This window comes from Erythrobacter sp. SD-21 (assembly GCF_000181515.1).
In the GTDB taxonomy this organism is placed as follows: domain Bacteria; phylum Pseudomonadota; class Alphaproteobacteria; order Sphingomonadales; family Sphingomonadaceae; genus Qipengyuania.
Genome location: NZ_ABCG01000001.1, coordinates 225402 through 282643 on the forward strand (window position 1 = coordinate 225402; position 57242 = coordinate 282643).

Here is a 57242-nt window from a genome sequence, read left to right on the forward strand (position 1 = left end):
GCGAACGCCACGGCGGCGAAAGCTGGCTGCCCGACCGCAAGAGCGATGCCTGGATCGACTATCTCGAATGGATGCAGTTCGGCGAAAGCTCTTTCTTCGTGCCTGTCATGCTCAAGATCTACGCCGGTCGCCTCGGCGATGCCGCTGCCCCGCTCATGCCGCGCGTCGACGAACAGCTCTCGGCGCACATCGCCTTTGCCGAAGAGAACATTTCGGACGACCTCCACTTCGTCGGCTCCGACTGGAGCGCGGCAGATGTCATGATGAGCTTCCCCGCCGAGATCGCCGTGATGCAGGGCTATGGCGAAAAGGCGCCCAAGCTCGCCCGCTTCGTCGAGGCCATCCACGCCCGCCCCGCTTGGCAACGTGCCCGCGAAAAAGGCGGCGCCTACTTCGTCTGGTGAGACCGCGCTGGATGAAGTGTAGCGCCATCGAAATTCAAGGCTGATTGGATGATAGATCCCCTTGTGCAAGATTTGCGGAGTACATTGGTGGTCGTTCTCGGTCATGAGAACGATCGGGATGGCAACCTTTCTGACGATGCTCTGAGCCGGATTTCTGCCGCTCTCGAGTATGTTTCGGACGAGCCCTCCGATTCAATCGACCTCCTGGCTACCGGGGGATACGGGGACTATTTCAATCTTTCGGATCGGGCGCATGGCGCGCTGATGCTGGAGGAAATTGCGAAATCCGCACCTGTAGATCTGCGAAGGCTCGGTTGGACGGCCTCGTGTGGGACCGACGAAGACATTCTCGCCGTTCGCCGCCTTCTTGTTGATGCAGGAAGAAAGCCCAACTGCATCAGAATTTTTACAAGCGCCTACCACGCGCCTCGCGCAATTGGCGCGTGAGCTGCCGACCTTTTCCAACTGGAACACGTGCGATCCCAGCCTTCTCGAGGGGTTGTTGTCTGAGCTTCGGCATTACGACAACATATCCTACCTCCCGCTGGTCGCTTCCTTTGCCATTCCCTTCTTCGCCGCCACCAATGCCATTTCGGTAGAAGGCATTGCCCTCAATGTGGGCGTGTCCATTCTTGGGCTGATTTTATCTTTGGCGTGCTCTCAATGTACTGGCGTCTTGCCGGCACCGCCGCTTCTGCTCGTCGTACTGCGCGATACTACGCGCTGTTTTGCGGCTACCCGAATTTGTCGTCGGCTCAAAACCTCATGACAAAGCGCACAATTGGCATCGGAAAATCGGTCGGCTTGGCATGGTTGCTTGGCTGGGGCATCGCGATGATGGCGAAATTCGCGGGGATATGACGGATTAACGTGGCTTGTCGGACGCAGCGCGATTGCCTAACTGCGCCCGCATGACGTCGACCAATGAAATCCGCCGCTCGTTCCTCGATTTTTTCGCCTCGAAGGACCACGCAGAAGTGCCGAGCGCGCCGCTCGTGCCCTTCAGCGATCCCACGCTCATGTTCGTCAACGCGGGCATGGTGCCGTTCAAGAACGCCTTCACCGGGCTCGAAACGCCGCCCGCGCCGCGTGCCACCAGCGCACAGAAATGCGTGCGCGCCGGGGGGAAGCACAACGATCTCGACAATGTTGGCTACACCGCGCGGCATCACACCTTCTTCGAGATGCTCGGCAATTTCAGCTTTGGCGACTATTTCAAGGAACAGGCGATCGACCACGCCTGGACCCTGCTGACCAAGGATTGGGGACTCGACAAGGACCGGCTGCTGGTCACCGTCTACCACACTGACGACGAAGCGTTCGATTTGTGGAAGAAGCGCACCGGTTTCGCCGACGAGCGCATCATCCGCATTCCAACCAAGGACAACTTTTGGGCCATGGGTTCGGACGGACCTTGCGGCCCCTGCTCCGAAATCTTCTACGATCATGGCGATCACATCTGGGGCGGCCCTCCGGGTAGCCCGGAAGAGGACGGTGATCGCTTCGTCGAGATCTGGAACCTCGTCTTCATGCAGTTCACGCAGGAAGCGGACGAGATCGTCGGCGACCTGCCCAAGCCCAGCATCGACACGGGTATGGGTATCGAACGCGTTGCCGCAGTGATGCAGGGCGTGCATGACAACTACGACACCGACACCTTCAAGGCCCTGATCGGTGCAAGCGAAGCGCTGACCGGCGTAAAGGCGGAAGGCGACCGGCAGGCCAGCCACCGCGTGATTGCCGACCATTTGCGCTCGACCAGCTTCTTGCTCGCCGACGGCGTCTTGCCGAGCAACGAAGGCCGCGGCTATGTCCTCCGGCGCATCATGCGCCGCGCCATGCGCCACGCGCACTTGCTGGGTGCCAGCCAGCCGCTCATGCATCGCCTCGTCCCTGAACTCGTCAGCGAAATGGGCGCGGCTTATCCTGAACTCGTGCGCGGCCAGGCGCTGATCCAGGAGGTGCTCGAACGCGAGGAAACGCAGTTCCGCCGCACACTCGACAAGGGCCTCAAGCTGCTCGACGAAGCCACCGGTGACATGGGCGAGGGCGGCACGCTCGACGGCGGGACCGCATTCAAGCTCTACGATACCTACGGCTTCCCCTATGATCTCACCGAGGACGCGCTGCGCAACCGCGGGATCGGCGTCGACAAGGACGGCTTCGACGCGGCCATGGCGCAGCAGAAGGCCGCCGCGCGCGCCGCGTGGAAAGGGTCGGGCGAAGCGGCCAGCGAGGAAGTCTGGTTCGACATCGCCGAGCGCGAAGGCTCGACCGAATTCACCGGCTACAGTTCCGACACGGGCGAGGCCGAAGTGGTCGCGCTGGTGAAGGACGGCAAGGAAGTCGATAGCGCGGGCGAGGGCGAGGATGTCATCATCCTCACCAACCAGACGCCGTTCTATGGCGAGAGCGGCGGCCAGACCGGCGATGCTGGCCGCATCTGGACGCCCGAAGGCCTCGAGGCGAAGGTCTCGACCACCAACAAGCCGCTCGGCCGCCTGCACACGCATGTCGCGACGATCGCCAAGGGGAACGTCAAGGTCGGCGATGCCGTGCATTTCGAGATCGACGCCGAGCGGCGCGACCGCATTCGTGCGAACCACTCGGCCACGCACTTGGTCCACGCCGCATTGCGTAACCGCCTCGGTGGCCATGTGACACAGAAGGGTTCGCTGGTTTCGGATGACCGTTTCCGCTTCGACTTTTCGCATCCCAAGCCGCTCAGCGACGAGGACATCGCCGCGATCGAGGCCGAGGTGAACGAGGAAATACGCGCCAACGAGACCGTCGGCACCCGCCTCATGACTCCCGACGATGCGGTGGCCGCCGGTGCGCTCGCGCTGTTCGGCGAGAAATACGGCGACGAGGTTCGCGTCCTCTCGATGGGCCGCAAGGGCGGCGAGGGGAAGAACTACTCGGTCGAACTATGCGGCGGCACCCATGTCGAAGCGACCGGCGATATCGGCCTGTTCAAGATCGTCAGCGAAAGCGCGGTCAGTTCGGGCGTTCGCCGGATCGAGGCACTCACCGGCGAAGCGGCGCGCCAGTGGCTGCTCGCACGCGACGAGACGGTGCGCGCCATTGCCGCTGCGCTCAAGACTTCCCCCGACGAAGCCGCGACGCGCGTTTCGGCGCTGGTCGACGAGCGCAAGCGGCTCGAAAAGGAACTCGCCGAAGCCAAGCGCGCGCTTGCTTTGGGTGGCGGCGGCGCCGGTGATGCTGCGGCGGCCGACGAGGAGATCGGCGGCGTCAAGTTCTCCGGCCAGGTAATCGAAGGCCTCAGCCCCAAGGATTTGCGCCCGCTGCTCGACGAAGCGAAGACCCGCATGGGTTCGGGCGTGGCGGCGATTTGCGCGGTGAACGAAGGCAAGGGCGCCTTTGCCGTGGCCGTGACCGATGATCTCACCGAGCGCTTCAGCGCCGTCGACTTCGTGCGCGCCGGGGTCGAGGCGTTGGGCGGTAGAGGCGGCGGTGGACGGCCGGACATGGCGCAGGGCGGCGGTCCGGACGGGTCGAAAGCCGAGGACGCCATTGCCGCCGTGCGTGACGCGCTCGCAAAAGAAAACGCCTGACCGGCACGAGGCTGGTCAGGCACTGTTTCTCCTCTCCGGAAATAGTCAGGCGCTGGGCGTGCTCTTGGTCACGCCGCTCGAACCCTGTTCGATGTCGTAGCCTTCAGTGTCACCGGGCGCGCCGCGCTTTTCGGTCGGGGCGTGCGACTTCAGCGGGTCTTGCACATTCTGCGGCTTGAACTTCTCGTCGTTCGGGGTCGGCTTGGTGGGGTCGGGGTTGCTCATATTTGCTCTCCTTTTGCCCAATCAACGGCTAGGGAGCGCAATCGTTCAACCGTTCGCCGTGCTTGAGCGTAGCTTGGGCTTGTAGCCAAGCGCGCCTTCTTCCTCGATCTGTTCGCGGAACTCGTCGCGCTTCTCGTGGATGGAGGCGATGACCGGTCCCATCGCAACGCCGATGTCGACGAGCACCGCTTCCGACAGCTGCAATGTAGCCTCGAGCGCTTCCGGCACGGCGTGGCTGGCACCGGCGCGGTAGAGTTCGGCCGCATGCGCTATGTCACGGGCGCGGGCGACAATGAGGAGGTCTGGGTATTCGCTACGCAGCTTGCGGACGAGACGTTCGGCAAGGACGGGTTCGTCCATGGTCAGGACTACGGCCAGCGCGTCTTCGATGCCGAGGTGATGCAGCGCATCGCCTCTTGCGGCATTGCCGAAGGTTGCGCGGTAGCCCTCGCGTTTGGCGTATTCGATCAGGTCCGCATCGGAATCGATCGCAACATAGGCTTTCTCATGCGCCTTGAGCATCTGTGCAACGAGACGTCCGACGCGGCCAATGCCGACGATGATGACTTTACGCTCGCCCTCGTCCTCTGGCGGGAGTTCGGGCGCTGGTTCGACCCGGCGGGCCACCACCCGGCCCAAACGGGCCAGCAGTGGAGTGATAGTAAGTCCGATAGCGGTCACGATCTGCCAGAATTGCGCCGTACCGGGCTGGATCAGCAGCGCCGAGCTGGCCGCGGTGAGAACGATGAGCGTGGTCTCTGATGGGCTGGCCATCAAAATGCCGGTTTCGGCCGCCGTGCTGCGGCGCGCGCCCATCAGGCGCAGGAGCACGCCGGTCAGCAGTGCCTTGAACACCAGAACGCCGACCACGGCGGTCGCAATCATACCGAAATGCTCTGCGATTGTCGCAAGGTCGATGCTCATGCCGACGGTAATGAGGAAGATACCCAGCGCGAGGCCCTTGAAGGGCTCCATGATGCTTTCGACTTCGGTGTGGTATTCGGTTTCGGCAATCAGCAGACCTGCAATCAGCGCGCCGACGATGGGCGAAAGGCCCACGGCTGCCGTTGCGAGGCTCGACCCGATGACCACAAGCATCGCGGCGGCGAGGAACAACTCGGGACTCTTGGTGCGTGCGGCCTGCGCAAAGAGGCGGGGAAGGGCATAGCGCCCGGCAATCATCATTACGGCAATGACGGCTGCGCCCTGCCACATGGTCGTCAGCAGGCCTTCCCAGCCTTCGGAAGCGGCATTGGGTGCCATGGCGCCGAGGATGAAGACGATGGGCACGATCATGATGTCTTCGAACAGCAGCATCGACAGCGCTGCCCGACCGACAGGACTGGTGCTGCCCGAAATTGGCAGCACGATAGCGGTCGAGGAGAAGGCAAGCGCAAAGCCCAGCGCCAGCGCGCCAATCCAGTATTGCCCCATCATCGACAACACGATGGCGAGACAGATACCGCCTATCAGCAGTTCGGCCGCGCCAAGTCCGAAGACCAGCCTGCGCAACTGCCACAGACGCTTGAATGAGAGTTCGAGCCCGATGGCGAACAGCAGGAGAATAATTCCGAATTCAGCGAATAGATCCAGCGCCTCCGGGTCCGATATGGTTATGTGTTCCAACCACGGTCTTTCGAAGACGAGTTGGCCGAGGCCATACGGTCCGACGAGGATACCGATGAGGATGAACCCGATGACCGGCGTGATGCGGAAGCGGGTGAAAACCGGGATGACGAGGCCCGCCGCGCCCAGGATGACGAGCGCGTCGGAAAGTGCAGGTGATGCCAATTCGCCCGATGCCATGGGTAAGCTCTAGCCAGCAGGTTTTACGAAGTCACGACGAATGGATGGATTTAACCACCGCCGGGATGCGCCGGACCCAGCGGCTCGCGTCGCGGGCGAGGCTTGCCGGGGTGCTTGCCGTCCTCGTCCCACTCTATGCGGTAGAGATCGAAACGGCGGTCGGCGAGGTTGCGAACGGTACCTTCGGCGCGGGCCCATTGGAGGTCGGCGAGGTTGATGTCGCTGATCGTGAGCGTCTCGACATTCTCGGTCGCTTCGGCGGCAATGCCGTCGCGTGCGAAGGGGAAGTCGCAAGGCGTCAGGATGCAGCTCTGGGCATACTGGATATCCATATTGCCGACATTGGGCAGGTTGCCGACATTGCCCGAGAGGACGACGAAACACTGGTTCTCGATCGCGCGCGCCTGTCCGCAATAGCGGACGCGCAGATATCCCTGGCGGCTGTCGGTGCAGAAGGGCACGAAAATGATCCGCGCGCCTTCGTCGGCGAGGCGGCGGGAGAGTTCGGGGAACTCGCTGTCGTAGCAGATCTGCACACCGATCGGGCCGCAGTCGGTCTGGATCACCTCGACCTTGTCGCCGCCCTTGATGTTCCACCAGTAACGCTCGTTGGGAGTGGGGTGAATCTTCTCCTGTGCGTGGACCGATCCATCGCGCAGGCAGACATAGGCGACGTTGTGGATGTCGCCATCCTCCATCCGCGTGGGGTGGCTGCCGGCGATGATGTTGATGTTGTAGCGCATCGCCATTTCCGAAATGTCGTCACGCAAACGCGGGGTGTATTCCGACAACCGTTCGATCGCTTCGACGGGCGAGAGTTCCTTCTCCTCGAAACTCAGCAGCATGAGCGTGAAGAGCTCGGGAAAAACAATGAAGTCTGCCTCGTAATCACTTGCAACATCGACGAAATAGGTGACATGACGCATGAATTCGTCATAGTCGGCGACCTGCCGTGCCTGCAGCTGGCAGGTGGCCACGCGTACCGCTTCGACCCCGCGCGGTAGGCGCTTTTTCACGGGCTGGTCACGCTCCACATAGGGATTGCGCCAGACCATCATGATCGCGTTGGCCATGCTGGCCTTGTCTTCGGGCAGGTAGCCTTCCATCACCCGCTCAGGTTCGAAACCGTTGGCGAGTTGGAAACGCAGCACGGGGTCGTGCAGCTTCCCGGCGACCACCTGATCGAGATAATCCTGCGGTCCTTCCACCTTTCGGCGGTTGCGGCGATAGTTCGGCATGCGCCCGGCAAAGACGATGCCGGTCAGGTCACGCTCTTCGGCCAGCGCACGACGTTCTTCATACAGGCGCCGCCCGATGCGCACCCCGCGCACCTTGGGATCGACGCACATCTCGTAGCCATAGAGCCAGTCACCGGTCGGATCGTGGCGGCTGCCATAGCCATTGGCGGTGATCTCGTCCCAGTCGTGGTCCTGGAAGGCGAGGGCTTCGGCGACCTGCATCGTCGCGCAATAGCCCACTACCTCGTCATCGAGCAGCGCGACGAAGCACCCTTCGCGGAAATTGTTGATCTGGCCGCGGATTTCGCCGTGCGTATAGGCGGGCATATCCTCGTAGACGCGGCGCACGAGGTTCGCGATGCCCGGAATGTCCTTGATCTTGGCGTTGCGGATGTCGAGCCGCTTCTGCCCGAACTTTTCCGAACCCTTGCGGCGAGTGGTGCGCTTCTTCGCTGGCTGCTTGGCCATCAATACCCCGTCTTCAATTTATCGACCCCAAACGAAAACGGGGCCGGCTCACGCCGACCCCGATGATCTGGCTTATCCGGGTAACGACCCGGAGAGCATAGGGTTTCAGCCCCAATTCGCCATTTCGGCTTCGAGGCCTTCCACAATGGCTTCGAAGAACTGTTCGGTTGTCATCCAGCTCTGGTCCGGACCGATGAGCAGCGCGAGGTCCTTCGTCATCTTGCCGCTTTCGACGGTCTTGATGCAGACCTGCTCGAGTGTCTCGGCGAACTTGACCACTTCGGGCGTGTTGTCGAACTTGCCGCGATACATGAGGCCGCGCGTCCATGCGAAAATGCTGGCGATCGGGTTGGTGGAGGTCGCCTTGCCCTGCTGGTGCTGGCGATAGTGACGGGTGACAGTGCCGTGCGCCGCTTCCGCTTCGACGGTTTTGCCGTCGGGCGTCATCAGGACCGAGGTCATCAGGCCGAGCGAGCCAAAGCCCTGTGCGACGATGTCCGACTGCACGTCACCGTCGTAGTTCTTGCAGGCCCAGACAAACTTGCCGTTCCACTTGAGGGCGGCTGCGACCATGTCGTCGATCAGGCGGTGTTCGTAAGTGATCCCGTGCTTTTCGAACTGGTCCTTGTACTCGGCGTCGAAGATTTCCTGGAACAGGTCCTTGAAGCGTCCATCGTACTTCTTGAGGATGGTGTTCTTGGTCGACAGGTACACCGGCCACTTGCGGTCGAGGCCGTACTGGAAGCTTGCGCGCGCGAAATCGCGGATGCTGTCGTCGAGGTTGTACATCGCCATGGCAACGCCGGGGCTCTGGAATTCGAACACGTCGAGATCGATATTCTCGCCGTTCTCGCCTTCGAAGACGAGGCGCAGCTTGCCCGCACCCGGGATGAGGGTGTCGGTGGCGCGGTACTGGTCACCGAAGGCGTGACGGCCGACCACGATGGGATCGGTCCAGCCGGGGACGAGACGCGGCACGTTGTCGATGACGATTGGTTCGCGGAAGACCACGCCGCCGAGAATGTTGCGGATGGTGCCGTTGGGCGAGCGCCACATCTTCTTGAGGTCGAATTCCTCGACGCGCGCTTCGTCGGGCGTAATGGTGGCGCACTTCACGCCGACGCCGTGTTCCTTGATCGCGTTGGCTGCGTCGACCGTGATCTGGTCGTCGGTCTCGTCGCGCTTCTCGATCGAGAGGTCGTAATATTTGAGGTCGACGTCGAGGTAAGGAAGGATCAGCCGTTCGCGGATCCACTTCCAGATGATCTTCGTCATTTCGTCGCCGTCGAGTTCGACGACCGGGTTGGCTACCTTGATCTTGGCCATGGTTTTCCTGTTGGTTCGAATGAAGTTGCGCGCGCTCTAGCAGAGTGGCGCAAGAGGGCAAGGTTGAGGCCTGAGCTCAATGGCTGCCGTAGTGTTAACTCAATGTGCTTCTGCCAAAATATATTGCGTCGACCCTACAGTCTAAGTAAGGCTTCGCATGAACAAGACGCAGAATCTCGCCAGCGATTTCATAAATCGAGTTACCCCTAATCAGGCCAGTGCGAGCCGGGACGAAGCATGCCGCTGAAGGACTTTATCGAGCAAAACCGGCGTCCGGCGATGGAGCATCGTCGGATACAACTCTACGCCGCGCTTTTTCTGATCGATATCGGGACACTTTTCGCCAGCTTCTGGCTGTCCGGCGCGATCTACGTCGGACGGATGCCATCCCTTCGTGCAATTCAGGTGATGCAGTTCACGATTCCGATCTTCGTGATCATAGCAATCTACAACCGCCTCTATTCGATCCAGACGCTTGAGAGCTTTAGGCATGCGCTTTGGCGCCTGTCGCTGACCCTCGGTCTATCGGCGATGCTGTTTCTCGTCATGACATTTTATGTCGGCTCCTCGACGGACTTCGCCCGCCTGACCTTTTCCACCGCTGTTATCATGGCATTTCTCGCCATGATCGTGGTGCGCGCGTTCTTCTATTGGTACGTCAAGCGCAATTTCCGGGGGCGTATATCGAATGTCTTGATCATCGAAGATGGCGGGCCCTTCATTGATCTGCCCGGTGTCGATCGGGTCGAGGCCGACGGCGAGATGGTCGAGCAAGCCCACTCCGACCCGGAAGCACTCGACCTTCTCGGGCGGACAATGCGCGGCATGGACCGGGTGATAGTGAGCTGCCCTGTAGACCGTCGGAAATTCTGGACCCGTATCATGCGGGCCTCCGGAGTTCATGGGGAGGTCGTCTCGGAGGCGCTGCAGGAACTCGGCGCTCTCGCTCTGGAGCGCGAACACGGCTGGTCCTTCCTTGTCGTTTCGGCAGGACCGCTGGGCCTCAGGGCAAGGCTGACCAAGCGGGTAATCGATCTGGCGTTCACCGTTCCGGCCTTGATCCTCCTGGGCCCGCTGATGCTTGTGGTGGCGTTGCTGATCAAGCTCGAGGACGGTGGGCCGGTTTTCTTCGTGCAACCCCGAATGGGGCAAGGAAACTGTATGTTCGACATGCTGAAGTTCCGCTCGATGAAAGTCGGCAAGCTCGACGCCGAAGGCGCGCGTTCGACCTCGCGGGAAGATGACCGGGTAACGCGAATCGGGAAGTTCATTCGCCGCACCAGCATCGACGAATTGCCGCAACTGCTGAATGTCTTGCGATCCGAAATGAGCTTGGTGGGACCGCGTCCGCACGCCTTGGGATCGCTCGCGAACGAGAAGCTGTTCTGGGAGATCGACAGCAATTACTGGCAGCGTCATTCGCTCAAGCCCGGGCTTACTGGTCTGGCGCAGGTCCGTGGTTTCCGTGGCGCCACCGAAACGGAGATGCATCTGACTGACCGGTTGGGGGCTGACCTGGAATATATTCGCCACTGGTCGCCACTCGGGGACCTCAAGATCATATTCGCAACTGCTAAGGTGCTGGTGCATCCAAACGCCTACTGAGCCGAAGTGATGCATATATGTCAATTTTCCAAACAAATATCGTTTTTCAGGAACGTTCCGCTCTTGGCAAACTTGGTGTCCTGTGCGAGCCGAAGATCTCGTCGTAACTGCAATTTAACCGGTTGCACTTAGGGCGAAACATTGCTAGCGAGGAAAATGAATTCTCGTAAGAAGAAAAACTAGGAGATTACCTATGAAGACCAGCCGCCTTCTTTCGGGCCTCGGTGCAGTTGCCATGGCGGTCGTTCCCGTCGCTGCACAGGCCGGAACCCGCGCTGCTGACACCGGTGCTATTGCCGTGCAGCCCGTCAAGATGTCGGGTGTAGAGCGTGGCACGGAAAGTGTTACGACCAAAAGCGAACTCGGCGGCTCGGCCGTGATTATCGCTGCCCTCGCGGCAATTGCCGTGATTGTCGGCATTATCATTGCTGTCGACGATGATGACACCACCGATTAATTGAATCGGTACAAAATTTGAACCCCGTCGGTTTTGGTGCCGGCGGGGTTTTTTATGTCTGTCTACAAGCGGAAGGCCGCTGAGGTCTTGGGATGGCACCACTGCGCAATCTATCCTTTTCCGAGAGGGTGTTCGCACCAATCAGGGAATTGGGCTGGCCTTTCGTCGCCTTCCTATTCCTGGCCCTCGTCCTAGGCGGGGGCGGAATTCGTCACGGGCTGACCAACCTCGTCGTGCAGGCAGGTGCTCTGGCGATCCTCCTACTCTGGCCGGGCAAAATCCGCGCCTTTCTTACCCATGGGCCGAAAGGCTTGATTGTTCTCGTAGCAGCCTCTGTGCTGTTGCCCCTCTTGCAATTGGTTCCGCTCCCCCCCGGTCTGTGGCAGGGTCTTCCGGGTCGCGAAATGGCGACTGAGAGCAGGTTCTTGGTGGGCGCAGGTGGCGACTGGTTTCCGCTCACTCTCGACAGGGGCCGGACCATCGTTGCGGCGTTGGCGCTTTTCGGCCCTCTGGCCGTTATCGCCAGCTACGACTACCGGTCCGAGAAGGCGGCGAAAGCCGCGCTTGCGGTCCTCTTGGCAATGGCGTTCCTGCAGGTCTGTTTCGGAGTGGTCCAGCTTGCGGCAGGCGGGGACACTCTGACCTTTTATGAAACCAACCGCGAGGGCCGTTTCTACGGGTTCTTCATCGGCCACATCGCCAGCGGGCTGTTCATGGTCGTGGGGCTGTGCGCGTTGATCGGGCATTACGAAATGTCCCGCAAGACGTTGATCCGTACCCTGCTGTACCTCGGTTTCGGGCTCCTGCTGGTCGTGGGCGTGATCCTTACCAATTCGCGATCGGCGGTGGCGCTTCTGCTTCTTCCCGCTGCATGGGCTGGCTTCATCGCCCTCCGGCACAGCAAAACGCTCGCGCCCAAGTTGCGCGGGTTCGCCCTGGGCGGGGCGCTTGTCGCCTTGCTCGGAACCGTCGCGCTGTTCGCGACCAACGATCGGCTCGCCGGAACCTGGGACCGGTATCAGGACCTGGAGGATTCCCGTCCGGATATCTGGGAGGATACGCTCGTCGGGATCGAGCGCTACTGGCCGGTTGGAAGCGGGATGGGTACGTTCGACGAAGTTTTCCAGGTCGAGGAATCGCTCGAGGCACTAGTAGCAAAGAAGGCTGCGCGCGCGCACAACGAATATCTCGAGATCCTGCTGGAGGCCGGCATTTATGGCGCCGGTCTCGTACTCGCATGGTTTCTGTATCTAGCCTATGCAATTATCCGAGGGCTTCGTTCGGTTCAGGCTCCCGTCACTGTTGCCGCGGCATTGGCTGGACTTTGTTTTGCGCTTCAGGCTTTAATCTATTTTCCGCTGCGGAATATGGCTGAATTATGCGTTGCAGGACTCCTCGTGGCTCTGCTAACGGCGCCGCTGACGACTAAGAGGGATCGTAAAATTGGCTAGGTTTTTCGGTGGCATTCTGGCTGCCTCGACGCTGCTGCTCGCAGGCTGCTTCAGCCCATCCGGCAACTTGCCTCAGGGCGAGGCCGCCTATCGGATCATGCCGGCCGCAAGCGATACCCTCGGGGCGCAGGAATATCGTATCGGCGTGCTTGATACCCTTTCGATCCGTGTTTTCCAGGAAAGCGAACTCACTTTCGAAGAGATTTCGGTCAATTCGGCTGGTACAATCAACTTCCCTTTCATAGGAGAGATCACGGCGATCGGTAAGACTCCGATCGAATTGAGTCGCGAAATCGAAGCTGGCCTTGGTAGCCGCTATATTCGCAACCCTCAGGTCGTCGTCGGGGTGGTTAGTTCTGCGGCTCAGCGTGTCACTGTCGAAGGCGAAGTCGAACAACCGGGTGTCTACGAGATTGCCGGGACGTCATCGCTATTGGAATCCGTCGCGAGGGCACGTGGCCTGACAGCGACCGGTGTCGATGACGAGGTTATTATTTTCCGAATGGTCGACGGCGAACGCTATGGTGCAGTCTTCGATCTTAAGGCAATTCGCGAAGGCCGTGCCGACGACCCGGAGATACTCGGTGGAGACCGTATTGTTGTCGGCTATTCCGCAGTCCGCGGCGCTTGGGAAAGTTTCCTCAAGGCGGCCCCGCTGTTCAATGTGTTTACAAGGTTCTGACAATTGGCATCTGGATATCCGCTAGACGGTTCATACGAGAGCACCAATCCGAAGACGGGCGGCGTCCGCGAATATCCGGTTGGGACACCTGGCGGCGAGGACGTCTTTTTCGACATCGATCTTCGTAGCATCGGCGCTGCCGTCCGTCGCAATCTCCTTGGTGTAATCGCTATTCTGATAATCGCACTTGGCGCCGGTGTTCTTATTACCCTGCTGATGCGCCCGCAGTATGTGGCGACCTCACAGGTGCTAATCGAACAGAACGCCGACGCGATCATCGAAGGTGCTGAGACCCAGACCAACGTCCCCATGCAGGAGACCGAACGGTTCTTGCAGACCCAGGTCGACGTGATCGAAAGCCGGAGTCTCGCCGAACGGGTCGTGGAATCGGAGAACTTGTCCGACCGGGAAGATTTCTACGCCGCACAGGGTGAAGAAATGCCGCAGCTCGATGCCCTCGAAGGGACAGGCTACGGTGGGCCTGAAGGACTTGCGCGACTGCGGCGCGACACGGCGATAGACATGGTGCTCGACGGTTTGACCGTAACGCTCCCCATCGACAGCCGCCTCGTCTCGGTCCACTTCAAAAGCGGCGATGCGGTGATCGCGGCCGAACTGGCCAATTCGATTGCGCAGAATTTTATGGAGAGCAATCTCGCTCGGAAGTTCGACAGCAGCGCATATGCGCGTGAATTCCTTGCCCAGCAGCTTGAAGATGCCCGCAACAAGCTCGAGCAGAGCGAAAAAGATCTCAATGCCTTCTCGCGTGCCGCGGGCCTTATCCGTGTCAGTGGTCAGGGCCAGAACGCCGATCAAGAGACGACGCTTTCGGTCACTAATGAGACACTGCAACAACTCAATGCAGCGGCAGCCCAGGCGACGGCTGACCGAATTACAGCGGAGAACAGTTGGCAGTCAATTGCGGATCAGCCAATCAATTCGATCCCCCAGGTGCTCCAGAACCCCGCATATAGCCAACTTGTCCGCGAACGTGCCGTTGCGGAAGCGCGCCTTGCAGAGGAGCGGGCGCGCCATCTCGACGAGCACCCCAATGTGCAAGCCTTGCAGGCGCAGGTCGAGCAGATCGATAATCAACTCCAACAGGTCGGGAATTCAATCAAGGCCTCGGTCCAACTCGGCTATCGCGCTGTTCGCGAGCGTGAGAACGAAATTATCGCGCAGGTTGACGAGGTACGTAATTTTGCACTTGATGAGCAAGATCGCGGCGTGGAGTACAACGTGCTTAAGCGCGTTGCCGAGACCGATAGAGCGCTTTACAACACGCTCCTGACCCGTTTCAACGAGCTCAACGCAACGGCAGGCGCTACGTCGAACAATGTATCGCTGGTTGATGCCGCTCAAGCGCCGCGTGATCCTAGCTCCCCTAATCTTGGCATCAATATGCTGGTGGCATTGCTTGGCGGCCTGATTGTTGCCGGCGGTTTTGTCTTCCTGCGCGAGCAATTCGATGCGGTACTCCGCACCCCAGAGGATGTTGAGCGTAAGCTGGGCGTTCCGCTGCTTGGCCTCATTCCCATCATCCAAGGCTCCAATCCCGCAGAAGATCTTGAAGATCCCAAATCGCCGGTCAGTGAATCCTACCAGTCGCTTGTGACGAACCTGCGGTACAGCACCGGTGAGGGTATTCCACGAACGCTAATGGTCACTTCAGCACAAGCAGGCGAGGGCAAAACAACTTCCGCTGGCAAGTTGGCGCTGGAATTTGCGGAATTGGGGCGGAAGACACTCCTGATCGATGCCGATTTGAGACGCCCCACATTGCATCGCAAACTAGCAAATCGGGATCAGGAAGGGTTTACGACGGTCTTGGCTGGTGAGCGCGCGATTGATGAGGTCCTAGTGCCTTCAGGGCATCCGAACCTCACTTACCTAACCGCTCTGCCAATTCCCCCCGATCCGGCGGCGCTTCTCGGCAGTATGAACTTCGACGGCTTGATTGCCGATCTTCTCACGCGGTTCGATAGCGTTGTCTTCGATGCTCCGCCAATGCTCGGGCTGTCCGACGCTCCTACTATCGCGGCACATACGGACGCCGTATTGATCGTGATTGACGCTGAAAGTGGAAATCGCGGTGCAGTGAAAACGGCGCTGAGCCGATTGAATTTGGTTAAGGCCAACGTGATCGGCGCGGTTCTGACGAAGTTCAATCCGCGCAATGTTAGCGGAGAATATTCCTACTACGGGAATGACTACTACGCTTATGATTCATCGGGCGACGACAAGTGATTGTGCCTGGCCGGCAGTGGGTCGGCTGGGGGCTGCGCATAGTCCTGTTTTTGGGGATGCTCGTAGTAGCGACAGTCTTTCAGCTGGATCGCCATTCTAGTACGCGTATGACCCTGATGGCCTACGTGCCGCCTGGCCTCGGTGGGTTCGCCGATGCTAAGGCAGCCAGGGTACTGGCATTGCATGCACCCGAAATGGCGGTGGAGCGCGCGGAAGCGTCCCTTCGGCACCGCCCGATTGATGCAGGAACACTGGCTGCCTTCGCTATGGCTGCGGTTGAAGCCGATGATGTCAATCGCGCTGGCCAAGCGCTCAGCTTGGCTGCTCAACGGGGGTGGCGTGATACCTATACCCAAGTGATGGTGGTGGGTAGTGCGCTTACCGAAGAGAAATGGGTGGTCGCTGCCCAAAGGATTGACGCTCTTGCGCGTCTGCAGCGTGAAGAAGAAGCTATCTTTGGCTCACTCAGCTTGATGCTGCCGTCCAAAGGCGGGCGTGAAGCACTCGCGGCTCGATTGGGCGAAAGCAATCCACTTGTCTATGCGCTCGCCGATTTCATCGCCTCCTACCCCGATTTCGGCCCCGAAGTGGCGGAGACTTTCGTACTTGCACAAGCATCAGGGGACGAAATGCCGTGCTCGAGCTTCTCTCGCGTCACCCGCACTCTCCTTGCAAGGGATAAGGGAGAAGCCGCTTTGTCAGTCTGGCCGGAACGTTGCTTTGGTGAGTCCAATCGCACGGTGGCGTTCGCCTTCGACGGAAGCGAGGAGGATCCGTTCAGCTGGACCTATCCTTCCTCGGCCGGGCTGTCGGTCAGCAGGGGTGACGCGGAAGGGCAGCTAAAAGTTCGCCACCGCGACCGCCTGCGCCGCCTCTTCGCTTCGCGTTACTTGACACTGGCCCCCGGATCGCACCGCCTCACATTGCAGCGCGAAGACGACGGATCGTCCTCCCGCCGGATGTCGGCCGGTCCGGCGAAGATCCAGGTCGACCTGCGCTGCGACAGGAGCAGCACGAGCGCCTACGCGGCGCTGGTTTCCGCGCAATACGAAGATGCCATCGATTTTGTTGTGCCGGAAGACTGCCCCACGCAATATCTGGCCCTGTCGACATCCAACGGTACCGCCAGCAACCTGGTCATCTCGATCGACTGAGATGCGGATCTCGACGTCCCTTCCCCTGGCAGCGGCGATGGCGATCCCGCGTACCGCGTTCAGCTATGCCGCCTATGTCGGCGCGCCGCTGCTGCTGATCAACTGGCTGTCGTCGCGCACCTATGCCAAGGCGATTTTCCTGCTCGTGTTCCTGGCCGTTTCAGCCGTGGTCAACCGCGCGCTCGGGCTAAGTTTCTCGGTCACGGCCTGGGCGCTCGAACTGGCGCTGGTCCTGCCCTTCCTCGCCGCTGCGCTTGGCTTCATGCCGGCGAAATATGTCAACGGTCGGCGGCTGATCCGAATTCTCAATATCATCGTTCTGGTCACAAGCCTGATTAGCCTCGTGCAGCAGGGCTTTCCGCTCCGGCTGCCCTATATCCATTACTTGCCCGACTTTTGGAATGGCGGTTTCGGGAATGGCGGCGCGAAAATCGTCACGATCATCGGCTTTTTCGGGATTATCGAGGCGCTGACCCGCAAGCGAAAAATGTCCTTGCTGGACAACCGGGTCCTGATTGTCGCGACGCTCAATTTCGTTGTGCCGAACTTCATCCTCGGCATCCTTGCCGGGGTGGCCGCCTTGATCATCTTCCTCCGCAAGAACCGGCTCCTGCTGTTCTTCGGCGCGGCGCTGGCGATGGTTTTCGTGCCCTATCTCGAATACCGGTCCGAGCAGAAGAACAACGTCTTCACCGAAACCTACGGCGCCAACCCGAAGCTCTACGCGTTCGTGACCGTGGGCAACCTCTATCGCGAGCAGCCGCATACCGTGCTTGTGGGGACCGGTCTGGGTCAGTTCACCAGTCAGCCCGCGATCTGGTCCAGCCCGATCAACCGCTACATCAGTACGCACGACATGCCCTCATTGCCGGGCATGTTCTCCGCCGAAGTGCACAATCGCTACGTTGCGCCGGCCCTCTTGCGCTTCAAGACCCAGAAATGGGCTATCTACTCCAGCGCGAACAAACCCTACAGCGGGGTGACCCAATTGCTGGCCGAACTCGGTATCCCGCTGACGCTGCTGCTGGTATTTGCCGCCTACCGATTGTTCTGGCGCGGATCGCAGTCCGATTTCGGACGTGCGGCTTTCCTGTTTGCCGTGTTCGTAAACCTGCTCGACCCCCAGATCGATTCCCCGTGGTTTGGCGTTATGCTGATTGCCACCCTCGAGGCGATCCGCCGCGATGCAGCCATCAAGGCCAGCGAGAGAGCGCTTGGCGAAAACCGGGAGAGCGGGGTATTTACGGCACCTCTTGCCGACCGGGCCGATCTGGAACCCGGTCTGGCGCGGTAGTCCCGCTATCAGCTTCGATTCGATAATTCGCACCAGTCTCCGTAGATAAGTCCACTCGATGTCCCGCCAGAAAGACCGCCGCCAAGTTCTCAGGGCGACGCTTGCCGTCGCGGCCAGTCGTGCGCTCGGTTTTCCGCTTGCTCTGGCCGTGAGCATGTGGCTGACGCGGGTGCTTCCGCGTGAGGAATTCGCCTTCTTCGGCGTTCTCGCGACATTCTCCATCGTTTTTGCGATTTTCGCCCAAGCCGGCTTCCAGACGGGTGTGGTGCGGATGCTGGGAGAGGCCGAAGCCGGAGACGAGCGGCATCCGGCCCCCACAGTGGTCTATGCCGCGCTGCTGAGCACGGTCGTGGGCAGCCTTCTTCTGGGAGTGTTGTTCTATTTCGCGGGAAGGGAGGCGCTGCCCTCCATTCCGGGCGGATCGGACTGGCTGTTCGCGCTCGCCGCTCTCCTGCTGGTCGTGCGGTCGGTTAACACGGTCGCTGCCGAGGCTCTTCGCGGCATCGGACGGGTGGGTCTCTCGTCGAATTTCAGCGGACAGGGCAACCAGGGCGGGGTCGTGCGCTGCGTCCTGGTCCTTGCGGGGTTCGCGCTTGCATCCGTCTTCGGGGTACTGACGCTCGAAACGGCGATCTGGGCATCGATTTCCGCCTCGGTCATCTGCGCGATCTGGGCGCTGGCAATCGTCCTGCGCTATACCGGTGCGGGGGCGAGCGCGAAGGACGTTGTCGCGACGATCAAGGCGCGACGTCACGACAATTTCAACATGGTCATCAGCGAGGGACTGATCTTCTGGACGTCCGGATCGGCTGCGCTGGTGATCGGCGGGATGATCATCGATGCGGCCATGATGGCCGGGATGGTTGCCGCCTTCCAGCTTCGCAATATTCTCACCAGCCCGCTGACCGTCATCGCGGGGGCCGTGCCGAACATTCTCATCCGCCTGCACCGCGAAGGAGACAAGGAGGAACTGGAGCGTGTCATGCGTACGACCGGTTCTGCGGCATTCCTGCTGTGCTTGGGCGTCTGCGGCGGGTTGGCGCTGATCGGCCCGGGCGGCTTCCGCCTCCTGTTCGGTGCCGGATATGGCGATGCCTATTTTCACTTCCTCATCATGGCTGTCGGGATCACCTATTTCGTCTATTGCGGCCTGTCCGGGCAGGCGCTGCTGCTCATGGGGGACACCCGTGTCCATCGCCGGGTAATGATGCGCGTTCTGGCCGTGACCATGCCGGCCTATATCCTGCTCGCCTATTTTGCCGGGCCCTACGGTCTGTCCGCGGCACTGGCGGGCTCCATGATATTGCAGAAACACCTGCTGATCCGTGCAATCCGGCAGGATCTCGACCTCGACACGCGGGCCTATCTCGACCCGCGGGAATACAAAAAGGCTTTCGTCATGCTCAAACGTATCCTTGCCGAGAAAACCTGGGGGAAGGGCTGAGATGGCGGAGGCACGGACAAAGCCTGCGGCCACCGTTCTCGTCACCGGTGCCCCGCGCAGCGGAACGACGGCGGTTGGCGAATTGCTGAGCCGATCGCCCAGAGCGATAGAACTCTACGAGCCGATGAGCGATATCGTGGGCGACAGGGCGGTGGCCGACTGGTTTCCCATCCCCGGCCAGGAAGGCTTCGAACTTCCGGTGGCCGACGACCTCGTCGAGCGTATCCAGCGCCGCCGCCTGCGCTGCGGTTGGCGTCCGGAGGCGATCCAGGGGACCCAGGGCCGCAACCGCTTCCTCAACCGCACGCGGCGCACTGCATGGCTGGCCAGGCTGCAGCCGTGGAAATCTACGCAGGTCTGGAAGGACCCGATGGCGCTGATGCTGGCACCCCGCCTCGCGAGAACCACGGACGTTCCCGTCATCATCACCGTACGCGATCATCTTAGCCTGGCGTCGAGCTACAAGCGGATGGAATGGCGTCCGCCTGTCGAAGGGCTGGTGGACCGCATGCAGCGCGCCGGATTGCGATTCGATGCCCGTATTCCCGATCTTCTCGGGACCGGTCTCGATCCCATGCGGGCCGGCGCCATAGCCTGGAACGTTTTCTACGGCGTCGTGCTCGACGAGCTGCGAGCCGGCCTTCCTGCAACAGTGGTCCTCAATTCCGACCTGATGCTGCATCCCGAAGCGGTGCGGCAGCGGTTGATTGCAGTTACCGGCCTTTCGGTTCCCGCCCCGCGCGAGGCGGCGGAAGAGCAGTCCGGGGCGAGCGAAGACCTGCCCCAGAAGGCGCACATCGCGAATCGCTCGCTGGAGAGCATTACGGAATATTGGAAGAAGACCCTGTCGGAAGACGAGGTAGCTTTCGGACGCGATCTTAACGACGAATTGTGGGCCGAGCTGGAACCTGAAATCCGCCAGCATCGCGAAGGCTGGTGAAATAGGGTCAGACAACAAAAAACCCGCCGGTGACGGCGGGTTTTCGTTCGATGGTGGGCGTACCAAGGTTCGAACTTGGGACCCCTACGATGTCAACATAGTGCTCTACCACTGAGCTATACGCCCACGCTATCGAACATGCCGTTTTGTGCGGCAGGCGCGCCCTTTAGCGAGGCCTTGGAAACCGCGCAAGGGGGCAATCGCCACTATTTCGATTAAAGCTGCGCGCTGACCTTTTCTTCCAGCACGCGCTCCACTTCCATCACGAGATCGCGCAGGTGGAACGGCTTGGAAAGCACCTTGGCGTGCGGCTGCTCGCGGCTGGCCTTCAGCGTTACCGCAGCAAAGCCGGTAATGAACATCACCTTCGTCGTCGGGCTGATCTCATTGCAGCGCTGCGCAAGTTCGATGCCGTCCATCTCGGGCATGACGATATCCGACAGCAGGAGGTCGTAATGGTCGTTCTCGAGAAGGGGAATCGCCTCGGTCCCGCGATCGACCGCATCGACGCCATATCCGGCCTGTTCGAGCGCCCGCTCGAGATAGGTCCGCATGGCCTCGTCGTCTTCGGCAAGCAGGATTCGTTTGTGGTGCAGCTCACTCATGCGGTCCTCCATAGCCCAAACCGCTTAACAAATCTTCCGTTCCGTCGCAGAATGTCCCTAATCGAGACCTATGCATTTTGACTTGTCGCCTGCCGGAGGACAAGGTCCCTTCATGGGTGAAGGCAAGCCAAGCGAACCTCCGGGGGATTCGGTCGACAAGGGGCCTCGGATGCCCTTCGAGCTGACCCTGCCGGACACGGCTCCGCTACCGATCCTGATCGCGGCTCCGCACGGGGGGCGTGCCTATCCCGCTCCTGTCATGGAGAACTTCCGCTCCAGCGAAACGCATCTGCGGCTGGAGGATCGCCATATCGACACGCTCGCTGTCGAAATAACCCGCCAGACCGGTGCGGGCCTGCTGGTCGCGCACACGCCGCGCGCGGTTATCGATCTCAACCGCGCACCGGACGATGTCGACTGGACGATGGTGAGCGGCGCGAAAAAGATAGCGATGCGGCATTCGCTCGCGAATCGAAGGGCTCGAAGCGGGCTGGGCCTGGTGCCGCGGCGCCTATCGGGCGTGGGCGAGATCTGGCGCCGTCCGCTCTCCCAGGTCGAACTGGATGACCGGATCGAAACCGTCCATCGCCCTTACCACCAGGCCCTTGGCCTGGCGCTCGAACAACTCCGCGATCGATGGGGTGCCGCGCTGCTGATAGACCTCCACTCGATGCCGCCCTTAAGGCGACGGCACACGGACGAGATCGTGCCCGAATTCGTGATCGGCGACCGGTTCGGGGCAAGCTGTGACGGACGGCTTGTGTCCAGCGCCATCGACCATTTCAACGAGGCGGGCCGGCCGGCCTCCCAAAACCGACCGTATTCGGGCGGATATGTGCTCGACCGGCATGGCGCGCCGCGGCGGGGAATTCATGCAATCCAGGTCGAGGTTTGCCGCTCGACCTATCTCGACCCGCGCCTGGTGCAACCTGGGCCGAGGATGGCGTCTATCGCGAAACTGCTCGCCCGGCTGGTGAGGCGCCTTGCTCCGCAAGTAGCTGAAATCGGGGGCGACACTGCCTTGCCGCAGGCTGCCGAGTAATCTCGCAAAAAACCACCTCGTGCAGGTGCACGAGGTGGCCAAGGTTCAGGGAGGAGATGCACCTATGTGCATCATGTCGGCAGGCCATGAGGGGAGCGCCGCCGACACTGTCTAGGTGGGTATCTGCCCAGCCTCTTTCAAGCATAAGAAAAGTGGCGGAACCGGTCATATCGACGCGGTTCCGCCCCTTCTTGTCTCAACCTGTCCCGCATTGGCGGGACGGGGAAAATCAGGCCGTAGCTGCGGGCTGCGGCGCCGTGCCCTGCTGGACCTGACGCGCGAAGATGACGCGCATCAGGTCCAGCGAGTAGATGTGAGCGTGGATCAGCATAAGCAGGCCATTCTTGTGCCACTCGCCGAGCTTCTCGTCGCTGACATCGCGCAGCTTATCCTGGTCGATCATCTTGAAGCCGCGATAGACGAAGGGCTTTTCTTCGCCTTCGCGCTGCAGGGCGACTTCACCGTCCATCAGCAGGCCGGCATCCTTGATCTCGGTCAGGAAGGCCTGCGTGCGCTGGGCCGACTGTTCGAAATGCTGGCAGAAATCGAGGATGCGCTTGGTGGTGTCGGTCGTATTGCCTTCGTCGTCGAACAGGCGCTCGCCTTCCTTGAATTCGCCAATCGCGCCGCTGCTCGGATCGAACATCAGCGAAAGGTCGGTGGCGTCGGGCTTCAGCTTGGCAAGCATGAAGGGATAGCGACGGATGTAAGCGGGCAGATAGACCTGTTCGGTGACCTTGCCCTTGTCATCGACGAAGGTGTTCACGCCCTCGTTGAGACCCATGAGGGCGAGCGGCAGTGGGTTTTCGCCCGACGAGAAGACGATCGGGAAATCGCGCTGGGCCTGGACGAATTCGTCCACCGTCAGCGGGATCGCGTGCGCCTTGGCCAGCCACGGGGCCGAATCCATGCTGCGGCTGCGGTAGTTCTTGTGATCCCGGCTGTTGAGCGGCATCAGGTCGTTGAAGAAGAGTGGCAGTTGAGGCTGCTGCGGCGCGCTCGCCATGAGTTGTCTCCGAAAGTCTTTTCTACAGTGATGGGATGAGGCGAAAGCTGTCCGAATGGACATCACGCGCCAGAAGCTGCGGGCCTTACGGGGTTGCGCGGTCTTTCGCAAGCGGCACGAGCTTGCCGGGATTGAGCAATCCCCGGGGGTCGAGAGCCTGTTTCACGCTGCGCATGACGGCGAGGGCGACAGGACCGCCCAGGCGCCCCAGTTCGTCGCGCTTCACCTGGCCTATTCCGTGTTCGGCGCTGATCGATCCGCCCCACTCGGTTACGAGATCGTGGACATAGGCGCTGATGGCTTTCCCTTCGCTCTTTTCCCACTCGCCGCGCGCCGCTCCCGCAGGCGCAAGGACGTGGAAATGGACATTGCCGTCACCGAGATGGCCGAAAGCGATCGCGCGCGTGCCGGGAAATCGTTTCTCCACCATCGGCGACGCGGCCTCGACGAAATCGGCCATGCGCGCCACGGGCACGGAAATATCGTGCTGCATGGCGGGGCCGATGGCGCGTTCGGCGGGCGCTATCGAATCGCGCAATTGCCAGAAAGCTTCCGCCTGCGTTTCGTTGGCGGCCACCACCGCGTCACCCAGCAGATCCTGTTTCATGGCGCTTTCAAGTAGCTCTTCGGTTGTCCCGCCCAGCGCTTCGGCTTCGTCGGCAGGGGCGACTAGCTCGATTAAGGCGTTCCAGGAATGCTTTCCGACGAGCGGTGCACGTGCATCGGGCAAATGGTCGAGTACGGCGGCGAGGCTGTGCGCGGGGACGACCTCGAAGCCTTCTAGCGAATCGCCTGCAAGCCGTTCGCAATGCAAGAGAAGTTTCCGCGCCATCTGAAGCGAGTCCAGTCCGGCCCATATCACGCGCCGGTCCCCGGATTCGGGTAACAGACGCAGCGTGGCGGCGGTCACGATCCCAAGCGTGCCTTCGGATCCGATAAGCAATTGCTTGAGGTCAAAGCCGCGGTTGTCTTTCTTGAGCGGCGTAAGCGTATCGAGCACGGAGCCGTCTGCCAGCACGGCCTCGAGCCCCAAGACCTGCGCGCGCATGGTGCCGTGGCGCAGGACCTGCGTGCCACCGGCGTTGGTCGATACGAGGCCGCCGATGGTTGCCGATCCCTTGCCGCCCAGCGTCAGCGGGAATCGCAAGCGATGCTCTTCAGCCTTCTTGTGAAGCGACTGCAGGATCACGCCGGCCTCGCAGGTAACCTGCCTGGCGTCGGCATCGAAGTCGCGGATCGCGTCCATCCGGCGCAGCGAGAGCAGCAGCGCCTCGCCCGTTCCATCAGGAGTCGCGCCGCCCGACATCCCGCTGTTCCCGCCTTGGGGTACGATCGGAACGTCATGCTTCGCGCAGAGCTTCACCAGCCGGGCGACTTCTCCCGTGTTTGCGGGCGAGGCGAGGGCGAGCGCCTTTCCCGTGAAACGGCCGCGCCAGTCGGTCAGCCAAGGGGCCAGCAGGTCCGCATCGCGGGTGAGGCCACGCGGGCCGAGTAGGTCTGCGGCTGCCGCGAGGAAGGTGTCGCTCTGGGTCATTGCGGCGCCCATGCCACATTCGGCAGGCTTCACGCTACCTCTTGCCAAACGGGTCGATACAATTAAGCCGATATTCAAACGTCTTGGGGCATTGAGGCATCTTCACGCCTGTGTGCTTTGACCCGCACAGCCAGAGGAGCGCTTTTCCGCACCGTCGATGCCCAGCCTGCCCATCCTGTTCGCGCCGTTCGCGCTCCTGCTTCCGCTGGGCTTTTTGGGCGTGCCCATGACGGACGAGGGCGAAGCGAGGGACGTGGCGCAGCAGACACATGATGGAGAACGACGTGTCTCCGCGCTGCCGCTGTCGGACGAGGCGCCGGGCTGGGCCCCGCTGCTCGATAGCATTGCGCCGGAGCCCAACGAACAGGTCCGCATCGAGCGCCGGATTATCCTGCGCATCTCGCCCGCTCCGAGTCCCTTGCGGCGGAGCCTGACCGCCGACGCACCTCGCGCGGCGCCGCAGACGCGGATAGTGGAACGCCCTATGGGCAAGTGCGTCAATAGCGCCGCCATCGGCGGGGTCGCAGATCGCGGTGACCACCTACTGATGTTCATGCGCGACCGTACGACCGTTGCTGCGCGGCTCGAAAAGGGCTGCAGTCCGCGCGATTTTTACCAGGGCTTTTATGTCGAACGGAACGACGACGGGAAGCTTTGCATCAAGCGTGACCGGATCATGAGCCGCTCCGGCGCGAAATGCCAGGTGGCAAAATTCACCCAGCTCGTGGTCGAAATGGTGGACTGAAAGCGCTTTTCCTTGACTTCCCGCCCCGAATTCGCGATGGGCACGCTCGCTAAAGGCCGCGGCATTGCGGCCTTTTTCGTATTTCCAAATCAGGGGCATTTGACCACCGCATGAGTTTCGCCGATCTCGGCCTATCCGAAGACCTGCTGAAAGCCGTCGAAGAGGCCGGTTATACCGAGCCGACTCCGATCCAGGCGCAGGCCATTCCGCCCATCCTGATGATGAAGGACATCATCGGGATCGCCCAGACGGGTACCGGCAAAACAGCCAGCTTCGTGCTGCCAATGATCGACGTGATGGCTTCCGGCCGTCGCCGCGCGCTCATGCCACGCAGCCTGATCCTCGCACCGACGCGCGAACTTGCCGCACAGGTCGCCGAGAATTTCGAGAAATACGGCAAGAATCACGATCTCAAGCTCGCCCTGCTGATCGGCGGTGTCCAGATGGGGGATCAGATCAAGGCTTTGAACGAAGGCGTCGACGTGCTGATCGCCACACCGGGCCGCCTGATGGACCTGTTCGAGCGTGGCAAGATCCTGCTGAACGGCTGTGAACTTCTCGTCATTGACGAGGCGGATCGCATGCTCGACATGGGGTTCATTCCCGACATCGAATTCATCTGCTCCAAGCTTCCCGAGCAGCGACAGACGATGTTGTTCTCGGCAACGATGCCCCCACCGATCGAGAAACTGGCAAAGAAGTTTCTCGATAATCCCAAGCGGATCGAAGTCAGCCGCGCGGCTACGACCAACAAGGACATCACTGCGTTCAAGATTCCGGTAGAAAGCCGGAAGAAGCGCGAAACCCTGCGCTGGTTGCTGCGCAACGACCATGTCGAAACAGCAATCATCTTCGCCAATCGGAAGACCACGGTGCGCGAGCTTAACAAGAGTCTGCAACAGCACGGCTTTGCGAGCAGCGAGATCCATGGCGACATGGACCAGTCGAGCCGGATCAAGGAACTCGACCGATTCAAGAACGGTGAGGTCAACATCCTTGTCGCTTCAGACGTTGCGGCGCGCGGTCTCGACGTGAAGGGCGTAAGCCACGTCTTCAATTTCGATACGCCTTGGCACCCGGACGACTATGTTCACCGCATCGGCCGCACGGGCCGTGCCGGAGCAAAGGGCCGTGCTTTCACTTCGTCTCGAAGGAAGACGCCGAGGCAATCCAGAACGTCGAGAAATTGACCGAGAACGAGATCCCCGTCTTCGGCAAGAAGGATGTGCGAGTCGAGCTGGTCGAGCCTTCCAAGAAGGACGCGGCGGAGGAACGGCCCGCCAAGCCGAAGCGCGCCGAGTGTGAGGATAGTTCAGATCGCAAGGAGCGCGAAGATAAGCCCAAGCGCGCACCCGGCAAGGCAGCGGTCGAGCCGCCAGCCGAAAAGCCCAAGCGTTCGCGCCGCCGGGACGAGCGCGACGACGAGCCGACCAAGGCGGGCGAATGGAACGGGCCGGTCCCGACCTTCCTCGACGTTTCGGCGACCTGATTTAACGCTTTCCTTACCATGCCGCGCGCAAGATGCGCGGCATGGAGATCTTCGCCCAACCGGCCCAATCGACCCTTATCCTGCTGGTGATGACCGGTCTGGTCTTCGGCCTGCTGGCGCTTGCCACCAAGCGGCAGGGTTTCCGAGCGGCCGTGGCGCGCACGCGCGGCGAATTCCTGACCAATCTCGGCCTTAGCGGCATCAACATGGTGCTGCTGGCACCGCTGTTCGTCTTTCCCGACGGAGCGCTGCGCGATGCGATCGGCGCACCGTCCTCGCTTGCGGGCATGTGGAACCATGTGCCCGACGCGCTGGCGTTGATTGCGGCCATTCTGATCTTCGACTTCGTGGTCTACTGGCGCCACCGGCTCGAGCATACGCGCCTACTATGGCCAATTCACGCAACGCATCACGCCGATACCGCGCTGCACTGGCTGTCGATCCTGCGCAAGCATCCGCTGAGCAAGCTTTTGAGCACCTGCGTGGACATCGCGCTGCTACTCCTTCTGGGCGTGCCCGAATGGGCGGTCGGTGTTGCCGGCATTATTCGCGGTTGGTGGGGCTTCTTCATCCATGCCGACGTGCCATGGACACTGGGTCCGCTCGGCCATGTGCTGATTTCGCCGGCCGCGCACCGCCTCCACCACATCCGTGACGAGGCGCTGATGGGTAGCAATTACGGCAACACCGTTACCCTGTGGGACAAGCTGTTCGGCACCTATGTCGACCCCGCACCGCATCTCAATTGCGAGACCGGCATCGCCGAAGGGACACGCGGGCTGGGCGGCGAATTGTTGCGGCCGTTTGATCGGCGCTATTGGCGCAAACCCCGCGAGGAAGCGGTGGAAACTGAAGTCACCGCCTAATCGGCGGCCAGCTTCACAAAGCTGTCGAGCACCCGCTTGGTGCCGGCCTTCTCGAATTCGATTTCCAGCTTGTTGCCTTCCTGGTCAGTGACAAAGCCGTAGCCGAACTTGTCGTGGAAGACGCGTGCGCCGATGGCGATGTCGGTGCGCGGCTTGGCGGCGAAGCTGGCGGCGCTCTTGCCGGTCTCGGCGATCCGCTTGGGGCTGGTGTCATACCCGCTCGACAGGGCGCGCTGCCAGCCGGGGCCGCGCGCAGTGCTGCGGTCGGGGCGCGCGGTCGAGACATGGGCGAACGGGTCTTCGTTCTCGCTCCAGTTCGCGCGCCAGAGGGAGGCACCGCCACTCATCGTGGTCTCGCTCTCGATATGCTCCTCGGGTAATTCCTCAATAAAGCGGCTTGGGATCGAACTGGTCCATTGGCCATAAATGCGCCGGTTTGCGGCATGAAAGATCGTGCAGCGGCGTTTGGCGCGCGTGATGGCGACATAGGCGAGGCGGCGTTCCTCCTCGAGACTGGCAAGACCGCCTTCGTCGATCGCACGCTGGCTGGGGAAGACGCCTTCCTCCCAGCCGGGCAGGAAGACATGGTTGAATTCCAGTCCCTTGGCCGCGTGCATGGTCATGATGGTGACCTTCTCGCCATCGTCGGCGCGGTCGTTGTCCATCACCAGGCTGACGTGCTCGAGAAAGTCCGTCAGCGTCTCGTATTCCTCCATCGCGCGGGCGAGCTCGGTGAGGTTTTCGAGACGCCCCGCGCTTTCGGCGCTGCGATCCTTGTTGAGCATGTCCTCATAACCGCTTTCGACCAGCACGGTGCGCAGCAATTCGGATGGCGTGACCTGTTCGGCCAGCTCGCGCCAATGGACGAATTGGGTGAGCAGGCCGCCCAGCGTGTTGCGCGCGCGGGCCGGAAGCTCGTCGCTATCGGCAAGGTCGAGCGAGGCAGCGGCGAGCGGCTTCTGCGTACGACGCGCATGGCGGCGCATGGCCTCCAGCGTCTTCGCCCCAAGTCCGCGCTTGGGTTGGTTGTAGATTCGCTCGAAGGCAAGGTCGTCGGCCGGCTGCGCGATGGTGCGCAGATAGGCAAGGGCGTCGCGAATTTCTGCGCGCTCGTAGAAGCGAAAGCCGCCTACGATGCGGTAGTTGAGGCCGATCTGGATGAAGCGGTCTTCGAATTCGCGGGTCTGGTACTGGGCGCGCACGAGGATCGCGACCTCGTCGAGCGGAGCGCCCTCGCTTTCCAGCCGTTCGATCGCTTCGCCGACCCGCCGCGCTTCTTCGGGTGCGTCCCACACGCCGACCACGTGGACCTTCTCGCCCGCCCGAAGCTCGGTCCACAGCGTCTTGCCGAGCCGTTCGCTGTTGGCGTTGATGAGCCCCGACGCGGCCGCGAGGATCTGCGGGGTGGAGCGGTAGTTCTGCTCCAGCTTGATAACCGCCGCGCCTGGAAAATCCTTTTCGAACTTGAGGATATTGGCGACTTCTGCGCCGCGCCATGAATAGATTGACTGGTCGTCATCACCCACCACGCAGATGTTCTTGCGCGTCTGAGCGAGTAGGCGCAGCCACAGGTACTGGACCTGATTGGTGTCCTGATATTCGTCGACAAGAATGTATTTGAAGCGCTGCTGGTACTGCGCCAACACGTCGTGATGCTGGCGGAAGATGTTCAACATGTGCAGCAGCAGGTCGCCGAAGTCGCAGGCGTTCAGCGCTTTCAGCCGGTCTGATAGAGCTTGTAGAACTGCGCGCCCTTGCCATTGGCATAGGCCTCGTTCTCCACCGCATCGAGATCGCCGGGGTTGAGGCCGCGGTTCTTCCAGCGGTCGATCAGGCCGGCCAGCTGACGCGCGGGCCAGCGCTTCTCGTCAAGGTCGTTTTCCTGAATTAGCTGCTTGAGCAAACGAAGCTGATCGTCCGTGTCGATGATCGTGTAATTGCTCTGCAATCCGACCAGTTCTGCATGGCGGCGCAGCATGCGCGCGCCGATCGAGTGGAAGGTGCCGAGCCACGGCATGCCGTCCACTGCATCGCCAATATGCCGCCCGACGCGCTCACGCATTTCACGCGCGGCCTTGTTGGTGAAAGTGACGCAGAGGATCTCGCTCGGCCAGGCACGGCGCGTTGCGATAAGGTGGGCAAGCCGTGCGGTGAGCGCGGCGGTCTTTCCCGTACCGGCACCGGCCAGCATCAGCACCGGCCCCTCCGTCGTCAGCACTGCTTCACGCTGGGGCGCGTTGAGCGGCGCCGCATAGGGCGGAATTGCGCCATCTTCGGCGGGACTTGGGGGAGCGGGGAAGTCGGGCATAGTTGTGGAACAGCTAGGGAACGCCAGGGCGTAGCACAACCCCCATACCAAGCCTTTCGGAACTAACACCTTGATGCGTGAGTAATATCGACAATGACACTCCAAGGAGGAACACAGATGAAGAACCTTATCCTTGCCGGCGCTGCAGCCCTTGCCTTCGCCATGCCTGCCGCCGCTGACCACCACATGGAAGGCGAAGTCACTACATACCAACTTAGTGAAGACCAGATGATGACCTACGACGGCTGGCCAGAAGATCGCCGCGCGGTCTACGATGCATGGCCCTATGGCGTTCAGGAATATTACTGGACGCTGGAGCCCATGCAGATGGAAGGTTTCTGGATGCTGACCGATCCTCAGCGTGTGCGCATCTACGAGATGACGCCCGACCAACGCGCGATGGCCTGGCAGCAAATTAACGCTCAGATGAGCCCCACGAACAGCGCCAGCACCACCGGCACGACGGCGCGCACCACTGCCGCAACCCGCACCAGCACGAGCCCGCGTTTCGTTAGGAGCGAAGTTGTGCAAAACACGCCGGCTGATGCGGGACCGCCGAGCGACGGTGAATTGCCGATCTGCGAGAGCAACGCGCAGGACAATTGCATCAATGCTTGGGAAGCTGGCAAGCGTGGCCCCGGTGTGAACCGTCCGCTGGAATACTGGCCGGGCCGCCCGGCGAGCGAAATCGATGAATCGCTCCCGGCTACGCGCTCGAGCGACGACAATAACTAATCCGAACGTCCAGCCCCGCTAGCTCTGCTAGCGACGACGCTTGGAGTGGGCGGTTCTACCATGGTAGAGCCGCCCGTTTCCTGTGTGCTCAGTTCTTCAAGCGCAGCAGGGTGAGCTTGGCTTTGCCGACCGTGCGTTCGACCTCGATCGCCAGCGCCTTGACCGCGATATCCTCATCCTTGCGGGTTTCCAGCGCGATCCAGGTCGCCGGGCCGAACCAACCGAGCCGCGCCATGCGATCGAGCGCGACCTGACCTGCGCCCGTATCGTAGGGCGGGTCGAGAAGGATGAGGTCATGCGGAGCCTTTGCCGGAGCGAGGCTCATCACCGATGCCTGCTGCACCTGCGTTCGCACGCGACAGTCGAGCGCGTCGATATTGGCGCGGATCGCTTTGATGGCATCAGGCTCCTGCTCGACGAACAGGCAATGTGCGGCCCCGCGGGACAGGGCTTCCAGTCCCAGCGCGCCCGATCCTGCGAACAGGTCCAGCACCGACAGTCCCTCGAACCCTCCCAAGCGGCTGGCGAGCATGTTGAAGAGTGTCTCGCGCGTGCGGTCGGCGGTCGGGCGCGTGCCTTCGCCCTTGGGGGCAACGAGCTTCCGGCCGCGCCAGTCGCCTGCGATGATCCTCACTGGCGGCCACCCCGGCCGAGTTCGCGCTTGAACGCCTGCACGTCGCCTTGCTTGAGTTCGACCGCCTGACCGCGCGGCAAATCGCCGAGGTGGAAGGGGCCGTAACCGATGCGCAACAGGCGGTTCACTTCCAGCCCGAAATGTTCGAGCACGCGGCGCACTTCGCGGTTCTTGCCTTCGCGCAGGGTCATCTCGATCCAGCGGTTGCGGCCCGAGCCGCGCTCGAGGTTCGCCTCGATCTGGCCATAGCGAATGCCGTCGATCGCGATGCCTTCGATGAGGTCGTCGAGCCGCTGCTGTGTAATGTCGCCGAATGCGCGCGCGCGGTAGGTGCGCGGCACGCCCGTGGAAGGCAGTTCCATCGCGCGCTTCATCTCGCCATCGTTGGTGAGCAGCAGCAGGCCCTCGGTGTTGAAGTCGAGACGGCCCACCGGCATCACGCGGCCCGCATCCTTGGGTAGGGCGTTACGCAGCGCGGCGTAGATGGTCGGACGGCCCTTGGGATCGCGCTCCGCCGTCAGCAGGCCGGAGGGCTTGTGGAACGCGAAAAGCCGCGTCTCTTCCGCTTCGCCGACGGGCTTGCCGTCGACCGTCACGCCGCGCAGGCTTTCGAGCTTCACCGCGGGCGTATCGAGCACCTTGCCATCAAGCGACACTCGGCCGTCGGCAATCATGCGCTCGATCTCGCGGCGGCTGGCCACACCCGCGCGCGCGAGCAGCTTGGCGATACGGTCGCCGGCTTCGGGGAGTCTGTTGTCGGACATGGATGCGCGGTTAGGCGCTCAGTTGGCGGCGCGCAAGGCTTCCTCGACGGTCTCGTGGTAGCGGCGGATACCGCCCTCCATCGTGCCCAGCGTTAGCTGAGGAACGGCTCCCGTCGCGAGGCCTTGCTGGCCGAGCTCGGCCGCACGGAAATCCTCGCTCGCAAAAACCCCGCCATCGAGCAGAGCCCAACTTCGCTCCCAGTGATCACGCGCCTTGTCGGTGCTCGGATGCTCGGGGATCAGCATGAAGTCCTCGACGAGCGTGCGGTCGTGCGCCTGCGGCATCATCACCATCAGGTTGATGTAATCGGGGCTGGGGATGACCAGCGCGCCCGGCATGAGCTGGTAGGCAAAGGTCACCACGCGTCGTAGTTGCGCCATATCGGTAAGATCGACGCCTTCCATCTCTTCCAGCCGCCCGACTGCGCTGCGGGCGTGCGGGCCGATCATGTCACCGCTGGTCACACCATCCTTGAAAAACGGACCGATCGTCTGCGCGTGGAGGCGCGTGACGTGGTAGCTCTCGAGGAAGGCGTCCATGATGAGCTTCCAGTTGCCTCTAACCTCGTGGGTCTTGCGGCGGAACAGCACGTGGTCCCCGACGCCGAGCGCATCGAAATCCTCGCCGAGTTTCTCCGCCATCGTGAAATCCGCGGTTTCCTGCTGCGGGCAGAACCAGATCATGCCGCCCGCTTCCCTCGAAGTCAGCTCGACCAGGCCCATGGCGGTTTTGTCGAGATCGGGGAAAGTATCGGGGCGGGGCAGGGCGAGCAGCCGCCCGTCTACCGAATAGGTCCAGGCATGGTAGGGGCAGACCAGCTTCTTCGTGCAGCGCACTTCATCGCCTTCCACAAGTCGGGTCCCGCGATGACGGCAGACGTTCAGGAAGACATGCGCGGTGCCTTCCCCATCCCGAGTAATCAGTAACGGCCTTCCAGTGGCGTCGTGCGGCACCGCCATGCCCGGATCGGGCACCACCGCGCTGGGGCAGAGGATCTGCGGCAGGCGGTCGTAGATCGCGCTCTTCTCGCGGGCGAAGTATTCAGGATCGGTATAGACATGCGCAGGCACGCTCGTCTGGCCGAGACCTTCGCGCGGAACGTCGTTCGCAATATCCTGTGCGAGCGCCAGCATGCCATCGGTCGGACGGCGCCCGTCGAGCAACGTGGAGGGAACTCCCATCGCGCTGTTCCTTTCTCTCTCCGACCGCTAGTGTCGCAAAAAATACACCATAAAGGAAGGACGCTAGGGAATGGCCGAAGTGGTTGCTGAGAAGAAGAAATCGGCCTGGAAGGTGCTCGCGCTGGCACTGACCAATCGCAAGACCGGCTTCATGCTGCTGTTCGGCTTTGCCAGCGGCCTGCCTTTCGCGCTGTTCCTCGGCACGCTGTTCGCCTGGCTGACCGAGGCGGAAGTCGACCTCGAGACGATGGGCATCTTCTCATTGATCGGGCTGGCCTACGCCTTCCAGTTCTTGTGGTCGCCCCTGATCGACAAGGTCAACATTCCCGTCCTGCGCAAGCTGGGGCGGCGCAAGCAGTGGATTGTTCCGGCGCAAGTGCTTCTGGGGACGATCCTCATCACCATGAGCATTCTCGACCCCAAGAGCCAGCTGGGCATGTTTAGCCTGCTCGCCGGGATCGGTGCTTTCGCCAGCGCCACGCAGGACATCGCCATCAACGCCTGGCGTATCGATGTGGCGGACGAAGTGGCCACGATCGACATCCTCTCGACCGTCTACCAGATGGGTTACCGCCTTTCCTCGCTGGTGGGCGGCGCGCTGGGCCTGGTCATCGCCGCGCGCATCGGCTGGCCGGAAACCTACGCCCTGATGGGCGCGATCCTGCTGTCGGTAGGCTTCGTGGGCTTGTGGGCTCCCAACGCGAGTGAAGTCGCCGCCGATGTCGCGACCGAGAGCGAACTCCAGGTCCGCGCACTGCGCAAGTCGGGCGAATTGGAGCCCTCGGTTCGCAACCGCGCGCTGCTGCTGGTCGGCCTGCTGTGGGCAGGGGCCATCGGCACGGTGCTGACCTTTATGATCCTATCCATGGCGAACGCGCCGGAAGATCGGCCCAATCCCACCGAATTTACCGCAACTTTCGGTCCGTTGATTATCCTTGCGACCATTATCCTGCCTGGTCTCATCGCCGGCTGGCTCGCCGGGCAGAAGAAGAAGGGCAAGCACGTGCTCGCCGCCGATGCGTCGGAGGCCACAGGCGGGGCTTTTGCGCTTGACCACCTCTACCGCGCGCTCGTCCTCCCGCTGGTGGAACTCGTGGGCCGGGTGGGCTGGGCGCTGGTGCTCATCCTCGCGGTGGTGCTGACCTACCGCATCTGCGACGCTATCTGGGGGAGCTTCGCCTATCCCTTCTACCTCGGCGAGCTGGAGTACACGAACGATGACGTCGCATTTGCGTCGAAATTCTTCGGTGTCGGAGCGATCATCCTCGGGCTGGCACTGGGCGGTTTCATGCTCACTACCATTGGACGCATGGCAACGCTGCTCATCGGTGGCATCCTCGCCGCGCTGACTAACCTCCTCTACGCCGATATGGCCGTGGGCGGGCACAATATGGCCGCGTTCAGCCAGGCCGTGGGCTTCACCTATCTTATCGAGCAGGTGCCGGGCATCGGCGATGCGGAGTTGGCTAAGCTGACCATCACCATCGGCTTCGAGAACCTTGCAATTGGCATCGCCGGGGCGGCCTATATCGCCTGGCTATCGAGCATCGTGTCGAAGAAGTTTAGCGCCGTGCAATACGCGCTGCTCGCCTCGCTCACGCTGTTGGTCGGCACGCTGGGGCGCGGCGCGTTGGGCGAGATGATCGAGAACCAGGGCTATTACGACGTTTTCATCCTGACGACCTGGATTGGGCTCGCTGCTGCCATGCTGGTGTGCTTCGAATGGTACCGCGAGAGCCGCGGCAAGAAGCAAGCGGGAATCGTCGCGCCCGAAGCAGGAGAAGCCGTCCCGGCGGAATGATCAGTCGGGCAGTTCGTCGTTGAGCCGTAGGACCTCGCCCGCGAGGTAAAGCGAACCGGAGACCAGAACAGGCAGGCCATCCTCGGGAAGGGCGGCAAGGGCTGAAGGCACGTTCTCGGCTTGCTTCGCTGTCGGGCCAAAGGCGGCGGCCTCGTGCCAGTCATGGCCGGGCACAGGGACAACCGTGATGCTGGCGATCGCGTCGGCCAGCGGCTCGATAATGGCGCGCGGGTCCTTCGCGTCGAGCATGCCGATAACGAGATGCAACCGCTGTCCGGCAAAATGCTTGCCGAGAATGGCTCCGGCCGAAGGGTTGTGCCCGCCGTCGAGCCAGACCTCGCGGTCTCCCGTTAGCGGCCCCGGCGCGAGGCGCTGGAGGCGCGCGGGCCACCGGGCGGCGCGAAGGCCCTCCGCCATCGCGTCTCTCGACACCGAGACATGGTCCTGATGGCGCAGCATGGCGATCGCGAGCGCGGCGTTCTCCGGCTGGTGCGGACCGGGCAGGAGGGGGAGCGGGAGGACAAGTTCGCCGTGCCGGTCGGCGTAATGCAGGCCCGTTTCGCTCACGCTGATCGACCATTCGCGCCCGCGCATGGCGAGCGGCGCACCGTTGCGCATGGCGGCGGCTTCGACCTCCAGAATCGCCGCCTCCGGATAGGACAGCGTCACGAGCGAGGAGCCGGGTTTTGCGATACCCGCCTTTTCGAAGGCAATGCGGGCGAGAGGGACTTCCGGCACGCCGTCCTCGGGCGCGAGCAGGAAACGCTCGTGGTCAATCCCAAGCGCAGAAATTCCGCAGGCCGCAGGCTTTTCGAGCACGTTGGTCGCATCGAAGCGCCCACCAAGGCCCACCTCGACCACGCAGGCATCCGCCGGAACGCGCGCGAATTCGGTGAAGGCGGCGGCGATGGTGACTTCGAAGAAGCTGGAATTGAGGTCCTCGCCCGCATCCAGCACATCGGCCAGCAGTTCGGCCAGTCGCTCGTCCGAGATCAGCTCGCCCGCCACGCGGATGCGCTCATTGTAGCGTACGAGGTGTGGGCTGGTTGTTACGTGGACCTTGTACCCTTCGGCCTCCAGCATCGCGCGCAGGAAGGCGCAGGTGGAGCCCTTGCCGTTGGTTCCGGCGACATGGAACACCGGCGGCAGTTTCTGGTGTGGGTTGCCGAGCCTCTCCAGCAGCGCGCGGATCGTCTCAAGCCCCAGCCGCCCATCGGGCACGCTCAGGGCCGCCAGCCGGTCCAGCTGGGCCTGCACGGCGGAATTATCGGAGCGGGCGAAGTCCCGCATGGCGCGCGTCAGGCCGCTTCGGCAGGCACGAGATAGTCGATGATCGTCGCCAACGTGTCCTTCAGGTCGTGGCGATGCACCACCATGTCGACCATGCCGTGCTTGTGCAGGTACTCGGCGCGCTGGAAGCCGTCGGGCAGCTGCTCGCGGATCGTGTCCTGGATCACGCGCTGGCCGGCAAAGCCGATGAGCGCGCCGGGCTCGGCAATATGCAAATCACCCAGCATGGCGTAGCTTGCCGTGACACCGCCCGTAGTCGGGTCGGTCAGCAGGACGATATAGGGCAGGCCGGCCTGTTTCAGGCGGCGCGTCATTACGGTCGCCTTGGGCATCTGCATGAGGCTCAGGATGCCTTCCTGCATGCGCGCACCGCCAGCCGCGGTCACGACGATATAGGGCGCGCGCAGCGTCAGCGCGCGCTCGGCGCCCTGGCAGAAGGCGGTGCCCACGGCCATGCCCATGCTACCGCCCATGAAGCTGAAGTCCTGCACGCCGACGACGGCGGGTTTGCCCTCGATCGTGCCTTCACCGACGAGGAAAGCATCCTTGTGCGGGCTCTTGGCACGCGCCTGCTTGAGGCGGTCGGTGTACTTCTTCGAATCGCGGAACTTGAGCGGATCTTCGGTCACATCCGGCACGGGAAGCGTAGCGAAGCCTTCGTCGAGCAGCAGCGCGAGGCGACGGTCGGCACCGATGCGGCCGTGATGATCACAGCGCGGGCAGACATCGCCATTGTCGGCATATTCCTGCCCGAAGACCATCTGCTGACAGCCGGGGCACTTGACCCAGAGATCCTTGTCGGTGGTGCGCTTGGGCAGCCAGCCGATATTGTTACGGACGCGTGTAAACCAGTTCATGCGGCGCCCTTTGCCGCCGAATGCACTGCCTTGGCAAGGCTTGCCGTATATTCGCGCAGCTTTTCCGGAGCGTCAGCGCCGTGTTCGCCGACCAGTTCGACCAGCGCGGAGCCTACGACAACACCGTCCGCAACCTGGGCAATGGCACCCGCCTGCTCGGGCGTGCGGACCCCGAAGCCGACTGCGATGGGGAGGTCGGTCGCAGCCTTCAGGCGTGCCACCGCTTCCTCGATCGAGGTCTGCGCAGCCTGCTGCTTGCCGGTGATGCCCGCGACGGAGACGTAGTAGAGGAACCCGTCCGAGCCTTCGAGCACCTGCGGCAGGCGCTTCGCATCGGTGGTTGGGGTGGCAAGGCGGATGGGAGCGATGCCCGCCGCGCGCAGCTGCGGGCCGAGCGCGTCGTCTTCCTCGGGTGGGATGTCGACGCAAATCACGCCATCGATACCCGCTTCTTTGGCGGCATTGGCGAACCAGCCCGGCCCGCGCCGGATCATCGGATTGGCATAGCCCATCAGAACCAGCGGCACGTCCGGATGACGCTCGCGAAACTTGCGTGCGATGCGCAGAACATCGGCGGTGGTCGTGCCTGCGCCGAGCGAGCGCAGGTTTGCGTTCTGGATTGCGGGACCATCCGCCATGGGATCGGTGAAGGGCATCCCCAGCTCGATCACATCCGCGCCGCCCTCGACCAGCGCGTCGAGATTGGCCGCCGTGTCGCCATCGCCTGCGGTGATGAAGCAGACGAGCACAGGATGGGATTTGGAGAAGGCGTTGGAGAGGCGGTTTGGGGCGCTCATGACTTGGGCGGCAATCCTACAGCTTGGAACGGATGGAACACGGTCCTGGCGGAAAATCTCTCGGGGCCGTGAAAGGGCCGGAAATCGGCGTTTCGATGAGTTTGAAGGCGGTCATTCGATTACTATGCCAGAGCTACGTCTGTGTAGGACAGAGGGGCTTGGCGCCTTCCGAAAGGGAAGGACACTCCACCTTCACCCCGGACCCCGGATCAAGTCCGGGGTGACGAGCGCGGGTTGGGGCTTGGCAAAGGGGTGGGAGATGCGATCAGGCATTGTTCTCATCGTGATGAGCCCAACTAATCAGGCGTTTAATCGGAGTGATGACAGCAAAAGCAACTGCAAGCAGTCCTACCTCATTCAGCTCACTCGGCCAGCCGAACGCTAGATGCAAAGTGCCGAAGAAGAGCGCGGCAATTAAGCCGCCTATTGCGGCTTCTCGAACCTCAATTAGCCAATTCACATCTTCACTCCCAGCCGCTCGGCGACGGTGAAGATGTCCTTGTCCCCGCGTCCACACAGGTTCGCGAGAATGATGCTGTCCTTCGGCATTTCCTTCGCGCGCTTCGCCACCGCTGCAACCGCGTGGCTCGGCTCCAGCGCGGGAATGATGCCCTCGGTGCGGCAGAGGAGCTGGAAGGCCTCTAGCGCTTCCTCGTCAGTGATAGCCGTGTATTCGACGCGGCCCGTGTCCTTGAGCCAGGCGTGCTCGGGGCCGATGCCGGGATAATCGAGGCCGGCGCTGATCGAGTGGCCTTCGGTGATCTGGCCGTCATCGTCTTGCAGCAGATAGGTCCTGTTGCCATGGAGCACGCCGGGGAAGCCGCCGAGGAGGCTTGCCGCGTGCTCGTCGCCATCGAGGCCGTGGCCTGCCGCCTCGACACCGAGCATTTTCACGTCCGGATCGTCGAGGAAGGGGTGGAACAGGCCGAGTGCGTTCGAGCCGCCGCCGATGGCGGCCACAAGCAGGTCGGGAAGGCGGCCGATGCGGTCCTGCATTTGCTGGCGCGCTTCCTTGCCGATCACGCTCTGGAAGTCGCGGACGAGCTCGGGATAGGGATGCGGGCCTGCGGCAGTGCCGATGATGTAGAAGGTGTCGTGGACATTCGCGACCCAGTGGCGCAGCCCTTCGTTCATCGCATCCTTCAGCGTGCCGCGCCCGCTGGTGACGGGCACGACTTCCGCGCCGAGCAGCTTCATGCGGAAGACATTGGGCGACTGTCGCCGCACATCCTCTGCGCCCATGTAGATGACGCAAGGCAGGCCGAAGCGCGCGCAGACGGTGGCGGTGGCGACGCCGTGCTGGCCCGCGCCGGTTTCCGCGATAATGCGCGTCTTGCCCATGCGGATGGCGAGCAGGATCTGCCCGATGCAATTGTTAATCTTGTGCGCGCCGGTGTGATTGAGCTCGTCGCGCTTGAACCAGACCTGCGCGCCGCGCCCCTCGGGAGAGCCAACTCGCAATGCTTCGGTGAGGCGTTCCGCGAAGTAGAGCGGCGAGGGGCGGCCCACGTAATGTTCGAGGAGGTCGTCGAACTGCGCCTGGAATTCGGGGTCGGCCTGCGCTGCGCGGTATTCGCGCTCGAGGTCGAGGACCAGTGGCATCAGCGTTTCGGCAACGTAGCGGCCGCCATAGTCGCCGAAGTGTCCGCGCTCGTCCGGCTGGTTCTTATAGGTGTTCGGATTGCTCGCCATGGCTCCCCCATGCCGAGGGATTGCGGACAAGTCGAGAGAGGCTTTGGTTTGTCCTCGACAAGCGCCATTCAACGCGCCATTCGCCCCGTCCATGGACGAGAATTACAAGCTGCCCGAAGACTGCGAGACCATGGCCGAAGTGCGCAAGGGCGTGGACGCGACTGACCGCGAACTGATGGCGCTGCTCGACCGCCGCTTCGGCTACATGCGCGCCGCCGCCCGGATCAAGACCGACCGCAATGTCGTGCGTGACGAGGCGCGCAAGGCAGAAGTGATCGAGAACGCCCGCGCCGATGCAGAAAAGCGCGACCTTCCACATGGGAAAATCGCGCAAATCTGGGGCCTTCTGGTCGAAACCTCGATTACTTACGAACTGGTCGAGTGGGATCGCATTCGTAGCTGATCGGATCCGGCTGCGATCAATTGCCCTGGTTGAATTCGGTCCAACCTTCCTTGGTCAGGCAGACCCTTTCCTTGCGGCGGCTGCTCATGTCCATGCGGATGTAGCGGCAGATTTTTTCATTCTTCGCATCGGCAGGCTGCTGCGAATCCGTCTTCTTTTCATCCTTCTTGTCTTCCGGTTCGGTCGCCAAAGCGGGGGCCGAAAGGGTTGCAAGGGCGAGTAAAGGCAAAGCGAAACGCATGGTAAATCCTCGAATTGTCTGGAGAAAATCTTCAACTTCTCCCTACCGGCCTTCTGACGAAGGATCGATAATTAATCGACTAACTGCGTTTGGCGTCACGCTGAAGCGATGACAATACCCCGCGGAGCGTCCGCACTTCGAGGTGATTCCAGCCCGGCTTGGTCAGCACACCGCGAAGCGTGCGGCGGGTGGCCTCAGCTCTAGATTCGGGTAGGAAATAGCCCTTCGATTCGAGCATGCCTTCCATATGGGCGATCAGACCTTCCAACTCCTTTTGCGGGGCGGGGGGAAGCTGGTCCTCCTGCGTCGGCTGGACGAGGCTTTCGTGCTTCGACCATTCATAGGCGCAAAGGATGACCGCCTGCGCAAGGTTCAATGAGCCGAATTCGGGATTGATGGGCACCGTCAGGATCGCGCGAGCGAGCGCGACGTCCTCCGTCTCCAGGCCGGATCGTTCGGGGCCGAACAGGATCGCGCTGCGCCCGTCGGCCTGCGCCATTTCGCGGCTTGCTTCCTCGGGCGTGTAGACGGGCTTGGTTACGCCGCGCTTGCGCACGGTGGTGGCGTAAACATGGGAGCAATCGGCCAAGGCCTCGGCGGTGCTGTCGAACACGCGGGCCTTTTCAAGCACGATGTCCGCCCCGGCAGCGGCAGGCCCGGCATCGGGGTTCGGCCATCCGTCGCGCGGGGTCACCATGCGCAGTTCGACCAGCCCAAAATTGAGCATCGCGCGCGCCGCCTTGCCGATGTTCTCGCCCAATTGCGGCCGGACGAGGACGACGACCGGCTTTTTCGGCTCAGCTGCGCTCATTGGCGGCTTCCTGCACCGTGCTGGCGAACTCCTCGAAATCGCGCGCTTCGCTGAAATCGCGATAGACGGATGCGAAGCGGATATAGGCGACGCTGTCGATCTGGCGCAGGCCGTCCATCACCATCTCGCCGATCCGCTGCGAGGCGATTTCCGGCTCGCCCGCGGTTTCGACCTGGCGCTGGATGCCGCTGACCAACTGGTCGATCCGTTCCGGCGCGACATCGCGCTTGCGGCAGGCGAGCGAGATCGACTGTTCGAGCTTGCTTCGGTCGAAGGGCTGGCGGCGATCGCCGCTTTTGACGACGGTGACTTCGCGCAGCTGGACGCGTTCGAAGGTCGTGAAGCGGGCGCCGCAACTGGAGCACTGGCGGCGGCGGCGGATCGAGGTGGCGTCCTCGGTCGGCCGGGAATCCTTCACCTGGCTGTCGTCATGGGCGCAGAATGGGCAGCGCATGGAATGTCCGTGTGTTCAGTGGCGCAGGCGCTTGTAAAGCATGAAGCCCGCGCCTGCGACGAGGCCCATCGGCCAGGTCACGACGGGCAGGACGCCCGCAGCGATTGCGCCGACTGCCGCGCCGGTCAGCACCGGCTTGGTCGATGGATGGTCGAGACCTTCCTTTGCCATCGCCTTGATCTCGGCGGTTGCATCGGGGACCAGGTCGTGATCGCCGTAGGAATTGCGGGGCTTCTCTTCCTCGCGGCGGCGCGAGGAATAGCGATCACGCTCCGGTTCGCGCTCGTCCTGCGACGGTCGGGAATTCATCGGTTCGCGGTCGTCCGGGATTTTCGCCATGAGAAACTCTCCTTACCTGCCGGGATAGACCGGGAAGGCCTTGCACAATTCGGCGACGCGGTCACGCACGGTCTGCTCGACCTGACCATCGCCCTCGGTGCCGTTCTTCGACAGGCCGTCGACGACTTCACAGATCAGCTTGCCCACCGTTTCGAACTCGGCCTCGCCAAAGCCGCGGGTGGTGCCCGCGGGCGTGCCGAGGCGGATGCCGCTGGTCACGAAGGGGCTGCGCGTGTCGTAGGGAATGCCGTTCTTGTTGCAGGTGAGCCAGGCGCGGTCGAGGCCGGCTTCGGCCGCCTTGCCAGTCACGTCCTTGGCGGTCAGGTCGACCAGCATGGAGTGGTTGTCCGTGCCGCCCGAAACGACGCGCAGGCCGTTCGCCTCGATACTCTTCGCCAGAGCGCGGGCGTTGGCGACGACCTTCTTGGCGTAGCTCTTGAACTCGGGACGTAGCGCCTCGCGAAACGCCACCGCCTTCGCCGCTACGACATGCATCAGCGGGCCGCCCTGCATGCCGGGGAAGACCGCCATGTTGATCGGTTTGGTGAACTCGTCCTCGTTCCACAAAATCACGCCCGAGCGGGGACCGCGCAGGCTCTTGTGCGTGGTGGTTGTCACGACATGGGCGTGCGGGAAGGGGTTGGGATGCTCGCCGCCGGCAACGAGTCCGGAGATGTGGCTCATGTCGACCATGAGGTAGGCGCCGACCTCGTCCGCCACCGTGCGGAAGGCTTCCCAGTCCCAAACCCGGCTGTAGGCCGTGCCGCCCGCGATGATGAGCTTTGGCTTGTGCTCTTTCGCGATGGCCATGACCTCATCCATGTCGATGAGTTCATCGTCCTTGCGCACGCCGTAGCTGACGGGGTTGAACCACTTGCCGCTCATGTTGACCGGCGAGCCGTGGGTCAGGTGCCCGCCCGAATTGAGGTCCAGGCCCATGAAGGTATCGCCGGGCTGCAGCAGGGCGAGGAAGACCGCCTGGTTCATCTGGCTGCCCGAATTGGGCTGAACATTGGCGAAATTGCAGCCGAACAGCTCCTTCGCGCGCTTGATCGCCAGCGTTTCGACGACGTCGGCATAGTCGCAGCCGCCGTAATAGCGCTTGCCCGGATAGCCTTCGGCGTATTTGTTCGTGAACACGCTGCCGGTGGCTTCAAGGACGGCGGTCGAGGCGATGTTCTCGCTCGCGATCAGCTCGATCTTGTCCTGCTGGCGCGCGAGTTCGTTGCGGACTGCGGCATAGACCTCGGGGTCGGCCTGTTCGAGCGTGTCGTTCCAGAAACGGTTGTCGGTCATGCGGGTCCTACAGGCTGGGATTGCAGAGCTTGTCGACGCGGCGCTGGTGGCGCCCGCCGGCGAATTCTGTTTCGAGGAAAGCGGTGACGCAAGCCTTAGCCATGTCCACGGCGGTCAAGCGCGCGCCAAGCGCGATGCAGTTCGCGTCGTTGTGCTCGCGGGCGAGGGCGGCCGATAGCGGCTCCGAAACCAGCGCGCAGCGCACGCCCGGATTGCGGTTCACGCTCATCGAGATGCCGATCCCGCTGCCGCACAGCGCAATGCCGCGCTCAGCTGTCCCGTCGGCAACGACGCCGGCGAGCTTGTAGCCAAAGTCGGGATAATCGACGCTTTCGTTGGTCTCCGGCCCGAGGTCGGCGACCTCGTGACCCTGTTCGATAAGCCAGTCGCGCAAGGCTGCTTTGAGCTCGATGGCGGCATGGTCGGAAGCAAGGGCGATACGCATGGCCGCCCCCATAGGCACTCCCGCCGATTCTCTCCACCCCGTTCGCCCTCTCGTGCACACGAAATATTACTGCGCGCCGCTTCCGATTGACGAAAATATTAAGCATTAACGGCTATGTGTTTGCCTCATGCACATGCCAGTCACCTCTTCGATGATTCCCGCCGCAGTCGCCGGGATTTCGTCCGAGCCGATCGAGAATGGTTCGATAGACCGCATCCTCAGAGCGGTGCGCCAGCATCTGGGGACCGAGATCGCCTTCGTCTCGCGCTATGTCGAGAATGGCGAGAAGGAGCTGACCCATGTCGATTCGGACCTCGAACTGCCAATGGGGCCGGGCTTTCGCGACCCGCGCGAGAACAGCTATTGCTGGCACATTGCCGAAGGTCGCCTGCCCGAATTGATCCAGGACCCGGCGGACCATCCTTTCACACAGGACATCGCGATCACGCATTTCCTTCCCGTGGGATGCCACCTGAACACGCCGCTGCGCCTCTCCGACGGGACGCTCTATGGCAGTTTCTGCTGCCTGAGCCGCACGCCGGACCGATCGATGAACGAGCGCGATATCGGCGTGCTGCGCGCCTTTGCCGCGCTGGCGGTCGAACAGATCGAAACGCATCTCGACACCGATTACCGTCACGGACGCATCGACAAGCGCATTACCAAGCTGATTGGGGACCGCGCCATGCAGGTGCATCAGCAGCCGATATATTCGATCAAGAACAACCGGCCGGTCGGCGTAGAATGCCTTGCCCGTTTCCCCGATGCAATGATGCGAGGGCCGGACAAGTGGTTCGAGGAAGCGGCGGAAATCGGTCGCGGTATCGAACTCGAACTGCTGGCGGTCGAATGCGCGCTCGTAAGCCTGAAACAGGTGCCGAAGGACTTCTACGTCTCGGTCAACGCGTCACCCGACACGATCATGTCGGGCGCGCTCCACCAGGTGCTGGAACGAGCGGGCAAGAAGAACCTCGTGGTCGAGGTGACCGAGCACCAGCAGGTCGAGGATTACTCGGCGCTCAAGAAAGCCTTAAAGCCGATCTCGAAATACGCGCGGATCGCGATCGATGACGTGGGTTCGGGCTATGCTGGTCTGCGGCATCTCGTGGACCTTGGGCCCGACATGCTCAAGCTGGACATGACGCTGACGCGCGACATCCACCAGGACCTCGCGCGCTGCGCTTTGGTCGGTGCGATGGTGCGCTTCTCCGAAGCCATCGGTTCGAAGCTGATCGCCGAGGGTGTCGAGCACGCGGAAGAGGCCGAGGTGCTGAAGAAGCTCGGCGTAGAATTTGCCCAAGGATATTACTTCGGCAAACCTATGCCAGTCGAGGACGCAGCGAAGCACCTGAAGAAGATGTAAATTTGTTTGCCATTTAATTGAGCAGGGCAATCGCCTTCCTTATATGCTCAATCGTGTATGGCTTGGTAATCGTGGGGGTTCCGACGAGTTCCGCAGGATGGGCTGCGTCTCCATAACCTGTCGCAAATATGAATGCGATGCCTCTTTCTCGCAGCATGTTTGCAAGATCGTAGCTCTGCTTCCCGCGGACATTTACGTCGAGGATCGCGAAATCGATTTCGCTTTCGTGGATCACCGCCTCGCCTTCTTCGAGATCGGTTGCCACGTGCACGCGCGCTCCTTCCATCTCGAGCATGTCTTCCAGCCCGAATGCAATGATGGACTCGTCTTCGAGGACAAAAATACGGCTTCCGGCGATATTCATAGTTTAGTCTCGAGCTGGCAACGCAGGCCATGTGGAAGAAATTGCAATTTGGCAACGTCACCGCGGTTTCCAAAAGCCTTCGAGATCAGGCGTGAGCCGAAGCCACGGCTATCGGGCTCTTCGATCTGAGGGCCACCACTTTCCTTCCAATCGAAGAGCAGGCGGCGAGCGTCATTCTCGCTTTCCAGTTCCCAGCTGATCTCGATCCTGCCTCGTTCTGTGGACAAGGCGCCATACTTCAGCGCGTTGGTTGCGAGTTCGTGGACGACCATGGCGAGGGCGACGGCCGATTGGGGATCGAGCATTACCTTCGGACCCGACAGCGAATAACGTTCAGACTGGGTACCGGCGGTCGCCTCGAGCGACCGGCGAATGATTTTTTTGAGACTGGCTCGCTTCCAACTCGCCTCGGTAAGCAAATTATGGGCGCTTGCAAGCGCAGCGAGACGCGCAGTGAATACTTCCAGCCCATCTTTGCCATGCCCGGGCCGGAAAGATTGCTGCGCCAATCCCTGCACAATGGCGAGTGTGTTTTTAACACGGTGATTTAGCTCGTTAATCAGGAACTTCTGGCGCTCATCGGCTTCGACTTCTTCGGTCACGTCGTAGCCCTGTACGAAGACACCGCTTATGTTGCCCGATTTCTCGAAGATCGGCTGGTAGATGAATTCCAGATAAAGTTCTTGTAATTCATCGCTCGTTGGATCGAGCAGGGAGACGAGTTGGCGATTGCCGAAATAAGGCTCTCCTGTCTCCATCACCGTGTCCAGCAGGCCGATGAAACCCTGTTCCACAACTTCCGGCAAGGCTGTGGCTACCGGAAGGTCGATCAATTTGCGATCGCCCACCAGTTTCCGATAGGCGGCGTTGGCAAGGACGAACCGGTAATTTTCTCCCGACAGCACCGCCACGAAGCCCGGGGCGTGTTCGAGCATGTTTTGCGCACGCACGAGTTGGTCAGTTACGGTGTGATAGCGTTCCTCGACTTTTCGAGCACGTTCGACCACGCCGGCCGTTGCGCGAAATTCGCGGAGCTTTTCGAGCTCGGTAATATTGACTGTGTGCTGAAGGATATACTCGACTTTGCCTGCCGCGTTTTTGAGGGGAGTATGCGTCGCGCTCCAGTAATGGGTGTCGATCCCGCTGTTCGGATTGGCGATATCATAGCGGATATGCGCGATTTCGTCAGTTTCGCCCGTATCGAGAACGCGCTGGAAGGATTCGCTGAGTTGCTGGTAGCTCTCGCCTTCGCTGGGAAAGGCATCGAACATGCGCTGGCCGAGAATGTCGTCTCGCCTTCTCATGGTCACATCGAGGTAGGCCTGGTTCATCCACACCAAACGCAAATCGATATCCAACAGCACATAGGGGTTTGGAGATCTCGAAAAGAGCTCCTGGAAATCAATATCGGGCATATATTCTGAAATCCGACGTTCCCCGGGTGGATTTTCTGTCCGGACCCTATCGACCGCCACCCGACCTCGCAACTGCGAGGAAGAGCTTCCGTTCCCAAGATCAGGAGGAGCTTCCGTTCCCAAGATAATGAGGCTCAGTCAGCTGATATGTTTTGATGCAACGAAAAAGCCCGGCCAAGATCGCGTGATCCTGACCGGGCAAATCTTTCGGGAAATGAATTCCTCTGAATCCTACTGATCCAGGAACGAGCGCATCTTGCGACTGCGGCTCGGGTGCTTGAGCTTGCGCAGCGCCTTGGCCTCGATCTGACGGATACGTTCGCGCGTCACCGAGAACTGCTGGCCGACTTCCTCCAGCGTGTGGTCGGTGTTCATGCCGATGCCGAAACGCATGCGCAGCACGCGTTCTTCGCGCGGCGTGAGGCTTGCAAGGACGCGGGTGACCGTTTCCTTGAGGTTCGCCTGGATCGCCGCGTCGACCGGGATGATGGCATTCTTGTCCTCGATGAAGTCACCGAGGTGCGAATCTTCCTCGTCGCCGATGGGCGTTTCGAGGCTGATCGGTTCCTTGGCGATCTTCATCACCTTGCGCACCTTTTCGAGCGGCATGGAGAGTTTCTCCGCCATCTCTTCGGGCGTCGGTTCGCGGCCCTGATCGTGCAGGAACTGGCGCGAACAGCGGACCAGCTTGTTGATCGTCTCGATCATGTGGACCGGGATACGAATCGTGCGCGCCTGGTCGGCGATCGAGCGGGTGATCGCCTGGCGGATCCACCAGGTCGCGTAAGTGCTGAACTTGTAGCCGCGGCGGTATTCGAACTTGTCGACCGCCTTCATCAGTCCGATGTTGCCTTCCTGGATTAGGTCCAGGAACTGCAAGCCGCGGTTGGTGTATTTCTTCGCGATCGAGATCACGAGGCGCAGGTTCGCCTCGACCATTTCCTTCTTGGCGATACGCGCCTCGCGCTCGCCCTTCTGGACCATGTTCACGATGCGGCGGAATTCGGGCAGGGCCATGCCGGTGGCGCTGGCGATGTCGCTGATTTCCGTACGGATACGGTCGATGGCGTCGGCTTCCTTCTCGGCGAAGGCGGCCCACTTCTTGTCCTTCTTGACCCGGTCGTCCATCCAGCTGTCGTCGAGCTCGTTGCCGATATAGGCGTCGAGGAAGTCGATACGCTTGACCTTGTGCCGTTCGGCAAGGCGCAGCATCTGGCCGCCGAGTGCGGTCAGGCGGCGGTTGAAGGCATAGAGGTTGTCGACCAGGAATTCGATCTTGGTCGCGTGGAACTGGACGCTTTCGACCTCGGCGGTGAGCTGGTCGGACAGCGCTTCGTATTTTTTCTCCTTGGCGGGCGGGAAAGCCTCGCCGCGGCCGAGCACTTCGACGCGCTCCTTCTGGAGCTTCTCGAACTTGCCGAACAGGTCCTTGATGCGGGCGAAGCGTTCGATGGCGTCGGGCTTGAGGGCCGCTTCCATCTGGGCGAGCGACATGGTGTTGTCCTCGTCCTCGTCGTCGTCCGACTTGGAGGAGCCTTCCTCGCCGTCTTCGCCTTCGGAATCCTCGTCCGAATCGTCGTCATCGTCGTCGCGGATGGTGGGGCCGGCGGTCTCTTCCGAGATCTCGCCGTCGTCATCATCGTCTTCCGCGTCGTCGTTGAGCTTGTCGGCCGGCGGCTCCTTGGACAGCATGGCGTCGAGATCGAGGATCTCGCGCAGCTGCATTTCCTCGTTGTTGAGCGCTTCGGACCACTGGATGATCGCGTGGAAGGTGATCGGGCTCTGGCACAGGCCCATGATCATCATGTCGCGCCCCGCCTCGATGCGCTTCGCAATGGCGATTTCGCCCTCGCGGCTCAGCAGTTCCACCGCGCCCATTTCGCGCAGATACATGCGGACCGGATCGTCGGTCCGGCCTTCGGTCGCCGCCTTCTTGGCAGGCGCCTTCTTGACGTCCTTTTCCTTGGCCGACGGGGCGGGCGCGATTTCCTCGACCTCGTCCTCGGGCTCGGCGTCCTCGTCATGCTCGACGATCTGCACGCCCATTTCGGAAAGCGCGGACTGGATGTCCTCGATCTGGTCGGAACTCATCTCACCCTGCGGCAGCGCGTCGTTGAGCTCGTCATAAGTGACGTAGCCCTTCTTCTTCGCCTTGGTGATGAGCTTCTTGATCGACGCCTCGTTGAGATCGATCAGGGGTGCGTCGTCCTTGTCGCCAGACTTCGATTTGGTGGCCATAAACTGCAATCGGTCCGTTTTATGCTTCGCCTTCGGGCTGGTTGCCCTCGGCGCCTGAATTCCTGTTGGCCGGCTTAGCGGCCTTTCGACTAGCCATTTTTCCGAGTCGCGCCTCGAACTCGAGCTTCCGTTTCAACAAACGCTGTTGTTCGGCGAAAGCTCCCTCGGGGTCGGTTTCGAATCGCGCAGTCGCCGCAGCGAGCGCAGCTTCGAGGGCCGGTCTTTCGACCAGCAACGACACGGCTTCAGCCAGATCCTCGCGCGCATCAACCGGGTCTGTGCCTTTGTCGAGAAAGGCGAAATGGGTGTTTGCCGGTGGGGCGGGAAGGCCTTTGGGCAGGGATATGGGCGATTCGGCGGGCGAATCAAGCGTTTCCGCAGCGGCAATCAACGAATCTATGGCAGGGCCGACATTCCGGTCACTCGCGGCAAAGCGCGAAAGCGCCGCTTCATGGCTCAGGATGGTGTCGGGAAAGCGCAGCAATCCGTGGATGACCGCCACGGCGAGCGCGTCGCGCGAACCACCTGCCATGGCCCTTTTGAGCCGCGCTTCGGTCTCGGGGGAAAGGCGAGGGGGATGGGCGTTGAAGCCGCCTTTTTTCCACTCGCCGCGGGGTTTGAATTCGCGCGGCGCGCGCGGCGGGAAGGCGAAGGCGGAGAAGCGGTCGAGCAGTTCCTTGCGATAGAGCGCGCGTATATCGTCGTGCTGGATCGTCTCGGTATGGGCGAGGAGCCGCGCTTTCAGGCCCGCCTTTTCTTCGGGCGAGGTGAGGGGCTGGGCATCGCGCTCGAATGCCCAGAGCGTGTCGAGCAGGCTGGCGGGAGAGGACAGTAATTCCTCCATCGCGCCGACCCCGCTTTCCTTGAGCAGGTCGTCCGGGTCCTTGCCCGCGGGCATGCGGACGATGGAGAGCGAATGGCCTGGCCGCAGCTTGGGCAGGACGCGCCCAATCGCGCGCATGGCGGCGCGTTGACCGGCGTTGTCGCCATCGAAGCACAGGATGGGCCGCTCGACCTGCCGCCACAGCAATTCGATCTGGTTCTCCGTCAGGGCAGTGCCGAGAGGGGCGACCGCTTCGGCAATGCCCGCGTTGGCGAGCGCGATGGCATCCATATAGCCTTCAACCACCACGATCCGTCCGCTCTGGCGAGTGGCAGGCGCGGCGCGGTGGAGGTTGTAGAGCGTGCGCCCCTTGTCGAAGAGCGGCGTGTCGGGGCTGTTGAGGTATTTGGGCCCGTAGGCGTCGCTGTCGAGGATACGACCACCAAACGCGATCACCCGACCGCGCGTGTCCTGGATCGGCAGCATCAGGCGGCCGCGAAAACGGTCGTAGGGATCCTTGTCCTCGACCTCGATCCGCATGCCCGCCTCGATCAACATGCGCTCGTCGAATTGCGAGAGGGCGGATTTCAGCGCCTGCCGGTCTTCCGGCGCGAAGCCGAAGCCGAATTCGCGCACCACGCTGTCGGAAAAGCCGCGCCGCTTGAGATAAGCCCGCGCCTCCGCTCCTTGCGGAGAGGCCAATTCGCGCACGAACCACTCCTGCGCGGCGGCGGTGACATCGTGGAGGCTGGCGCGCTTCTCGGCGCGTTCGGCCGCGCGCGGGTCGGGGGCAGGGACTTCCATCCCGGCTTCGGCGGCCAGTTCCTTCACCGCGTCCATGAAGGGCATGCCGCGCTGGTCGGTGAGCCAGCGGATCGCATCGCCATGCGCCTCGCAGCCGAAGCAGTGGTAGAAGCCCTTCTCGTCGTTGACGTAGAAGCTTGGCGTCTTCTCGTTGTGGAAGGGGCAGCAGGCCTTGAACTCTCGCCCCGCCTTCGTGAGGCGTGTGGTGCGGCCGATCACGGCGGACAGCGTGGTCCGCATCCGCAATTCGTCCAGCCATTGGGGTGAGAGGGCCATCGGCCCCCTCTATAGCGGCAGGGCCATAATCGCTAGTTGGCGGTGCCCGTCTCTGCCGGATTTTCCTCTGCCGGGAAGGGGCCGTTCGCAGCTATCTGGTTGCCCAGTACTTCCAAGAGAAACGCATCGGACGGTCCAGCGGGGGGCTGGGTGGTCTGCCACCAAAAGGTGACGGTCGATCCCTGCTGCCAATTCGGGGTGTCGGTGACGCGCCAGATCAGCCGGCCATCGTCGACGGTCACGCCGATCGCGTCCTCGCTTCCGAAGGCGGCCTGCGCCTGGCTGCGCGAATAGCCGATGGAACCGTTAAAGCCGTGGGCGCGCTCGGTAGTCCGGAAAAGGGTGGGCGGGGCTTCCACGACCTCGGGACCCGAAGCCGGATCTGCGCCGCTTACGCCGTCGAGCGTAATCTGGTGGACGAAGGTGTACACCGTGCCTTCCGGCATTTCATCGGGAAGGCACTCCTCGACACCTTCGGGGCAAGCGACGTAGCTGACGATGCGACCGATCTCGCCACCGCCAAGCGTCAAGGCCGCTTCCGGCTCGGGCCCCTGCGGGCCTTCGATCTTTGCGCCGAGGCTGTCGATGTCGAGTTCCGCAGGCACCAACGTGCGCGGTTCGGCTACCGTCGGGCTTGGCGTGGGCGTCGGTTCGGGTTCGCTCTGCGAACAAGCCGCAAGCGCCAGCGGAGCGATCAGCAGGACGCGCTTCACGACAGCGCTTCCTTCACCAGACCGCTCGCCTTGGTCATGTCGAGCGTCGCGCCATGGCGTGCCTTCAGCTCGCCCATGACCTTGCCCATGTCCTTCATGCCTTCGGCACCCGTATCGGCCTTGATCTGGGCAATGGCTGCGCGGGTTTCCTCCTCGCTCATCTGCTGGGGCAGGAATTCCTCGATCACGTCGAGTTCGGCCTTTTCCTTTTCGGCCAGCTCCTGTCGCCCGCCATCCTCGTACATCGCGATCGATTCCTTGCGCTGCTTGGCCATTTTCATCAGCACGTCGGTGACGAGTTCGTCGTCTTCCGGCTTCTTGTCGGCGGTGCGCAGTTCGATATCGCGATCCTTGATCTTCGCGCCGATCAGGCGGAGCGCGGCGGTGCGCTCCTTGTCCTTGGCCTTCATGGCGGTCACGGTCTCGGACTGGATTTTTTCGCGGAGCATTTTTTCTCTTCTGATGTCTAAGCTGTGGAAGTTTCACGGCTCATGTAATGGAAGGCCGCAGAAAGCCAAGTGTTCCAGCGCATGGCAGCTTGACGGGAATCGCTGCGGTCCCTAGCGGCTGGGACTTAGCACACATCGCTGGAAACCCCTGACCCGGAGCGCCCCCATGGCCCTGTCCGCATTCTCGCACGCGCAACCCAAAGGCGCGACTGGCGTTATCGTCTTTGCGGATGGTACCTGTATCTGGGGCAAAGGCTTCGGCGCCAGCGGAAGCGCGGTGGGCGAAGTCTGCTTCAACACCGCGATAACCGGCTATCAGGAAGTGATGACCGATCCTTCCTACGACAGCCAGATCGTTACCTTCACCTTCCCGCATATCGGCAATGTCGGCGCGAATGAGGAAGACGTGGAAAGCCGCGGTCTCGGAGCCGTCGGCCTGGTAGTGCGGCAGGACGTCACCCGCCACTCGAATTTCCGCGCCCGCGACGAATTCGTCGAATGGTGCGTGCGCCATGGCAAGATCGGTTTGTCGGGCGTCGACACCCGCGCGCTGACCCGCCGCATCCGCATGCAGGGCGCGCCCAACGCGGTGATCGCGCACAACCCGCGCGGCCGGTTCGACATGAAGGCGCTGAAGAAGCAAGCCGCCGAATGGAGCGGGCTCGAAGGCCTCGACCTCGTGCCCGGCGTGACGCGCGATGCGCATGAGGAATGGAAAGGCGGCTATTGGCAGCTCGGTACGGGGCATTCGGAGGCCAACAACACCAGCCCGCATGTCGTCGCCATCGATTACGGCGCGAAGGACAACATCTTTCGCAATCTCGTGAAGGCCGGCGCGAAGGTGACGGTAGTCCCTGCGCGCACGAGCCTCGAAGATGTCCTCGCGCTTCAGCCCGACGGGGTATTTCTTTCGAACGGCCCGGGCGATCCGGCGGCGACGGGCGAATATGCCGTGCCGGTGATCAAAGGGCTGCTCGACCGCGACATCCCGCTCTTCGGCATCTGCCTCGGCCACCAGATGCTCGCCTTGGCGGCGGGTGCGAAGACCGCCAAGATGTTCCAGGGCCACCGGGGTGCGAACCATCCCGTGCAGCGCGTCGGGGAGGGCTGGGGTGAGAGCACAGGTCTCGTCGAGATCACCAGCATGAATCACGGGTTCGCCGTCGATGGCAAGACACTGCCGGACATTGTCGAGCAGACGCATGTCTCGCTGTTCGACGGGACCAATTGCGGTATCTCGATCCGTGGCAAGAAGGCGTTTGGCGTGCAATACCACCCCGAAGCTTCGCCCGGGCCGCAGGACAGCTTTTACTTGTTCGAGAAATTCGTGGGGATGTTGGGATGACGTGTTTGACGCGCTTGGCAAAAGGCTCGTTTGCTGCCTCTTTGGTTTTCGGACTGAGCGCTTGCGGAAACGATGCCGAGACGCAGGTGGGCCGCAATGCCGATGGGATGCCGCAGGGCGACACCGGTTGGCAGGTGCGCGAGGAAGGCGAAGGTCTTCGCATGCGGCGCCAGCTCGACCAATTGACGCTCGTCTACGCACTCGAACCCAAGAGCGGCGGTGTGGGCGCGACGCTGACCGCGCGCGCTGCTCCCTGTCTTGGTGGCAAAGGCGAATTCGAGGTGGAGGACACGTTCACCCCTCTCTCTGCTGACGAAGCCAGCGAACTCACCGACATCCGCGACCGTATGGAAAGCCTGGTCGGCCGCGTCACCGATCGCTGCGACATTCCGGACAAGGTCCGCAACCAGATCACCGCCGGTTTCGACGGCCTGTTCTTCCGCACTTCCGGCCAGCGCGCGGCCGTTTCCGCTTCCTAGACGAAAGCTCCCATGCCCAAACGCACCGACATCTCCTCGATCCTCGTAATCGGCGCCGGCCCGATCATTATCGGCCAGGCGTGCGAGTTCGACTATTCCGGCACCCAGGCGATCAAGGCTCTGAAGGAAGAGGGCTACCGTGTCATCCTGGTCAACTCGAACCCGGCCACGATCATGACCGATCCGGAAATGGCCGACGCGACCTACATCGAGCCGATCACGCCCGAAATCGTCGCCAAGATTATCGATAAGGAACGCCCCGACGCCGTCCTGCCGACGATGGGTGGGCAGACCGCCCTCAACTGCGCGCTCGCGCTCTTCAACGACGGTACGCTTGAGAAGTACGGCGTTCAGATGATCGGTGCCAACGCCGACGCCATCGACAAGGCGGAAAACCGCCAGCGTTTCCGCGAGGCGATGGACAAGATCGGCCTCGAAAGCGCGCGCAGCGGCGTGGCCAACACGGTCGACGAGGCGTTCGCGGTGCTGGAGCGTACAGGGCTTCCGGCCATCATCCGCCCCAGCTTCACGCTCGGCGGGACGGGCGGCGGCATCGCCTACAACAAGGCCGAATTCGACAAGATCGTGCGCGAAGGTCTCGACGCCTCGCCCACCACCGAAGTCCTGATCGAGGAATCGCTCCTCGGCTGGAAAGAATTCGAGATGGAGGTGGTGCGCGACCGCAAGGACAATTGCATCATCATCTGTTCGATCGAGAACGTCGATCCGATGGGCGTGCACACCGGCGACAGCATCACCATTGCGCCCGCGCTGACGCTGACCGACAAGGAATACCAGATCATGCGCACCGCCTCGATCGAGGTGCTGCGTGAAATCGGTGTGGAAACAGGCGGTTCGAACGTACAGTTCGCAGTCAATCCCGCTGACGGCCGCCTGATCGTGATCGAGATGAACCCGCGCGTGTCGCGGTCCTCGGCGCTGGCATCCAAGGCCACTGGCTTTCCGATCGCGCGCGTCGCGGCGAAGCTCGCCGTGGGTTACACGCTCGACGAGATCCAGAACGAGATCACCGGCGCGACCCCGGCAAGTTTCGAGCCGACCATCGACTATGTCGTGACCAAGATCCCGCGCTTCGCCTTCGAGAAGTTCAAGGGTGCGAAGAACGAGCTCTCGACCGCGATGAAGTCGGTCGGCGAGGTGATGGCCATCGGCCGCTGCTTCGCGGAATCGATGCAGAAGGCGCTGCGCGGCCTCGAAACCGGCCTCGACGGTTTTAACCGCGTGCCCGAACTCGAAGGCGTCAGCCGCGAGAAGATTACTGCGGCACTCAGCCAGCGCACGCCTGACCGCATCCTCAAGATCGCCCAGGCGTTCCGCGAGGAGTTTACTGTCGAGGAAATCAACCAGATCACTGGTTTCGACCCCTGGTTCCTGCGACAGATCGAAGCGATCATTTACGAAGAGAAGATGCTCGGCCATAACGGCCTGCCGCGCGACGAGGCAGAAATGCGCCGCTTGAAAGCGATGGGCTTCTCCGACAAGCGCCTCGCCACGCTGGCCGTGCGGTCGGTGGGTGTCGCCGGCGGTCTTGCTGAAACGCAGGCGCGCCGTTCGGGCCTGCTGCACGATGCCTTGCGCGCCATGGCCGGAGCCACGAGCGAACAGGAAGTTCGCAAGCTGCGCCACAAGCTGGGCGTGTACCCCGTCTACAAGCGCATCGACAGCTGCGCTGCCGAATTCGAAGCCATCACGCCCTATATGTATTCGACCTACGAAGCGCCCAGCTTCGGTGAGGCCGAGGATGAGGCCGATCCAAGCGACCGCAAGAAGATAGTTATCCTCGGTGGCGGCCCGAACCGGATCGGGCAAGGTATCGAGTTCGACTATTGCTGCGTTCACGCCTGCTTCGCGCTGGCCGAAGCCGGGTTCGAGACCATCATGGTCAATTGCAATCCAGAAACGGTCTCGACCGATTACGATACGTCCGACCGCCTCTATTTCGAGCCGCTGACCGAGGAAGACGTGCTCGAGATCATGCGCGTCGAGATGTCGAAGGGCGAACTGGTGGGCGTGATCGTCCAGTTCGGCGGCCAGACTCCGCTCAAGCTCGCCGCTGCGCTCGAACGCGAAGGCATTCCCATCCTCGGCACCTCGCCGGATGCAATCGACCTTGCCGAAGACCGCGAACGCTTTGCCAGGCTGGTCAACAAACTGAACCTCAAGCAGCCGCTCAACGGCATCGCCAAGAGCCGTGACGAGGCCGCCGCTGCCGCCGCGCGCATCGGCTACCCCGTCCTGCTGCGTCCCAGCTATGTGCTGGGCGGACGCGCGATGGAGATCGTCGACAGCGAGCCGCAGCTCGATGATTACATCAATACCGCCGTGAACGTCTCGGGTGACAGCCCGGTGCTGGTCGACCAGTATCTGCGCGACGCGGTGGAATGCGACGTCGATGTGGTCTCGGACGGCAGCGAGGTGCGCATTGCGGGTGTCATGCAGCATATCGAGGAAGCCGGCGTGCACTCGGGCGACAGCGCCTGCACCCTGCCGCCTTACAGCCTGCCCGCCGACATCGTCGAGGAAATGGAACGTCAAGCCAAGGCGCTGGCCGAGGCCCTCGAGGTACGAGGCCTGATGAACGTCCAGTTCGCGGTGAAGGATGGCGAGGTCTACCTGATCGAGGTCAACCCGCGTGCCAGCCGCACCGTGCCTTTCGTGGCCAAGGCCATCGGCCAACCGGTCGCCAAGGTCGCCGCGCGCGTGATGGCAGGCGAACCGCTGTCGATTTTCGAGCCCTTCGATCTCAAGCCCAACCACATGGCTGTGAAGGAAGCCGTCTTCCCCTTCGCGCGTTTCCCGGGTTCGGACCCGGTCCTTTCGCCCGAAATGAAGTCGACCGGCGAGGTCATGGGCATCGACCGCGGCTTCCCCGCTGCCTTTTACAAGTCGCAGCTGGGGGCCGGCATGACGCTGCCGACCGGCGGCACGGTCTTCGTGTCGGTCAAGGACAGCGACAAGGACGTGATCCTTCCCGCCGTGAAGACCATCCTCGACCAAGGGTTCAAGGTCATCGCCACCGGTGGCACGCAGCGATTCCTGTCCGAACAGGGGCTGGAGGTCGAGCGGGTCAACAAAGTAGCCGAAGGGCGCCCGCATATCGTCGATGCCATTATCGACGGCGAAGTGGCCTTGATCTTCAATTCGACCGAGGGCTGGCAGTCCTTGCTGGATAGCCAGTCGATCCGCGAAGCTGCGCTCGAAAAGAAGCTGCCCTATTACACGACCGCCGCGGGTAGTCTTGCCGCAGCGCGTGCAATTGCGGAGGTTTCGACCGAGCAGCTTGAAGTGCGGTCCCTGCAG

General features: G+C 62.0%; 50 protein-coding genes, 1 tRNA gene and 2 pseudogenes (2 of these 53 cut by a window edge). 24 read left to right on the top strand and 29 right to left on the bottom strand.

The annotated features are described in order from the left end of the window. The 4 genes from ED21_RS01130 to alaS all read left to right on the top strand — a co-directional run. On the top strand, positions 1-404 hold the 3' portion of the coding sequence (locus ED21_RS01130; protein WP_006831965.1) for a glutathione S-transferase family protein. Its footprint begins 223 nt before the window's first position; only the last 404 of its 627 coding nucleotides appear in the window; the start codon falls outside the window, past its left edge; its stop codon occupies positions 402-404. 48 nt (positions 405-452) lie between these two features. After that, the gene (locus ED21_RS15960) at positions 453-851 is read left to right on the top strand and encodes an ElyC/SanA/YdcF family protein (RefSeq protein ID WP_006831966.1); all 399 of its coding nucleotides are present in this window, start codon (positions 453-455) and stop codon (positions 849-851) included. Further along, positions 733-1173 carry a hypothetical protein gene (locus ED21_RS15295; RefSeq protein ID WP_198005808.1) on the top strand — a complete coding sequence of 147 codons (441 nt, stop codon included), beginning with the start codon at positions 733-735 and terminating at the stop codon, positions 1171-1173. Before ED21_RS15960 ends, ED21_RS15295 begins: the two co-directional genes overlap by 119 nt. Before the next feature lie 142 nt (positions 1174-1315). After that, positions 1316-3979, top strand: coding sequence for an alanine--tRNA ligase (gene alaS, locus ED21_RS01140; protein ID WP_006831968.1), 2664 nt, complete (start codon positions 1316-1318; stop codon positions 3977-3979). A gap of 45 nt (positions 3980-4024) precedes the next feature. Here the strand turns inward: alaS and ED21_RS01145 are convergent, their stop codons facing one another. The 4 genes from ED21_RS01145 to ED21_RS01160 form a co-directional block, all read right to left on the bottom strand. Beyond that, a complete protein-coding gene (locus ED21_RS01145) occupies positions 4025-4204 on the bottom strand; it encodes a hypothetical protein (protein ID WP_006831969.1) in 180 nt (59 codons plus the stop codon). Positions 4205-4249: 45 nt separating this feature from the next. Continuing rightward, the gene (locus tag ED21_RS01150; RefSeq protein WP_006831970.1) at positions 4250-6010 is read right to left on the bottom strand and encodes a cation:proton antiporter; all 1761 of its coding nucleotides are present in this window, start codon (positions 6008-6010) and stop codon (positions 4250-4252) included. A 50-nt stretch (positions 6011-6060) separates the two neighbouring features. Then, complete coding sequence (locus ED21_RS01155) at positions 6061-7716, bottom strand: carbon-nitrogen hydrolase family protein (protein ID WP_006831971.1); 1656 nt, start codon at positions 7714-7716, stop codon at positions 6061-6063. A 105-nt stretch (positions 7717-7821) separates the two neighbouring features. Continuing rightward, complete coding sequence (locus ED21_RS01160; RefSeq protein WP_006831972.1) at positions 7822-9042, bottom strand: NADP-dependent isocitrate dehydrogenase; 1221 nt, start codon at positions 9040-9042, stop codon at positions 7822-7824. 237 nt (positions 9043-9279) lie between these two features. Here ED21_RS01160 and ED21_RS01165 point away from each other — a divergent pair, with 237 nt between their 5' ends. The 9 genes from ED21_RS01165 (at position 9280) to ED21_RS01205 (ending at position 20316) form a co-directional block, all read left to right on the top strand. After that, positions 9280-10647 carry a sugar transferase gene (locus ED21_RS01165; RefSeq protein ID WP_006831973.1) on the top strand — a complete coding sequence of 456 codons (1368 nt, stop codon included), beginning with the start codon at positions 9280-9282 and terminating at the stop codon, positions 10645-10647. Positions 10648-10840: 193 nt separating this feature from the next. Then, the gene (locus ED21_RS01170) at positions 10841-11104 is read left to right on the top strand and encodes a hypothetical protein (RefSeq protein WP_006831974.1); all 264 of its coding nucleotides are present in this window, start codon (positions 10841-10843) and stop codon (positions 11102-11104) included. Positions 11105-11196: 92 nt separating this feature from the next. Next, entirely contained in the window at positions 11197-12555 is a 1359-nt protein-coding gene (locus ED21_RS01175) for an O-antigen ligase (protein ID WP_006831975.1), read from the top strand. Continuing rightward, positions 12548-13237, top strand: coding sequence for a polysaccharide biosynthesis/export family protein (locus ED21_RS01180; RefSeq protein WP_006831976.1), 690 nt, complete (start codon positions 12548-12550; stop codon positions 13235-13237). The genes ED21_RS01175 and ED21_RS01180 overlap by 8 nt, the downstream gene beginning before the upstream one ends. 3 nt (positions 13238-13240) lie before the next feature. Beyond that, the gene (locus tag ED21_RS01185; protein WP_006831977.1) at positions 13241-15484 is read left to right on the top strand and encodes a polysaccharide biosynthesis tyrosine autokinase; all 2244 of its coding nucleotides are present in this window, start codon (positions 13241-13243) and stop codon (positions 15482-15484) included. Between the two features lie 107 nt (positions 15485-15591). After that, entirely contained in the window at positions 15592-16638 is a 1047-nt protein-coding gene (locus ED21_RS01190; RefSeq protein ID WP_006831978.1) for a hypothetical protein, read from the top strand. A 37-nt stretch (positions 16639-16675) separates the two neighbouring features. Continuing rightward, on the top strand, positions 16676-17932 hold the full coding sequence (locus tag ED21_RS01195; protein WP_006831979.1) for a hypothetical protein: 1257 nt from the start codon (positions 16676-16678) through the stop codon (positions 17930-17932). Positions 17933-17990: 58 nt separating this feature from the next. Further along, positions 17991-19376, top strand: coding sequence for a lipopolysaccharide biosynthesis protein (locus ED21_RS01200; protein ID WP_006831980.1), 1386 nt, complete (start codon positions 17991-17993; stop codon positions 19374-19376). 1 nt (position 19377) lies between these two features. Continuing rightward, positions 19378-20316, top strand: coding sequence for a sulfotransferase (locus tag ED21_RS01205; RefSeq protein ID WP_034920923.1), 939 nt, complete (start codon positions 19378-19380; stop codon positions 20314-20316). Positions 20317-20367: 51 nt separating this feature from the next. Here ED21_RS01205 and ED21_RS01210 read toward each other — a convergent pair. Both ED21_RS01210 and cpdR read right to left on the bottom strand, forming a co-directional pair. Then, positions 20368-20442 (bottom strand) — tRNA-Val (locus ED21_RS01210). 89 nt (positions 20443-20531) lie between these two features. Then, the gene (cpdR, locus tag ED21_RS01215) at positions 20532-20921 is read right to left on the bottom strand and encodes a cell cycle two-component system response regulator CpdR (protein ID WP_034921149.1); all 390 of its coding nucleotides are present in this window, start codon (positions 20919-20921) and stop codon (positions 20532-20534) included. 169 nt (positions 20922-21090) lie between these two features. Here cpdR and ED21_RS01220 point away from each other — a divergent pair, with 169 nt between their 5' ends. Continuing rightward, positions 21091-21963 carry an N-formylglutamate amidohydrolase gene (locus ED21_RS01220; protein ID WP_233995686.1) on the top strand — a complete coding sequence of 291 codons (873 nt, stop codon included), beginning with the start codon at positions 21091-21093 and terminating at the stop codon, positions 21961-21963. Positions 21964-22192: 229 nt separating this feature from the next. On the opposite strand, the gene ED21_RS01225 is transcribed toward ED21_RS01220, so the two are convergent. After that, on the bottom strand, positions 22193-22969 hold the full coding sequence (locus ED21_RS01225; RefSeq protein ID WP_006831984.1) for a SapC family protein: 777 nt from the start codon (positions 22967-22969) through the stop codon (positions 22193-22195). An 85-nt stretch (positions 22970-23054) separates the two neighbouring features. After that, positions 23055-24503 carry an FAD-binding oxidoreductase gene (locus ED21_RS01230; protein WP_034921151.1) on the bottom strand — a complete coding sequence of 483 codons (1449 nt, stop codon included), beginning with the start codon at positions 24501-24503 and terminating at the stop codon, positions 23055-23057. A gap of 157 nt (positions 24504-24660) precedes the next feature. Between ED21_RS01230 and ED21_RS01235 the strand changes: the two genes are divergently transcribed. The 3 genes and pseudogenes from ED21_RS01235 (at position 24661) to ED21_RS01245 (ending at position 27603) form a co-directional block, all read left to right on the top strand. Then, entirely contained in the window at positions 24661-25248 is a 588-nt protein-coding gene (locus tag ED21_RS01235) for a hypothetical protein (RefSeq protein ID WP_006831986.1), read from the top strand. 110 nt (positions 25249-25358) lie between these two features. Beyond that, a pseudogene (locus tag ED21_RS01240) lies at positions 25359-26737 on the top strand (DEAD/DEAH box helicase). A 41-nt stretch (positions 26738-26778) separates the two neighbouring features. Next, positions 26779-27603 (top strand): sterol desaturase family protein, encoded by an 825-nt coding sequence (locus tag ED21_RS01245; RefSeq protein WP_156787208.1) that lies wholly within the window; start codon positions 26779-26781, stop codon positions 27601-27603. Here the strand turns inward: ED21_RS01245 and ED21_RS01250 are convergent. After that, a pseudogene (locus ED21_RS01250) lies at positions 27600-29911 on the bottom strand (ATP-dependent helicase). The gene ED21_RS01245 and the pseudogene ED21_RS01250 overlap by 4 nt on opposite strands. A gap of 117 nt (positions 29912-30028) precedes the next feature. Here ED21_RS01250 and ED21_RS15725 point away from each other — a divergent pair. Continuing rightward, on the top strand, positions 30029-30646 hold the full coding sequence (locus ED21_RS15725) for a hypothetical protein (RefSeq protein ID WP_006831992.1): 618 nt from the start codon (positions 30029-30031) through the stop codon (positions 30644-30646). Between the two features lie 88 nt (positions 30647-30734). Here ED21_RS15725 and rsmD read toward each other — a convergent pair whose 3' ends face one another. The 3 genes from rsmD to ED21_RS01275 are packed head-to-tail and all read right to left on the bottom strand — an operon-like array spanning position 30735 to position 33226. Beyond that, complete coding sequence (rsmD, locus tag ED21_RS01265; RefSeq protein WP_006831993.1) at positions 30735-31280, bottom strand: 16S rRNA (guanine(966)-N(2))-methyltransferase RsmD; 546 nt, start codon at positions 31278-31280, stop codon at positions 30735-30737. After that, complete coding sequence (locus ED21_RS01270; protein ID WP_006831994.1) at positions 31277-32044, bottom strand: pseudouridine synthase; 768 nt, start codon at positions 32042-32044, stop codon at positions 31277-31279. Before ED21_RS01270 ends, rsmD begins: the two co-directional genes overlap by 4 nt. An 18-nt stretch (positions 32045-32062) precedes the next feature. Further along, a complete protein-coding gene (locus ED21_RS01275) occupies positions 32063-33226 on the bottom strand; it encodes an aromatic ring-hydroxylating dioxygenase subunit alpha (RefSeq protein ID WP_006831995.1) in 1164 nt (387 codons plus the stop codon). Positions 33227-33296: 70 nt separating this feature from the next. On the opposite strand from ED21_RS01275, the gene ED21_RS01280 reads away from it, so the two are divergent. Next, on the top strand, positions 33297-35027 hold the full coding sequence (locus tag ED21_RS01280) for an MFS transporter (RefSeq protein WP_006831996.1): 1731 nt from the start codon (positions 33297-33299) through the stop codon (positions 35025-35027). Here ED21_RS01280 and ED21_RS01285 read toward each other — a convergent pair whose 3' ends face one another. From ED21_RS01285 to trpB, 5 genes are all read right to left on the bottom strand, one after another. Beyond that, positions 35028-36317 carry a folylpolyglutamate synthase/dihydrofolate synthase family protein gene (locus tag ED21_RS01285; protein WP_006831997.1) on the bottom strand — a complete coding sequence of 430 codons (1290 nt, stop codon included), beginning with the start codon at positions 36315-36317 and terminating at the stop codon, positions 35028-35030. A gap of 8 nt (positions 36318-36325) precedes the next feature. After that, positions 36326-37174: an acetyl-CoA carboxylase, carboxyltransferase subunit beta gene (gene accD / locus ED21_RS01290; RefSeq protein ID WP_006831998.1), complete on the bottom strand. Its 849-nt coding sequence runs from the start codon at positions 37172-37174 to the stop codon at positions 36326-36328. Continuing rightward, on the bottom strand, positions 37171-37971 hold the full coding sequence (gene trpA / locus ED21_RS01295) for a tryptophan synthase subunit alpha (RefSeq protein WP_034920928.1): 801 nt from the start codon (positions 37969-37971) through the stop codon (positions 37171-37173). Before trpA ends, accD begins: the two co-directional genes overlap by 4 nt. 265 nt (positions 37972-38236) lie before the next feature. Continuing rightward, positions 38237-38431 carry a hypothetical protein gene (locus ED21_RS15300; protein ID WP_156787210.1) on the bottom strand — a complete coding sequence of 65 codons (195 nt, stop codon included), beginning with the start codon at positions 38429-38431 and terminating at the stop codon, positions 38237-38239. Next, a complete protein-coding gene (gene trpB, locus ED21_RS01300; RefSeq protein ID WP_006832001.1) occupies positions 38428-39663 on the bottom strand; it encodes a tryptophan synthase subunit beta in 1236 nt (411 codons plus the stop codon). The genes ED21_RS15300 and trpB overlap by 4 nt, the downstream gene beginning before the upstream one ends. A 91-nt stretch (positions 39664-39754) precedes the next feature. Between trpB and ED21_RS01305 the strand changes: the two genes are divergently transcribed. Next, positions 39755-40066, top strand: a complete 312-nt coding sequence (locus ED21_RS01305) for a chorismate mutase (protein WP_006832002.1) — start codon at positions 39755-39757, stop codon at positions 40064-40066. A 16-nt stretch (positions 40067-40082) separates the two neighbouring features. Here the strand turns inward: ED21_RS01305 and ED21_RS01310 are convergent, their stop codons facing one another. From ED21_RS01310 to rpiB, 6 genes are all read right to left on the bottom strand, one after another. Then, positions 40083-40307 (bottom strand): hypothetical protein, encoded by a 225-nt coding sequence (locus ED21_RS01310; RefSeq protein ID WP_034920931.1) that lies wholly within the window; start codon positions 40305-40307, stop codon positions 40083-40085. Positions 40308-40386: 79 nt separating this feature from the next. Further along, positions 40387-41118, bottom strand: coding sequence for an RNA methyltransferase (locus ED21_RS01315; protein ID WP_006832004.1), 732 nt, complete (start codon positions 41116-41118; stop codon positions 40387-40389). Then, complete coding sequence (gene nrdR / locus ED21_RS01320; RefSeq protein WP_006832005.1) at positions 41105-41572, bottom strand: transcriptional regulator NrdR; 468 nt, start codon at positions 41570-41572, stop codon at positions 41105-41107. The genes ED21_RS01315 and nrdR overlap by 14 nt, the downstream gene beginning before the upstream one ends. Before the next feature lie 15 nt (positions 41573-41587). After that, positions 41588-41911, bottom strand: coding sequence for a hypothetical protein (locus tag ED21_RS15730; protein WP_006832006.1), 324 nt, complete (start codon positions 41909-41911; stop codon positions 41588-41590). A gap of 12 nt (positions 41912-41923) precedes the next feature. Then, the gene (gene glyA, locus ED21_RS01330) at positions 41924-43207 is read right to left on the bottom strand and encodes a serine hydroxymethyltransferase (RefSeq protein WP_006832007.1); all 1284 of its coding nucleotides are present in this window, start codon (positions 43205-43207) and stop codon (positions 41924-41926) included. Between the two features lie 7 nt (positions 43208-43214). Then, positions 43215-43652: a ribose 5-phosphate isomerase B gene (gene rpiB, locus ED21_RS01335; protein ID WP_034921161.1), complete on the bottom strand. Its 438-nt coding sequence runs from the start codon at positions 43650-43652 to the stop codon at positions 43215-43217. Positions 43653-43803: 151 nt separating this feature from the next. Here rpiB and ED21_RS01340 point away from each other — a divergent pair, with 151 nt between their 5' ends. Continuing rightward, the gene (locus ED21_RS01340; RefSeq protein WP_050784690.1) at positions 43804-45015 is read left to right on the top strand and encodes an EAL domain-containing protein; all 1212 of its coding nucleotides are present in this window, start codon (positions 43804-43806) and stop codon (positions 45013-45015) included. 13 nt (positions 45016-45028) lie between these two features. Here the strand turns inward: ED21_RS01340 and ED21_RS01345 are convergent, their stop codons facing one another. The 6 genes from ED21_RS01345 to ED21_RS01370 all read right to left on the bottom strand — a co-directional run bounded on the left by ED21_RS01345 (position 45029) and on the right by ED21_RS01370 (position 52097). Next, complete coding sequence (locus ED21_RS01345) at positions 45029-45379, bottom strand: response regulator (protein WP_006832010.1); 351 nt, start codon at positions 45377-45379, stop codon at positions 45029-45031. Beyond that, on the bottom strand, positions 45376-46794 hold the full coding sequence (locus ED21_RS01350; RefSeq protein ID WP_050784691.1) for a sensor histidine kinase: 1419 nt from the start codon (positions 46792-46794) through the stop codon (positions 45376-45378). Before ED21_RS01350 ends, ED21_RS01345 begins: the two co-directional genes overlap by 4 nt. A gap of 231 nt (positions 46795-47025) precedes the next feature. Then, positions 47026-49032, bottom strand: coding sequence for an RNA polymerase sigma factor RpoD (rpoD, locus tag ED21_RS01355; protein WP_006832012.1), 2007 nt, complete (start codon positions 49030-49032; stop codon positions 47026-47028). Positions 49033-49051: 19 nt separating this feature from the next. Then, the gene (dnaG, locus tag ED21_RS01360) at positions 49052-50935 is read right to left on the bottom strand and encodes a DNA primase (protein WP_034920934.1); all 1884 of its coding nucleotides are present in this window, start codon (positions 50933-50935) and stop codon (positions 49052-49054) included. Positions 50936-50967: 32 nt separating this feature from the next. Next, complete coding sequence (locus tag ED21_RS01365; protein WP_006832014.1) at positions 50968-51648, bottom strand: hypothetical protein; 681 nt, start codon at positions 51646-51648, stop codon at positions 50968-50970. After that, a complete protein-coding gene (locus ED21_RS01370) occupies positions 51645-52097 on the bottom strand; it encodes a GatB/YqeY domain-containing protein (protein WP_006832015.1) in 453 nt (150 codons plus the stop codon). The genes ED21_RS01365 and ED21_RS01370 overlap by 4 nt, the downstream gene beginning before the upstream one ends. Positions 52098-52263: 166 nt before the next feature. Here ED21_RS01370 and carA point away from each other — a divergent pair, with 166 nt between their 5' ends. The 3 genes in view from carA to carB are tightly spaced (at most 12 nt apart) and all read left to right on the top strand, a layout consistent with a single transcriptional unit that may run on beyond the window. After that, positions 52264-53442 (top strand): glutamine-hydrolyzing carbamoyl-phosphate synthase small subunit, encoded by a 1179-nt coding sequence (gene carA, locus ED21_RS01375; protein WP_006832016.1) that lies wholly within the window; start codon positions 52264-52266, stop codon positions 53440-53442. Beyond that, a complete protein-coding gene (locus ED21_RS01380) occupies positions 53439-53921 on the top strand; it encodes a hypothetical protein (RefSeq protein ID WP_156787212.1) in 483 nt (160 codons plus the stop codon). The genes carA and ED21_RS01380 overlap by 4 nt, the downstream gene beginning before the upstream one ends. Positions 53922-53933: 12 nt before the next feature. Next, positions 53934-57242 carry the 5' portion of a carbamoyl-phosphate synthase large subunit gene (gene carB / locus ED21_RS01385; RefSeq protein ID WP_006832018.1) on the top strand. Its footprint extends 18 nt past the window's final position, so only the first 3309 of its 3327 coding nucleotides appear in the window; it begins with the start codon at positions 53934-53936; its stop codon lies off the right edge, out of view.

Bases quoted from the DNA above. Each gene is read 5' to 3' on its own strand.
- nrdR (WP_006832005.1), bottom strand. From the start codon at position 41,572: ATGCGCTGCCCATTCTGCGCCCATGACGACAGCCAGGTGAAGGATTCC.
- ED21_RS01205 (WP_034920923.1), top strand. From the start codon at position 19,378: ATGGCGGAGGCACGGACAAAGCCTGCGGCCACCGTTCTCGTCACCGGT.
- trpA (WP_034920928.1), bottom strand. From the start codon at position 37,971: ATGAGCGCCCCAAACCGCCTCTCCAACGCCTTCTCCAAATCCCATCCT.
- ED21_RS01150 (WP_006831970.1), bottom strand. From the start codon at position 6,010: ATGGCATCGGGCGAATTGGCATCACCTGCACTTTCCGACGCGCTCGTC.
- ED21_RS01315 (WP_006832004.1), bottom strand. From the start codon at position 41,118: ATGAGCGCAGCTGAGCCGAAAAAGCCGGTCGTCGTCCTCGTCCGGCCG.
- ED21_RS15725 (WP_006831992.1), top strand. From the start codon at position 30,029: ATGAAGAACCTTATCCTTGCCGGCGCTGCAGCCCTTGCCTTCGCCATG.
- accD (WP_006831998.1), bottom strand. From the start codon at position 37,174: ATGAACTGGTTTACACGCGTCCGTAACAATATCGGCTGGCTGCCCAAG.
- ED21_RS01270 (WP_006831994.1), bottom strand. From the start codon at position 32,044: ATGTCCGACAACAGACTCCCCGAAGCCGGCGACCGTATCGCCAAGCTG.
- ED21_RS01170 (WP_006831974.1), top strand. From the start codon at position 10,841: ATGAAGACCAGCCGCCTTCTTTCGGGCCTCGGTGCAGTTGCCATGGCG.
- ED21_RS01225 (WP_006831984.1), bottom strand. From the start codon at position 22,969: ATGGCGAGCGCGCCGCAGCAGCCTCAACTGCCACTCTTCTTCAACGAC.
- alaS (WP_006831968.1), top strand. From the start codon at position 1,316: ATGACGTCGACCAATGAAATCCGCCGCTCGTTCCTCGATTTTTTCGCC.
- rpiB (WP_034921161.1), bottom strand. From the start codon at position 43,652: ATGCGTATCGCCCTTGCTTCCGACCATGCCGCCATCGAGCTCAAAGCA.
- ED21_RS15960 (WP_006831966.1), top strand. From the start codon at position 453: ATGATAGATCCCCTTGTGCAAGATTTGCGGAGTACATTGGTGGTCGTT.
- ED21_RS01310 (WP_034920931.1), bottom strand. From the start codon at position 40,307: ATGCGTTTCGCTTTGCCTTTACTCGCCCTTGCAACCCTTTCGGCCCCC.
- carA (WP_006832016.1), top strand. From the start codon at position 52,264: ATGGCCCTGTCCGCATTCTCGCACGCGCAACCCAAAGGCGCGACTGGC.
- ED21_RS01350 (WP_050784691.1), bottom strand. From the start codon at position 46,794: ATGCCCGATATTGATTTCCAGGAGCTCTTTTCGAGATCTCCAAACCCC.
- ED21_RS01345 (WP_006832010.1), bottom strand. From the start codon at position 45,379: ATGAATATCGCCGGAAGCCGTATTTTTGTCCTCGAAGACGAGTCCATC.
- ED21_RS01275 (WP_006831995.1), bottom strand. From the start codon at position 33,226: ATGGGAGTTCCCTCCACGTTGCTCGACGGGCGCCGTCCGACCGATGGC.
- ED21_RS01220 (WP_233995686.1), top strand. From the start codon at position 21,091: ATGCCCTTCGAGCTGACCCTGCCGGACACGGCTCCGCTACCGATCCTG.
- cpdR (WP_034921149.1), bottom strand. From the start codon at position 20,921: ATGAGTGAGCTGCACCACAAACGAATCCTGCTTGCCGAAGACGACGAG.
- dnaG (WP_034920934.1), bottom strand. From the start codon at position 50,935: ATGGCCCTCTCACCCCAATGGCTGGACGAATTGCGGATGCGGACCACG.
- trpB (WP_006832001.1), bottom strand. From the start codon at position 39,663: ATGGCGAGCAATCCGAACACCTATAAGAACCAGCCGGACGAGCGCGGA.
- ED21_RS01380 (WP_156787212.1), top strand. From the start codon at position 53,439: ATGACGTGTTTGACGCGCTTGGCAAAAGGCTCGTTTGCTGCCTCTTTG.
- ED21_RS01235 (WP_006831986.1), top strand. From the start codon at position 24,661: ATGCCCAGCCTGCCCATCCTGTTCGCGCCGTTCGCGCTCCTGCTTCCG.
- ED21_RS01340 (WP_050784690.1), top strand. From the start codon at position 43,804: ATGATTCCCGCCGCAGTCGCCGGGATTTCGTCCGAGCCGATCGAGAAT.
- ED21_RS01190 (WP_006831978.1), top strand. From the start codon at position 15,592: ATGACCCTGATGGCCTACGTGCCGCCTGGCCTCGGTGGGTTCGCCGAT.
- glyA (WP_006832007.1), bottom strand. From the start codon at position 43,207: ATGACCGACAACCGTTTCTGGAACGACACGCTCGAACAGGCCGACCCC.
- ED21_RS15730 (WP_006832006.1), bottom strand. From the start codon at position 41,911: ATGGCGAAAATCCCGGACGACCGCGAACCGATGAATTCCCGACCGTCG.
- rpoD (WP_006832012.1), bottom strand. From the start codon at position 49,032: ATGGCCACCAAATCGAAGTCTGGCGACAAGGACGACGCACCCCTGATC.
- ED21_RS01285 (WP_006831997.1), bottom strand. From the start codon at position 36,317: ATGCGGGACTTCGCCCGCTCCGATAATTCCGCCGTGCAGGCCCAGCTG.
- ED21_RS01145 (WP_006831969.1), bottom strand. From the start codon at position 4,204: ATGAGCAACCCCGACCCCACCAAGCCGACCCCGAACGACGAGAAGTTC.
- ED21_RS01195 (WP_006831979.1), top strand. From the start codon at position 16,676: ATGGCGATCCCGCGTACCGCGTTCAGCTATGCCGCCTATGTCGGCGCG.
- ED21_RS01160 (WP_006831972.1), bottom strand. From the start codon at position 9,042: ATGGCCAAGATCAAGGTAGCCAACCCGGTCGTCGAACTCGACGGCGAC.
- ED21_RS01165 (WP_006831973.1), top strand. From the start codon at position 9,280: ATGCCGCTGAAGGACTTTATCGAGCAAAACCGGCGTCCGGCGATGGAG.
- ED21_RS01245 (WP_156787208.1), top strand. From the start codon at position 26,779: ATGGAGATCTTCGCCCAACCGGCCCAATCGACCCTTATCCTGCTGGTG.
- ED21_RS01370 (WP_006832015.1), bottom strand. From the start codon at position 52,097: ATGCTCCGCGAAAAAATCCAGTCCGAGACCGTGACCGCCATGAAGGCC.
- ED21_RS01155 (WP_006831971.1), bottom strand. From the start codon at position 7,716: ATGGCCAAGCAGCCAGCGAAGAAGCGCACCACTCGCCGCAAGGGTTCG.
- ED21_RS01200 (WP_006831980.1), top strand. From the start codon at position 17,991: ATGTCCCGCCAGAAAGACCGCCGCCAAGTTCTCAGGGCGACGCTTGCC.
- ED21_RS01230 (WP_034921151.1), bottom strand. From the start codon at position 24,503: ATGACCCAGAGCGACACCTTCCTCGCGGCAGCCGCAGACCTACTCGGC.
- ED21_RS01175 (WP_006831975.1), top strand. From the start codon at position 11,197: ATGGCACCACTGCGCAATCTATCCTTTTCCGAGAGGGTGTTCGCACCA.
- ED21_RS01305 (WP_006832002.1), top strand. From the start codon at position 39,755: ATGGACGAGAATTACAAGCTGCCCGAAGACTGCGAGACCATGGCCGAA.
- ED21_RS01280 (WP_006831996.1), top strand. From the start codon at position 33,297: ATGGCCGAAGTGGTTGCTGAGAAGAAGAAATCGGCCTGGAAGGTGCTC.